Source organism: Microbacterium sp. NPDC007973 (assembly GCF_042958465.1).
Lineage (GTDB): Bacteria > Actinomycetota > Actinomycetes > Actinomycetales > Microbacteriaceae > Microbacterium > Microbacterium galbum.
Genome location: NZ_JBIBJJ010000004.1, coordinates 56746 through 113649 on the forward strand (window position 1 = coordinate 56746; position 56904 = coordinate 113649).

50 protein-coding genes (2 of these 50 cut by a window edge) are annotated in these 56904 nt (G+C 71.7%); 25 read left to right on the forward strand and 25 right to left on the reverse strand.

Annotation, left to right across the window (positions count from 1 at the left end; all coding sequences use genetic code 11):
* Both ACFZA2_RS13000 and ACFZA2_RS13005 read left to right on the forward strand, forming a co-directional pair.
* On the forward strand, positions 1–330 hold the final stretch of the coding sequence (locus ACFZA2_RS13000; protein WP_391405487.1) for a dolichyl-phosphate-mannose--protein mannosyltransferase. 1239 nt of this gene lie to the left of the window's left edge; 330 of the gene's 1569 nt are visible here — the last part of the coding sequence; the start codon falls outside the window, past its left edge; the stop codon is at positions 328–330.
* 31 nt (positions 331–361) lie between these two features.
* Positions 362–1123, forward strand: a complete 762-nt coding sequence (locus ACFZA2_RS13005) for an AAA family ATPase (protein ID WP_391405490.1) — start codon at positions 362–364, stop codon at positions 1121–1123.
* 36 nt (positions 1124–1159) lie between these two features.
* Here ACFZA2_RS13005 and ACFZA2_RS13010 read toward each other — a convergent pair whose 3' ends face one another.
* From ACFZA2_RS13010 to ACFZA2_RS13020, 3 genes are read right to left on the reverse strand one after another with little or no spacing between them, the layout of a single operon-like run.
* Positions 1160–2977 carry a thioredoxin domain-containing protein gene (locus tag ACFZA2_RS13010; protein ID WP_391405493.1) on the reverse strand — a complete coding sequence of 606 codons (1818 nt, stop codon included), beginning with the start codon at positions 2975–2977 and terminating at the stop codon, positions 1160–1162.
* Positions 2978–2990: 13 nt separating this feature from the next.
* A complete protein-coding gene (locus ACFZA2_RS13015; RefSeq protein WP_391405495.1) occupies positions 2991–3827 on the reverse strand; it encodes an aldo/keto reductase in 837 nt (278 codons plus the stop codon).
* 59 nt (positions 3828–3886) lie between these two features.
* Positions 3887–5338 carry an aminotransferase class I/II-fold pyridoxal phosphate-dependent enzyme gene (locus ACFZA2_RS13020; protein ID WP_391405497.1) on the reverse strand — a complete coding sequence of 484 codons (1452 nt, stop codon included), beginning with the start codon at positions 5336–5338 and terminating at the stop codon, positions 3887–3889.
* A 118-nt stretch (positions 5339–5456) separates the two neighbouring features.
* Here ACFZA2_RS13020 and ACFZA2_RS13025 point away from each other — a divergent pair, with 118 nt between their 5' ends.
* The 10 genes from ACFZA2_RS13025 (at position 5457) to ACFZA2_RS13070 (ending at position 19635) form a co-directional block, all read left to right on the forward strand.
* Entirely contained in the window at positions 5457–6305 is an 849-nt protein-coding gene (locus ACFZA2_RS13025) for a nitrilase-related carbon-nitrogen hydrolase (protein WP_391405500.1), read from the forward strand.
* 2 nt (positions 6306–6307) lie between these two features.
* Positions 6308–7744, forward strand: coding sequence for a dihydropyrimidinase (hydA, locus tag ACFZA2_RS13030; protein WP_391405503.1), 1437 nt, complete (start codon positions 6308–6310; stop codon positions 7742–7744).
* A gap of 11 nt (positions 7745–7755) precedes the next feature.
* The gene (locus ACFZA2_RS13035; RefSeq protein ID WP_391405506.1) at positions 7756–8784 is read left to right on the forward strand and encodes a TIGR03842 family LLM class F420-dependent oxidoreductase; all 1029 of its coding nucleotides are present in this window, start codon (positions 7756–7758) and stop codon (positions 8782–8784) included.
* Between the two features lie 7 nt (positions 8785–8791).
* Entirely contained in the window at positions 8792–9745 is a 954-nt protein-coding gene (locus ACFZA2_RS13040) for an ABC transporter permease (RefSeq protein WP_391405509.1), read from the forward strand.
* Complete coding sequence (locus ACFZA2_RS13045; RefSeq protein WP_391405513.1) at positions 9742–10536, forward strand: ABC transporter ATP-binding protein; 795 nt, start codon at positions 9742–9744, stop codon at positions 10534–10536. Before ACFZA2_RS13040 ends, ACFZA2_RS13045 begins: the two co-directional genes overlap by 4 nt.
* Positions 10533–11315, forward strand: coding sequence for an ABC transporter permease (locus tag ACFZA2_RS13050; RefSeq protein WP_391405516.1), 783 nt, complete (start codon positions 10533–10535; stop codon positions 11313–11315). Before ACFZA2_RS13045 ends, ACFZA2_RS13050 begins: the two co-directional genes overlap by 4 nt.
* Positions 11316–11389: 74 nt before the next feature.
* On the forward strand, positions 11390–12562 hold the full coding sequence (locus tag ACFZA2_RS13055) for an ABC transporter substrate-binding protein (RefSeq protein ID WP_391405519.1): 1173 nt from the start codon (positions 11390–11392) through the stop codon (positions 12560–12562).
* Between the two features lie 213 nt (positions 12563–12775).
* Complete coding sequence (locus tag ACFZA2_RS13060; protein ID WP_315994663.1) at positions 12776–14035, forward strand: LCP family protein; 1260 nt, start codon at positions 12776–12778, stop codon at positions 14033–14035.
* 85 nt (positions 14036–14120) lie between these two features.
* A complete protein-coding gene (locus tag ACFZA2_RS13065; RefSeq protein ID WP_391405524.1) occupies positions 14121–15281 on the forward strand; it encodes a glycoside hydrolase family 3 N-terminal domain-containing protein in 1161 nt (386 codons plus the stop codon).
* A 97-nt stretch (positions 15282–15378) separates the two neighbouring features.
* A complete protein-coding gene (locus tag ACFZA2_RS13070; RefSeq protein ID WP_391405527.1) occupies positions 15379–19635 on the forward strand; it encodes a DUF3418 domain-containing protein in 4257 nt (1418 codons plus the stop codon).
* A 62-nt stretch (positions 19636–19697) separates the two neighbouring features.
* On the opposite strand, the gene ACFZA2_RS13075 is transcribed toward ACFZA2_RS13070, so the two are convergent.
* Positions 19698–20192, reverse strand: coding sequence for a MarR family winged helix-turn-helix transcriptional regulator (locus ACFZA2_RS13075; RefSeq protein ID WP_391405530.1), 495 nt, complete (start codon positions 20190–20192; stop codon positions 19698–19700).
* 40 nt (positions 20193–20232) lie between these two features.
* Between ACFZA2_RS13075 and ACFZA2_RS13080 the strand changes: the two genes are divergently transcribed.
* A complete protein-coding gene (locus tag ACFZA2_RS13080; RefSeq protein WP_391405533.1) occupies positions 20233–21126 on the forward strand; it encodes an EamA family transporter in 894 nt (297 codons plus the stop codon).
* A gap of 27 nt (positions 21127–21153) precedes the next feature.
* Here ACFZA2_RS13080 and ACFZA2_RS13085 read toward each other — a convergent pair whose 3' ends face one another.
* The 9 genes from ACFZA2_RS13085 to ACFZA2_RS13125 form a co-directional block, all read right to left on the reverse strand.
* Positions 21154–21975: a GIN domain-containing protein gene (locus tag ACFZA2_RS13085; RefSeq protein WP_391405536.1), complete on the reverse strand. Its 822-nt coding sequence runs from the start codon at positions 21973–21975 to the stop codon at positions 21154–21156.
* Positions 21972–22637 (reverse strand): LuxR C-terminal-related transcriptional regulator, encoded by a 666-nt coding sequence (locus tag ACFZA2_RS13090; RefSeq protein ID WP_391405539.1) that lies wholly within the window; start codon positions 22635–22637, stop codon positions 21972–21974. Before ACFZA2_RS13090 ends, ACFZA2_RS13085 begins: the two co-directional genes overlap by 4 nt.
* Positions 22625–23947, reverse strand: coding sequence for a sensor histidine kinase (locus tag ACFZA2_RS13095; protein WP_391405542.1), 1323 nt, complete (start codon positions 23945–23947; stop codon positions 22625–22627). Before ACFZA2_RS13095 ends, ACFZA2_RS13090 begins: the two co-directional genes overlap by 13 nt.
* Positions 23948–24028: 81 nt before the next feature.
* Positions 24029–25246, reverse strand: coding sequence for a substrate-binding domain-containing protein (locus ACFZA2_RS13100; protein ID WP_391405544.1), 1218 nt, complete (start codon positions 25244–25246; stop codon positions 24029–24031).
* Between the two features lie 71 nt (positions 25247–25317).
* A complete protein-coding gene (gene mmsB, locus ACFZA2_RS13105; protein ID WP_315994672.1) occupies positions 25318–26595 on the reverse strand; it encodes a multiple monosaccharide ABC transporter permease in 1278 nt (425 codons plus the stop codon).
* The gene (gene mmsA / locus ACFZA2_RS13110; protein WP_315995257.1) at positions 26582–28108 is read right to left on the reverse strand and encodes a multiple monosaccharide ABC transporter ATP-binding protein; all 1527 of its coding nucleotides are present in this window, start codon (positions 28106–28108) and stop codon (positions 26582–26584) included. Before mmsA ends, mmsB begins: the two co-directional genes overlap by 14 nt.
* 156 nt (positions 28109–28264) lie before the next feature.
* Entirely contained in the window at positions 28265–29368 is a 1104-nt protein-coding gene (gene chvE / locus ACFZA2_RS13115) for a multiple monosaccharide ABC transporter substrate-binding protein (RefSeq protein ID WP_315995258.1), read from the reverse strand.
* 350 nt (positions 29369–29718) lie between these two features.
* The gene (locus tag ACFZA2_RS13120; RefSeq protein ID WP_391405548.1) at positions 29719–30744 is read right to left on the reverse strand and encodes a LacI family DNA-binding transcriptional regulator; all 1026 of its coding nucleotides are present in this window, start codon (positions 30742–30744) and stop codon (positions 29719–29721) included.
* Between the two features lie 241 nt (positions 30745–30985).
* Positions 30986–32308, reverse strand: a complete 1323-nt coding sequence (locus ACFZA2_RS13125; protein WP_391405551.1) for a M20/M25/M40 family metallo-hydrolase — start codon at positions 32306–32308, stop codon at positions 30986–30988.
* A 116-nt stretch (positions 32309–32424) separates the two neighbouring features.
* Between ACFZA2_RS13125 and ACFZA2_RS13130 the strand changes: the two genes are divergently transcribed.
* Both ACFZA2_RS13130 and ACFZA2_RS13135 read left to right on the forward strand, forming a co-directional pair.
* The gene (locus ACFZA2_RS13130; protein ID WP_391405554.1) at positions 32425–33408 is read left to right on the forward strand and encodes a Gfo/Idh/MocA family protein; all 984 of its coding nucleotides are present in this window, start codon (positions 32425–32427) and stop codon (positions 33406–33408) included.
* A gap of 276 nt (positions 33409–33684) precedes the next feature.
* Positions 33685–34545 (forward strand): NYN domain-containing protein, encoded by an 861-nt coding sequence (locus tag ACFZA2_RS13135; protein ID WP_391405557.1) that lies wholly within the window; start codon positions 33685–33687, stop codon positions 34543–34545.
* A 174-nt stretch (positions 34546–34719) separates the two neighbouring features.
* Here ACFZA2_RS13135 and ACFZA2_RS13140 read toward each other — a convergent pair whose 3' ends face one another.
* Positions 34720–35346, reverse strand: a complete 627-nt coding sequence (locus ACFZA2_RS13140; RefSeq protein ID WP_391405560.1) for a hypothetical protein — start codon at positions 35344–35346, stop codon at positions 34720–34722.
* 4 nt (positions 35347–35350) lie between these two features.
* A complete protein-coding gene (locus ACFZA2_RS13145) occupies positions 35351–36895 on the reverse strand; it encodes an ATP-dependent DNA ligase (RefSeq protein WP_391406913.1) in 1545 nt (514 codons plus the stop codon).
* Between the two features lie 184 nt (positions 36896–37079).
* On the opposite strand from ACFZA2_RS13145, the gene ACFZA2_RS13150 reads away from it, so the two are divergent.
* Positions 37080–38744: a RecQ family ATP-dependent DNA helicase gene (locus tag ACFZA2_RS13150; protein WP_391405563.1), complete on the forward strand. Its 1665-nt coding sequence runs from the start codon at positions 37080–37082 to the stop codon at positions 38742–38744.
* 245 nt (positions 38745–38989) lie between these two features.
* Here the strand turns inward: ACFZA2_RS13150 and ACFZA2_RS13155 are convergent, their stop codons facing one another.
* Complete coding sequence (locus ACFZA2_RS13155; protein ID WP_391405565.1) at positions 38990–39397, reverse strand: hypothetical protein; 408 nt, start codon at positions 39395–39397, stop codon at positions 38990–38992.
* Between the two features lie 124 nt (positions 39398–39521).
* Here ACFZA2_RS13155 and ACFZA2_RS13160 point away from each other — a divergent pair, with 124 nt between their 5' ends.
* Entirely contained in the window at positions 39522–40013 is a 492-nt protein-coding gene (locus tag ACFZA2_RS13160; protein ID WP_391405569.1) for a GNAT family N-acetyltransferase, read from the forward strand.
* Positions 40014–40089: 76 nt separating this feature from the next.
* Here ACFZA2_RS13160 and ACFZA2_RS13165 read toward each other — a convergent pair whose 3' ends face one another.
* From ACFZA2_RS13165 to ACFZA2_RS13180, 4 genes are all read right to left on the reverse strand, one after another.
* On the reverse strand, positions 40090–40866 hold the full coding sequence (locus tag ACFZA2_RS13165) for an LLM class flavin-dependent oxidoreductase (protein ID WP_391405572.1): 777 nt from the start codon (positions 40864–40866) through the stop codon (positions 40090–40092).
* Entirely contained in the window at positions 40863–41744 is an 882-nt protein-coding gene (locus ACFZA2_RS13170) for an LLM class flavin-dependent oxidoreductase (protein ID WP_391405576.1), read from the reverse strand. The genes ACFZA2_RS13165 and ACFZA2_RS13170 overlap by 4 nt, the downstream gene beginning before the upstream one ends.
* 105 nt (positions 41745–41849) lie before the next feature.
* Positions 41850–44375 carry an ATP-dependent Clp protease ATP-binding subunit gene (locus ACFZA2_RS13175; RefSeq protein WP_391405579.1) on the reverse strand — a complete coding sequence of 842 codons (2526 nt, stop codon included), beginning with the start codon at positions 44373–44375 and terminating at the stop codon, positions 41850–41852.
* 87 nt (positions 44376–44462) lie between these two features.
* A complete protein-coding gene (locus ACFZA2_RS13180; protein WP_391405582.1) occupies positions 44463–45293 on the reverse strand; it encodes a hypothetical protein in 831 nt (276 codons plus the stop codon).
* A 75-nt stretch (positions 45294–45368) separates the two neighbouring features.
* Here ACFZA2_RS13180 and ACFZA2_RS13185 point away from each other — a divergent pair, with 75 nt between their 5' ends.
* The 4 genes from ACFZA2_RS13185 to ACFZA2_RS13200 all read left to right on the forward strand — a co-directional run bounded on the left by ACFZA2_RS13185 (position 45369) and on the right by ACFZA2_RS13200 (position 48179).
* Positions 45369–46181, forward strand: coding sequence for an EI24 domain-containing protein (locus tag ACFZA2_RS13185; protein WP_391405585.1), 813 nt, complete (start codon positions 45369–45371; stop codon positions 46179–46181).
* 24 nt (positions 46182–46205) lie between these two features.
* The gene (locus ACFZA2_RS13190; protein ID WP_298873232.1) at positions 46206–46355 is read left to right on the forward strand and encodes a hypothetical protein; all 150 of its coding nucleotides are present in this window, start codon (positions 46206–46208) and stop codon (positions 46353–46355) included.
* Positions 46356–46410: 55 nt separating this feature from the next.
* Positions 46411–47514, forward strand: coding sequence for a class I SAM-dependent methyltransferase (locus ACFZA2_RS13195; protein ID WP_391405588.1), 1104 nt, complete (start codon positions 46411–46413; stop codon positions 47512–47514).
* A gap of 119 nt (positions 47515–47633) precedes the next feature.
* Positions 47634–48179: a hypothetical protein gene (locus ACFZA2_RS13200; RefSeq protein WP_391405591.1), complete on the forward strand. Its 546-nt coding sequence runs from the start codon at positions 47634–47636 to the stop codon at positions 48177–48179.
* Between the two features lie 25 nt (positions 48180–48204).
* On the opposite strand, the gene ACFZA2_RS13205 is transcribed toward ACFZA2_RS13200, so the two are convergent.
* Complete coding sequence (locus tag ACFZA2_RS13205; RefSeq protein ID WP_391405594.1) at positions 48205–48669, reverse strand: DUF3817 domain-containing protein; 465 nt, start codon at positions 48667–48669, stop codon at positions 48205–48207.
* A 305-nt stretch (positions 48670–48974) separates the two neighbouring features.
* Between ACFZA2_RS13205 and ACFZA2_RS13210 the strand changes: the two genes are divergently transcribed.
* Genes ACFZA2_RS13210 through ACFZA2_RS13225 form a run of 4 tightly spaced genes read left to right on the forward strand, consistent with a single transcriptional unit; the run spans position 48975 to position 52269 of the window.
* Positions 48975–50000 carry an FUSC family protein gene (locus ACFZA2_RS13210; RefSeq protein ID WP_391405597.1) on the forward strand — a complete coding sequence of 342 codons (1026 nt, stop codon included), beginning with the start codon at positions 48975–48977 and terminating at the stop codon, positions 49998–50000.
* A gap of 5 nt (positions 50001–50005) precedes the next feature.
* Positions 50006–50491 (forward strand): hypothetical protein, encoded by a 486-nt coding sequence (locus ACFZA2_RS13215; RefSeq protein WP_391405599.1) that lies wholly within the window; start codon positions 50006–50008, stop codon positions 50489–50491.
* 18 nt (positions 50492–50509) lie between these two features.
* Positions 50510–51346, forward strand: a complete 837-nt coding sequence (locus tag ACFZA2_RS13220; protein ID WP_391405602.1) for a PfkB family carbohydrate kinase — start codon at positions 50510–50512, stop codon at positions 51344–51346.
* Complete coding sequence (locus tag ACFZA2_RS13225; RefSeq protein ID WP_391405605.1) at positions 51343–52269, forward strand: nucleoside hydrolase; 927 nt, start codon at positions 51343–51345, stop codon at positions 52267–52269. The genes ACFZA2_RS13220 and ACFZA2_RS13225 overlap by 4 nt, the downstream gene beginning before the upstream one ends.
* A 28-nt stretch (positions 52270–52297) precedes the next feature.
* Here the strand turns inward: ACFZA2_RS13225 and ACFZA2_RS13230 are convergent, their stop codons facing one another.
* From ACFZA2_RS13230 to nrdE, 4 genes are all read right to left on the reverse strand, one after another.
* Positions 52298–53446, reverse strand: coding sequence for a GDSL-type esterase/lipase family protein (locus tag ACFZA2_RS13230; protein WP_391405608.1), 1149 nt, complete (start codon positions 53444–53446; stop codon positions 52298–52300).
* Positions 53443–54021 (reverse strand): TetR/AcrR family transcriptional regulator, encoded by a 579-nt coding sequence (locus ACFZA2_RS13235; protein WP_391405612.1) that lies wholly within the window; start codon positions 54019–54021, stop codon positions 53443–53445. The genes ACFZA2_RS13230 and ACFZA2_RS13235 overlap by 4 nt, the downstream gene beginning before the upstream one ends.
* A 107-nt stretch (positions 54022–54128) precedes the next feature.
* Entirely contained in the window at positions 54129–55103 is a 975-nt protein-coding gene (nrdF, locus tag ACFZA2_RS13240; RefSeq protein WP_391405615.1) for a class 1b ribonucleoside-diphosphate reductase subunit beta, read from the reverse strand.
* 38 nt (positions 55104–55141) lie between these two features.
* Positions 55142–56904, reverse strand: the 3' portion of a protein-coding gene (nrdE, locus tag ACFZA2_RS13245; RefSeq protein ID WP_391405618.1) for a class 1b ribonucleoside-diphosphate reductase subunit alpha. Its footprint extends 394 nt past the window's final position; only the last 1763 of its 2157 coding nucleotides appear in the window; its start codon lies off the right edge, out of view; it ends in the stop codon at positions 55142–55144.

Below are 56904 nucleotides of genomic sequence, written 5' to 3' on the forward strand. Positions count from 1 at the left end.
CGGTTCGTCATGGTGCGCGACTGGCGCTACGCCCTCGCGCTGACGGGGCTGGCGGCGACCTACGTGCCGTGGCTGCTCTATCCCGAGCGCACGATCTTCCAGTTCTACACGGTCGCGATGCTGCCCTTCCTCGTGCTGGCCCTCGCGTTCACGCTGCGCGAGATCGCGCGCGGGGTGAGGGGCTCGACGCGTCTGAGCGGCCAGGTCGTCGTGCTCGCGTTCCTGGGGCTGTGCGTCGTCGTATCGGCGTTCTGGTATCCGGTGTGGGCGGGGCTCCCCGTGCCGTACGAGTTCTGGCGACTGCACAACTGGCTGCCCACCTGGATCTGACGGGGTCCAGACGGATGCCGAGGGGGCCAGCGTGACGCGAGGAGACGAGTGGCTGCACGACCCGCGGCCGGTGCAGCGGGTGAAGCTGTTCCGGGACGCGCCGGTGGACCGCGGGGCGTGGCCGGCGACGGTGCCGGCGGTGGCGCAGTTCCTCGACGTCGCCGGGGCGGACGGGTGGGAGTTCGACCCCGGTGTGACCTTCCTCGTCGGGGAGAACGGCTCCGGCAAGTCCACGCTCATCGAGGGCATCGCCGAGGCGGCGGGGCTGCCCGCCGAGGGCGGGTCGACCAACGGCGGGGGCGAGACGCGGCGCACCGAGAGCCCTCTCGGCGAGTGGTTGCGGATCGAGCGGAGCCCACGTGCCCCGCGGTGGGGCTTCTTCCTGCGGGCCGAGACGATGCACAGCTACTACTCGTGGCGAGACGATCTCGGTGGCCCGGCGCCGAGCCTGCACGAGATGAGCCACGGCGAGTCGTTCAGCACTCTCCTCGACGAGGTGCTCGACCACGAGCGTTACGTCGCGGGACTTGCCTGCCTGGATGAGCCCGAGGCGGCTCTGTCGTTCTCCTCCACGCTGCGCTGGCTGGCCTCCCTCGACCGCATGCGCTCACGGGGCACGCAGGTGATCTGCGCGACGCACTCCCCCGTGCTGGCGGCCCTGCCGGGCGCGACGATCCTCGAGCTGGGCGAGTGGGGCATCCGCGAGAGCTCCTGGGACGACCTGGAGCTGGTGCGGCTGCACCGGGGGTTTCTGGAGGCGCCGGGGAGGTTCTTACGGCACCTGTTGGAGTGAGCGGATGCCGGGAACGACCACTTCGACTCGCTCTCCTCAGACCAGCCGCCCCGGGTCCGTCGTCGGCAACGCGCAGGTGAACGCCCGGCAGTCGTAGGCCATGGCCTCGCCGCCCTGCGCGACCTTCCCTTCGAACAGCTCGAAACCGGCCGCGGCGAAAGCACGCGCCTGCGCCGGGGACACCACCGCGACGACGTCGGCGGCGACCCGGCGCGCGGCATCGGCGATCTCGGCATCCGCCTCTCCCACCACGACCACCTGACGCGGTGCCGTGGCGAGCCCCGTCGCGACCTCGAGGATGGCCCCGTGCGCGAGCGGCGAGGCGAGGGCGACGTCGGCGGCGCCGCGCACGAGGGTGTCGGCGGCGGCGCGGTAGCGCTCCCCCGCACCGAGGCGCCAGAGGTCGAGGGACGCGGCCGCGAACACCGATGGACCCGACGGCGACGCACCGTCGGTGGGAACCCCGTGGGGCTGCATGCCCTGCGCGACGAGCACCGCGTCTCCGCCGCCGGGCGGATGGATGCCGTCGTCACCCAGGCACAGGTCGACCAGCGCCCGTGCCCGCTCGGCGTAGGCCACCTCGCCGGTCGCGCGGGCGAGGGCGAGGAGGCCGCGGGCGAGGCCCCCGTAGTCCTCGAGAGTCGCGGGGGCCGTGGAGCGCACCTCGTCGAGCGAGGCGCGGCGGAGCGTGCCGTCATCGTCGACGTTGCTCTCGAGGACCGCGTCGGCGGCCCAGCGAGCGGCTTCGAGGAAGCGCGGGTCGGTACGGGTGCCGGCGGTGGCCAGCGCGGCGATCGCGTGCCCGTTCCAGCCGGTGACGACCTTCGCGTCGAGGGCCGGAGGCTGCAGCCCCGAGCGGTCGGCGACGCGGTAGTACCCGCCCTCGGAGCGCTGCCCGTCGATGATCGACTCGGAGTCCTGCGCCGCGGCAATTCCGCCCGACGGCAGCTGCAGGATGTCGACGAGGAAGCGCGCGGCATCCGTGGCCGCAGCCTCATCCCCCGCCGCGAGCGCGACCTCGACGAGCCCGGCGTTGTCGGTCAGCATCCGCTCGTAGTGCGGCACGCTCCAATCGCGCCGCGTGGCGTAGCGGAAAAAACCGCCCTCGACGGTGTCGTGCAGGTCGGAGCCCACCATGGCGGAGAGAGCGCGGGATGCCACGGCCGCGGCATCCGGAGCCTCCGGCGCCAGAGCGGGGTGCTGCAGGAACCGCAGCACAGGGGTGTTCGGGAACTTCGGCGTCTCGAACGCGGGGCCGGCGGCGAAGCCGGCATACTCGCGGTCCTCGCGCGCGGCGACCGTGCGGGCGGCGGCGGCGAGCTGGTCGAGGGTCGGTGCCGCGTCAGCGGGGGCCGTCGCGGCGGCGGCGAGGGCGTCGCGGAGCGAGGAGCCGGTGGCATCCACCTCGGCGCGTCGCTCGGTCCACGCCTCGCGGACCGCGGCGAGCACCTGGCGGAACGAGGGCTGCGGCGGGCGGGGCGCGGGCGGGAAGTAGGTGCCCGCATAGAAGACGCGGCCCTCGGGGGACGCGAAGACGGTGAGGGGCCAGCCCAGGTGCGGGGTGAAGGCGGAGGCGGCGTCGAGATAAGCGGCGTCGACGTCGGGGTTCTCTTCACGGTCGACCTTGATCGACACGAAGCCGTCGTTCAGGATGCCGGCGGTCTCGGCATCCTGGAACGACTCCCGCGCCATGACGTGGCACCAGTGACAGGTGCTGTAGCCGATCGAGATCATCACGGGGACGTCTCTCTCGGCCGCGAGCGCGAACGCCTCGGCCCCCCACGGGAACCACGCGACGGGGTTGTCGGCGTGGGCCCGTAGGTAGGGGCTCGAGGCGTTCGCGAGGCGGTTCACATCGCGCCCGGCGTCAGTTGAGGTCGTCGGGGTGGGTTCCGACGCGGCCCGAGCCGTCGCCGGGGTCGACGGCGTCGATCGCGGCCATCTCGTCGGCGGTGAGCTCGAAGTCGAACAGGTCGAAGTTCTCCTCGAGACGCTCGCGGCGCACCGACTTAGGGAACACGATGAAGCCGTGCTGGATGTGCCAGCGCAGCACGGCCTGAGCGGGGCTCTTGCCGTGGGCTTCGGCGGCATCCTTCACCGCGGGGATCTCGAACAGTTCGTACTTGCCCTGGCCGAGCGGGCCCCACGACTCGATGTGCATGTCGTGCTCCTGGCCCCAGGCCGCGATCTCGCGCTGGCTGAGGGCGGGGTGCAGCTCGATCTGGTCGACCACGGGGGTCACACCGGTCTCGGCGACGATGCGGTCGAGGTGCGGCACGAGGAAGTTCGAGACGCCGATCGAGCGCGACTTGCCCGCCTCGCGGATCTCGATCATCTTCTGCCACGCGTGGACGTAGTTGTCGTTCTTCGGCGTCGGCCAGTGGATGAGGTACAGGTCGACGGCGTCGAGCTGGAGCTTCTGCAGGCTCTCGTCGATCGCGGCGAGCGGCTCGTCGCCGTCGTGGCGGTCGTTCCAGAGCTTGGTCGTGACGAAGAGCTCGTCGCGCGGGATGCCGCTGGCGGCGATGGCGCGGCCGACACCCTCTTCGTTCTTGTAGATGGCGGCGGTGTCGATGTGGCGGTAGCCGACCTCGAGGGCCTCGGACACGGCGCGCTCGGCGTCGTCGGCGGGCACGAGGAACACGCCGTAGCCGAGCTGGGGGATGGAGTTTCCGTCGTTGAGCTGAACAGAAGGAACGGTCATGGATCGAGCCTAGAAGGGGCGGGCGGATGCGGCGCCGGGGTTGACGCGCCCCGCGAGGGTCACGACGCGGGAGGCGCGAAGGCCGCCCTCGCGAGCGCCTCGGCCACGAGCCGCACGTTCTCGACGACGGAGCCGCCCGTGACGCGGACCCACCCGCCGACACCCGCCCCCTCGGCACCGGCGGCTCCCAATTCGGCGGCTACCGATCCGGAGATCTCCGGGGCGTCGATGACGAAGGGCGTCCCCGCGGCCACCGCGATACCCTCGGCCGCGAGGTGCACGAGCGCCGCGCGTTCGTCGCGCACCGGCATCCACAGGTTGATCCCGTCAGGCTCCCCCACCTCGACGCCGAGACGGCGGAGCGCGGCGGCGAGGCGATCGAGACGGTCACGGTAGATGAGCCGCGCGGTGCGCACCGGGGCGATCGAGCGGGCATCGGTGAGGAGCTCGAGCAGGATCGACTGAAGGAGCCGCGAGGTCCACCCGGGACCGAGCATGCGGCGGCGGATGATGCGCTCGACGATCTCGGACGGGCCACCCAGGGCCGCGATCCGCAGGTCGGGTCCGTGCGACTTCGAGAATCCGCGCACGTGCACCACCTGCCCCGGGATCCACAGCGCGAGCGTCACCGGCGGCGCCGACGCGATCAGCGCCGAGTGGTCGTCCTCGATCACGGTCACCCGCGTGCCCCCGGGCACCGTCAGCAGAACATCGGCGAGCCGTCGCGCGCGATCGATCGACATCGAAACCCCGGTCGGGTTCTGGGCGCGCGGCTGCAGCACGAGGGTGGACGGACGCTGAGCGAGGGCGAGCGCGAGCGAGGCGGGAAGGATGCCGTCGCGGTCGCTCTGCAGGGGCAAGGGGACGCCGCCCGCCGCCTCGACGAGGTCGAAGATGTACGGGAACCCCGGGGATTCGACGGCCACGCGATCACCGAAGCGGACGACCTGTTCGACCGTGCGCGAGATCCCGTCGAACGCTCCGTCGACCACGGTGATCGCCTCGACACCGCGTACCGGCCACTGCTCGCGCAGCAGGTCGTGCAGCTCCGGCAGCACGGGCAGGTCGTGGTAGCGACCGGTGTCGGCGCGCGGTCGGGCGAGAGCGAGAGCGCGCTCGAGCGAGGGGAGCATCGCCGGATCGGGTGTGCCCAGAGAGAGGTCGAGGGCGACGGATGCCGCACCCCGGCGGCCGTCGCCGAGTCCGGGCGGTACGGCGACCCCCGCGCCGACCGCGGGAGCGGAGAGCCCCCGGACCCGCGGACTCAGCCATTCGCGCTTCTCGGTGCGCACGAACGTCCCCGCGCGCCCCCGGGACGTGACGACGCCGGCGTCGGCGAGCGCACGCCACGCGGTGGCGACCGTGCCGGTCGACACCTCGAGCGCGGCGGCGACCTGGCGCACGGTCGGGAGCCGGTCGCCCGGCGGGAGCGTGCCCTCGCTGACCAAGCGCGCGATCTCCGCGGCGAGGCCCGCGGCGGTGCGTTCGACGAGGGTGTCGGGCGCCAGCATCCGGTCCTCCAATTTACGGGGGTGTCACTCGTGGAAATCGTCGGGAAATGTTCAGACGCGACAGTAACAGAACACGACACGACCGGGCGGACGCGCGGTCGAGAGCGAGGAGAACCCGATGACGACGGTGCGAGCGGCCATCACGCAGACGACGTGGACCGGCGACAAGGAATCGATGCTCGACAAGCACGAGCAGTTCGCGCGGGATGCCGCTGCGGCCGGAGCGCAGGTCGTGTGCTTCCAGGAGCTGTTCTACGGTCCCTACTTCGGCATCACGCAGGACCAGAAGTACTACCGCTACGCCGAGCCGGTCGACGGTCCGATCGTGCAGCGCTTCGCCGCACTCGCGAAGGAACTCGGGCTGGTCTCGGTGCTTCCCATCTACGAAGAGGCACAGACCGGGGTCTACTACAACACCTCGGTCCTCGTCGACGCGGACGGCTCGGTGCTCGGCAGCTACCGCAAGAACCACATCCCGCACCTCGACAAGTTCTGGGAGAAGTTCTACTTCCGTCCCGGCAACCTCGGCTACCCCGTCTTCGACACCGCGGTCGGCAAGGTCGGCATGTACATCTGCTACGACCGGCACTTCCCCGAAGGCTGGCGCGAGCTGGGCCTGAACGGCGCGCACATGGTCTTCAACCCCAACGCGACCAAGCCCGGGCTCTCCAACCGCCTGTGGGAGGTCGAGGGTCCCTGCGCCGCGGTCGCCAACGGCTACTTCGTTCTGCAGCCCAACCGGGTCGGCCGCGAGGACAACGAGTACGGCGACGAGGCCGTGTCGTTCTACGGGACCAGCCAGGTGATCGACCCGCGCGGCAACCACGTCGGCGCGGTGGGCTCGTCGGAGCACGAGGAGATCCTCATCCGCGACCTCGACATGGATCTCGTGCAGCAGATGCGCGACGACTGGCAGTTCTACCGCGACCGCCGGCCGGACACCTACGGCGAGATCGTGGAGGCCTGACCGTGGGCACAACCCTCATCTCCGGCGGCACCGTCGTCTCGGCCACCGGCCGCAGCGCCGCCGACGTGCTGCTGGACGGCGAGACGATCGCCGCGGTCCTCGCGCCCGGCTCCACCCTGCTCGGCCACGACCTCGCGGCATCCGTCGACACCGTCATCGACGCCACGGGCAAGTACGTGATCCCCGGCGGCATCGACGCGCACACGCACATGCAGCTGCCGTTCGGCGGCACGAGCGCCTCCGACACCTTCGAGACCGGGACCCGCGCCGCGGCGTGGGGCGGAACGACCACCATCGTCGACTTCGCCGTGCAGCGCGCCGGCGAGCGCGTGCAGGACGGCCTCGCCCACTGGCACGAACTCGCGGCGGGCAACTGCGCGATCGACTACGGGTTCCATCAGATCGTCGGAGGGGTGGATGCCGACTCCCTCACCGCTCTGCCCGGGTTGATCGACGAGGGCATCTCGAGCTTCAAGATGTTCATGGCGTACCCGGGGGTCTTCTACGCCGACGACGCGCAGATCCTCCGCGCGATGCAGGTCGCTGCCGACACGGGGTTGCTGACGATGATGCACGCCGAGAACGGCCCCGTCATCGACGTGCTCGCGGAGCAGCTGATCGAGAAGAACAAGACCTCGCCGTACTTCCACGGCGTCGCCCGCGCGTGGCAGATGGAGGAGGAGGCCACGCACCGCGCGATCATGCTGTCGCACCTCACCGGGGCCCCTCTGTACGTCGTGCACGTGAGCGCCAAGCAGGCCGTCGAACAGCTCGCGTGGGCCCGCGACAACGGGCAGAACGTCTTCGGCGAGACGTGCCCGCAGTACCTCTATCTCTCGCTCGAAGACCAGCTCGGCGCCTCGAGCGAGGAGTGGGGCGACTTCGAGGGCGCGAAATGGGTGTGCTCCACTCCCCTGCGCTCGAAGCACGAGGGCCACCAGCACCACATGTGGCAGGCGCTGCGCACGAACGACGTCCAGATGGTGTCGACCGACCACTGCCCCTTCTGCATGAAGGACCAGAAGACGCTCGGACAGGGCGACTTCCGGGCCATCCCGAACGGCATCGGCTCGGTCGAGCACCGCATGGACCTCATGTACCAGGGTGTCGTGACGGGGCAGATCACCCTGGAGCGCTGGGTCGAGCTGACGAGCACGACCCCGGCGCGCATGTTCGGCATGTACGGCAAGAAGGGCGTCATCGCCCCCGGCGCCGACGCCGACATCGTCGTCTACGACCCGGCCGGACACACCTCGATCGGGGTCGGCAAGACCCACCACATGAACATGGACCACTCCGCGTGGGAGGGCTTCGAGATCGACGGGCACGTCGACACGGTCATCTCGCGCGGAAAGGTCGTCGTCGACGACGGCGCGTACCTCGGCGCCAAGGGCGACGGACGCTTCGTCAAGCGCGGCCTGAGCCAGTACCTGGTCTGAGAGGAGACCCCATGGATTTCGGTGTCGTCCTGCAGACCAACCCGCCCGCCGCTCGCACGGTCCAGCTCTCGCAGCTGGCCGAGGCCCACGGCTTCAGCCACGTCTGGACCTTCGACTCGCACCTGCTGTGGGAGGAGCCCTACGTCGTGCACTCGGCGATCCTCGCCGCCACGCGGCGAGTGACCGTCGGACCGTTCGTGACGAACCCCGCAACCCGCGACTGGACCGTCACGGCCTCCACCTTCGCGACCCTCAACGAGATGTACGGCAACCGCACGATCTGCGGCATCGGCCGCGGCGACTCCGCCGTCCGCGTGACGAACGGTCGCCCGACGACGCTCAGGGCACTGCGGGAGTCGATCCACGTCATCCGCGAGCTCGGCAACTCCCGCGCGGTGGAGTACAACGGCGCGACGCTGCAGTTCCCCTGGAGCCGTGGGTCGAAGCTCGACGTCTGGGTCGCGGCCTACGGGCCGCTCGCGCTGAAGCTCACCGGCGAGGTGGGCGACGGCTTCATCCTCCAGCTGGCCGACCTCGACATCGCGGAGTGGATGATCAAGACGGTCCGCCAGGCCGCCGAAAACGTCGGCCGCGATCCCGACGAGATCGCCTTCTGCGTGGCCGCGCCGATGTACATCGGTGAGGACACCCCCGAGAGCCGGGCGCACATGCGCGAGCAGTGCCGGTGGTTCGGCGGAATGGTCGGCAACCACGTGGCCGACATCGTCGCGAAGTACGGCGCCGGCTCCGACGTTCCCGCCGCCCTCACCGACTACATCGCGGGGCGCACGGGGTACGACTACAACTCGCACGGCAAGAGCGACAACGACCACGTCGATTTCGTGCCCGACGAGATCGTCGAGCGGTTCTGCGTGCTCGGCACCGCCGAGGAGCACATCGCCAAGCTCGAGAAGCTGCGGGCGCTGGGCGTGACGCAGTTCGCCGGCTACCTCCAGCACGACAACAAGGAGGAGACGATGCGGGTCTACGGCGAGACGGTCATCCCCGCACTGTCTGAGCACGTGACGGCGAAGCAGTGAGCGCCCCGTGACCGATCAGGTCCTGACCCCGGGCGCCACCGAGGTCGTCGGTGCGGCCCGCTCCTCGCGGGGGCGCGGGATGGCCGCCCGGATCGGCTGGGGAATCGCCGGGGTGACCGCGGTCGTCGTGCTGTGGGAGCTGTACAAGCTCCTCGGACCGGCGGACGGTGTGACCGTGGGCGGGGACGGATCGGCGGGGTCGGGTGTCATCCTGCTCCCCCGCACCCACGACCGCGCCATGCCGCACGTGTGGGACATGGTCGCGCGGATGTTCGCCCCGACCAGCGGGGGTGACACCCCGCCCCTGATCCTCTCGGTACTCCAGGCGGCCGGAACGACCCTCGGGCTGGCCGCCCTGGGATGGCTCATCGGCGTCGTCGTCGGCGCCCTGCTGGGGATCGCGATGCAGCGCTGGCGGCTGGTCGAAGCCGGCCTCCTCCCGTGGATCGTCGTCAGCCAGATCGTTCCGCTCATCGCCTTCGCGCCCGTCGTCAACGCCCTCGGGGCGCAGATCGACCGCTCCGGCTTCCCCTGGCCGCAGTGGCTCTCGGTCGCGCTGATCGCGTCGTACCTCGCCTTCTTCCCCGTCGCGGTCGGCATGCTCCGCGGGCTCGACGCCCCCGACGCCCTGCACCTTGACCTCATGCGGTCCGGCTCCGCCGGGTGGTGGCAGACGCTGGTCCACCTGCGCCTGCCCGCGGCCGTGCCGCATCTGCTTCCCGCGCTGCGTCTCGCCGCGGCATCCGCCGTCGTCGGCGCCGTCGTCGCCGAGGTGTCGATCGGACTGCGCGGCGGAATCGGCCGCATGCTCATCCAGCTCGCCGGGCAGGCGTCGTCCGACCCGGCCGCACCCTGGGCGCCGACTTTCGGCACCGTCGTCATGGGACTCGTCGCGGCCCTCGGCGTGGCCCTCATCGGCGTCGCCCTTCATCGTTTCCGTCGCGGGGAGGACACCGCATGACCACCACCACCGCTGTTCGAGCCCGCGGGCTCGGAAAGGTCTTTCCGAGCGCCGGCGGCGAGGTGATCGCCCTGACCGACGTCGATCTCGACATCGCCGCCGGGGAGTTCGTCTCGCTCATCGGCCCCTCCGGCTGCGGCAAGTCGACGCTGTTGCGTCTCATCGCCGACCTCGACACGGCCACCAGCGGAGAGCTCACCCTCGCGGGAAAGACCGCGCGGCAGGCGCGCCTCGACCAGGACTACGGCATCGCGTTCCAGCAGGCGGGGCTCCTCCCCTGGCGCACGGTCGCAGCGAACATCGCCCTGCCCCTCGAGCTGCACCGCTGGCCCCGCGCCCGCCGTGACGCGCGCGTCGCCGAACTCGCCGACCTCGTGGGTCTCACCGACTTCGTCGGGCGCTACCCCGACCAGCTGTCCGGCGGCATGCAGCAGCGCGTCGCGATCGCCCGCGCGCTCGCGGCCTCACCGCGACTGCTGCTGATGGACGAGCCGTTCGGCGCCCTCGACGAGATGACCCGCGAGCGTCTGCAGTCCGAGCTCGCGCGCATCGCCGCCGAGACCGGGGCCACGGTCGTCTTCGTCACGCACTCGATCCCCGAGGCGGTGTTCCTCTCCGATCGCGTCGTCGTGATGAGTCCCCGACCCGGACGGATCACCGAGGTCATCGACACCCGACCGGGCCGTGCCCGCGACGACCTCCTCCGGGAGTCGCCGGAGTATTTCTCGCGCGTCACCGCCGTCCGCGAAGCGCTCCACGGCTCGCCCCTGCACCGGGCGAACGAGCGATGACGGCCGCTCGACTCCCCGGGTGGGTGCGGCTGCTGGCGCCCCTCGTCGTCGGTGTCGCCGGACTCGCCGCGTGGTACGCCTTCGTCGCCTCGGGCAGCGCCCCACGGATGCTGCCCGCCCCCTTCGCGGTGGCGAACGAGTTCGTCGATCGCTTCGGCCTGATCGCCGAGGCCACGGGGATCACGGGAACGAACGCCCTCGTCGGCCTCGTCGCCGGCAGCCTGCTCGCGATCCTGTTCGCCGCCCTCGCCGCCACCTGGCGTCCCGTCGACGGCATGACCGCACCTCTCGTCGCCGCGCTCGCCGTCGTCCCCATCGTCGCGCTCACCCCGATCTTCAACACGATGTTCGGCGCGTCGAGCCAGTTCGGTCGCCAGGCGGTCGCCGGGATCGCCGCCTTCGTCCCGGTGTTCGTCAACACCCTCCGCGGCCTCCGCCAGACCAGGCCCGTGCAACGCGACTTCTTCCGCGCCACCGCCGCGGGCGGAGGGCAGACCTTCCTGCATCTGACCCTGCCCACCGCCCTGCCCTACCTCGTCACGGGCGTGCGGGTCGCGGCATCCCTCGCCGTCATCTCGGCCCTGGTCGCCGAGTACTTCGGCGGCCCCGCCGACGGGATCGGCACGGCCATCGCGACCTACGCCAAATCAGGGCGCGCAGCCCTGGCGTGGGCGTTCGTGGCCGGGGGCATCGTCATCGGCCTCGTCTTCTTCCTCGTCACCTCGCTGCTCGAACGTCTCGTCGCCCGTCGCCTCGGCGCCGGTCGCGCACGGGGCTGAACGGCATCCCTCCGCAACCGAAAGAGCCTGCACCACCCGACACACGCGCTCCACCGATTCGAAAAGGACCCCACATGAGACACAGCACCCGACGCGCCCTCGGCGCGATCGCCGGGGTCGGCATCGCCGCCCTCGCCCTCTCCGCCTGCTCCGGCGGCGGCTCGGCGCCCGCGGCATCCGACGCCGACTTCACCCCCCTCACCTCGGTGAAGCTGCAGCTCCAGTGGCTGCCGCAGGCGCAGTTCGCCGGCTATTACGTCGCCCTCGACAAGGGCTTCTTCCAGGAGGAGGGCTTCGACGACGTCGAGGTGCTGCCCTCCGGCGGCGACATCGTCCCGCAGGACGCGCTCGTCGCCGGCGACGTCGATTTCGCCGTCGCGTGGGTACCCAAGGTTCTCGGGACGCTCGAGAATCAGGGCGTCGAGCTGACCGACATCGCGCAGGTGTTCCAGAAGTCGGGCACCACCCAGGTGTCGTGGAAGGGCTCGGGCATCACGAGCGTCGACGACTTCGAGGGCAAGCGGATCGGCTCGTGGGGCTTCGGAAACGAGTGGGAGATCTTCGCGGCCATGGCCGACAAGGGCCTGGATGCCTCGACCGTGCAGATCACGACGCAGGACTTCTCGATGAACGCCCTCCTCGACAAAGACGTGGATGCCGCGCAAGCGATGACCTACAACGAGCTCGCGCAGCTGCTCGAGACGGTGAACCCCGCCACGGGGAAGCTCTACACGATGGACGACATCGACGTGATCTCGTACGAGGACACCGCGGGAGCGATGCTGCAGGACGCCATCTGGGCCGACACGACGCGCCTGGCCGACGACCCGGCGTACGCCGATGCCGCGACGCGCTTCCTCAAGGCCGTGATCAAGGGCTGGGTCTTCGCGCGCGACAACCCCACCGAAGCTGCGGACATCACGTACACCGCGGCGACGGCTCCGGGCGTCGACGCCTTCCCCGTCGGCCCCACGCACCAGCTGTGGCAGATGAACGAGGTGAACAAGCTCATCTGGACCGGCGGCGACTTCGGCATGATCGACGCCGACGCCTGGAAGAAGACCGTCGATGGCGCTCTCAAGGCGGTCAACCAGGACGGGCTGAACCTCATCACGGCGGAGCCGGCGGCATCCGCGTACTCCAACGAGTACATCGAAGCCGCCCTCAGCGCCCTGGAGGACGAGGGTGTCACCGTCGACGGGGACTACACGCCGATCGACGTGACACTCACCGAGGGCGGGCAGTAAGACGCACGGAAACGATGAGGCGGGGCGGTCGGGTCATCCGGCCGCCCCGTCGTCGTGTCTGCGCGTCGTCTCCTTCGTGCGCGGTCGGCGGAATCGAGCCGGGCGTTTGCTCGCTGCTCCCGGCTCCGCCGAAGGTGACCACCGCGCCGCTCGGGCAGCCGGTGCGCGGCCCGGCACCGGGACGAGCCGGCTTCCGCGTGGTTGACTGACCCCATGCACGCCAGCCCCGCCCCGAAGCACGCGCGCCGCCGGCCCGAGTCCGGGCTCCGCCGCGGGCTCACCCTGCTCGCGATCGCCGTGGCCGTGATCGTCGTCGCCGGGGTGGCGGTGGGAGGCTTCTACGCCTGGTCGCTGACGAGCCGCCTGCAGGAGGCCTCCGTTCCGTTGAAGGACGCCCCGGCCGAGCCCCCCGCCCTCAGCGAGTACAACGAGCCCTTCGCGGTGCTGGTGGTCGGCACCGACGAGTGCGACGACGTCGTGGCCGCGGCGTTCGGCCCGCGCTGCACCGACCCCGAGAACGACGGCGCGCGCAACGACGTCAACATGCTGCTGTACGTCTCGGCGAACCCGCGGCGCGCCACCGTGGTGTCGTTCCCGCGCGACCTGCAGGTCGCGATCCCGGAGTGCACCAACGACGACGGCGCCGTCTTCGGCGGCACCGACCGCGCCTCGATCAACACCGCGTTCGAAGACGGCGGTCTGTCGTGCGTCGCCGACACCATCTCGAACCTCACCGGGCAGAGCATCCCCTTCGCCGCGAAGGTCAGCTTCGGCAACGTCGTGAACATCACCGACGCGATCGGCGGCATCGAGGTGTGCATCGGCGGCGAAGGGATCGACGACCCGGATGCCGGCATCCAATGGGAAGCCGGCCCCCGCACGGTCAAGGGTTTCGACGCCCTCGCCTTCCTGCGCACGCGCAAGGGCATCGGCGACGGCAGTGACCTCGCCCGCATCGGCAACCAGCAGCAGTACATGTCGCGCCTGGTCAACAAGCTCCGCAGCGACGAGGTGCTGTCGAACCCGGGCACCCTCATCGGTCTGGCGAACACGGCCGTCAACAACATCCAGCCGAGCGAGAGCCTCGCCGACCCCGTCCGCATCGCGCAGCTGGCGTACACGCTCAAGGACGTGCCGTTCTCGGATATCACCTTCGTGCAGTACCCCGTCGTCGACGACCCGTACGACAGCAACCGCGTCGCGCCCGACGAGGCCTCGGCCCAGGTGCTGTTCGAGGCCCTCGCCGCCAACGCGCCCCTCACGATCACCGGCGAAGCCGGTCGCGGCGTGGTCGCCGACCCGTCGGCTCCCACCGAGGAGCCCACCGCGCCGGCCGAGGAGACCCCCGCTCCGGATGCCACCGATGCCACCGCCTCGCCCGACGCGAGCGCCGCCCCGGGCGTGGTCGATCTGCCCCAGAACATCAACGGCACGAAGGCGGACCAGGCGACCTGCTCGGCCGGCAACGGCTGATCCCGACCACGACGTCGCCGTCCGACGGGCGCACGCCCCCACGCACGGAGACCGGACATTCAGGTCGATGGGACAGCATCGAGGGGTGAAGACCTCCGCCCGCTTCTCGCTCGTCGTCGTGACCGCAGCGCTCGCCCTCGCCGGGTGCGCGCCCGCGGCCGCCCCGTCGACCCCGACGGCATCCGCCACTCCCACCCCCACCCCGACGCCCAGTCCCACGCGCACGCCCGATCCCCTGGACGGCATGAGCCTGGCCGACAAGGTCGGGCAGCTGTTCATGGTGGGCACTTCGGTCGACGGTGCCGATGCGACGACGGTCACGGCCGTGCGGGACGATCACGTCGGTGGGATCTTCCTGCACGGACGATCGGATGCCGGCACGGAGGCGATCGCGAACCTCGTGAGCGGATTCACCTCGACGGTGCCCGCGGGCCGACCGCCGCTGTGGGTCGCCACCGACCAGGAAGGCGGGACGGTGCAGGTGCTGTCGGGTCCGGGATACGACGACATCCCGTCGGCGCTCGATCAGGCGCAGTCCGATGACGCCGCCCTGCGTGCGAGCGCTGCGACGTGGGGGACGCAGCTCGCCGCCGCGGGGGTGAACATGAACCTCGCGCCGGTCGCCGACATCGTCACGAGCGCGGAGTTCGCGGCATCCAATCCCCCGATCGGCGAGCTGGCCCGCGAGTACGGCTACGACGAGGCGACAGTCGCCGCGAAGGCGGGTGCGTTCGCCGCCGGGATGCGAGACGGCGGGGTGCTGCCGACGTTCAAGCATTTCCCGGGCCTCGGACACGTCGACGACAACACCGACTACTCCACGGGCGTGACGGACGACACGGTCACCGCCGACGGACCCGACGTGGGCGTGTACTCCACGGTGCTGCCGCAGGGGCCCGCCGTCGTCATGCTCTCGACGGCGATCTCCGCGCAGATCGACCCCTCGGCCCCCGCCGCCTTCTCCCCCGCGGTGGTGGGCGTGCTGCGCGACCGCGTGGGGTTCGACGGCGTGGTCACGGTCGACGACCTCTCGGCCGCGCGTCAGGTGCAGCCCTGGTCGCCCGCCGATCGGGCGACGCTGGCGGTCGACGCCGGCGTCGACCTGCTGCTCGTCTCGGCCGACCCGTCGGTGTACCCCGAGATGCATCAGGCCGTGCTGTCGCGCGCCGAGTCCGACCCCGCCTTCGCCGCGAAGGTGGACGCCGCAGCCCGCCGCATCCTGGCTCAGAAGGCCGCGATGCCCTGAGTTCTCGCGCGAGTCGCCACGATTCGTCGCCTCCGACACCGGCGGAGCGACAGATCCTGGCGACTCACGCGCGCTGCGGGCGATACGCTGGAAGGCTGTGTCTGTCGAACCCGTCATCGTCTACCCGCCCGAGCTGCCCGTCAGCGCGGCCCGGGACGAGATCGCGCGCGCCATCCGCGACCACCAGGTCGTGATCGTCGCCGGGGCGACCGGCTCCGGGAAGACCACGCAGCTGCCCAAGATCTGCCTCGAGCTCGGGCGCACCTCGATCGCGCACACCCAGCCCCGCCGCATCGCCGCGCGCACGATCGCCGAGCGCATCGCCGAGGAGATGCAGGTCCCCCTCGGTTCCACCGTCGGCTACAAGGTGCGCTTCACCGACAAGGTGTCGGCCGACACGCGCGTGGCGCTGGTGACCGACGGCATCCTGCTCAACGAGATCCACCGCGACCGGCTCCTCCGCCGCTACGACACGATCATCGTCGACGAGGCGCACGAGCGCTCCCTCAACATCGACTTCCTGCTCGGCTACCTCCGCCGCATCCTGCCGAAGCGCCCCGACCTCAAGGTCATCGTCACCTCCGCGACGATCGACCCCGAGAGCTTCGCGCGGCACTTCGCCGCCGCCCCCGCCGCCGCGGGTGGCGAGCCGGTGCCGGCGCCGGTCATCGAGGTCTCGGGCCGCACCTATCCGGTCGAGATCCGGTACCGGCCGCTCGACGGGGCGGACGACGCGGGCTCAACTCCGGAGATTACGGATGCCGACGGCGACGACACCCCATCATCTCGCGGCCGCCCGTCACCCGCCCCCTCGAATCTCCGGAGTTCTGCACGGCCCGCCACGAAGTCCGGGGCCGCCGGCAAGGCGGGGTCACCCGCGAAGCCCGGGCGTACCGACGACGACGTCGACGAGGTCGGAGCCGTCGTCGCGGCCCTCCGTGAGCTCGACCGGGAGCCCGCGGGCGACGTGCTCGTGTTCTTCCCCGGTGAGGCCGAGATCCGCGATGCGGCGGATGCCATCCGCGGGGCATATCAGAAGGACGCCGCGCCCACCGAGGTGCTCCCCCTGTACGGCCGCCTCTCCGCCGCCGAACAGCACCGCGTGTTCGAGCGCTCCACCGTCGCGGGTGTGCGCCGCCGCGTCATCCTCGCCACGAACGTCGCCGAGACGAGTCTCACGGTCCCCGGCATCCGGTACGTCGTCGACACCGGCACCGCGCGCATCTCGCGCTACAGCAACCGCTCGAAGATCCAGCGCCTGCCGATCGAGGCCGTCTCACAGGCGTCCGCACAGCAGCGGTCCGGCCGCGCCGGCCGTACGTCGCCCGGTGTCGCGATCCGCCTCTACTCCGAAGACGACTTCCTCCGCCGTCCGGAGTACACCGAGCCCGAGATCCTGCGCACGTCGCTGGCATCCGTCATCCTGCAGATGCTGTCGCTCGGGTTCGGCGACATCCAGGCGTTCCCGTTCCTGACCCCGCCGGATTCGCGCGGCGTGAAGGCGGCGTTCGACCTGCTCGTCGAGCTCGGCGCGGTGAAGCTGCCGGCGCCGGGTTCGGAACGCCGCGATCCCCGCGGCGACGGCGACCCCTCGCGCCGGCGGGGTGGGCGGGGAGACGATCGCGGCCCCCGCCTCACCGAGATCGGCCGCGAGATCGCGCGCCTGCCGATCGACCCGCGCTTCGCCCGCATGCTCATCGAAGCGCGCCGCAACGACGTGTCGAGCGAGGTGCTCGCGATCGTCTCCGGCATGTCCATCCAGGACGTGCGCGAGCGCCCCGAGGACCGCCGCGAAGAGGCTGACCGGTTCCACGCGCGGTTTACCGACCCGACCAGCGATTTCCTGTCGCTGCTGAACCTGTGGGAGTACCTGCAGGAGAAGCAGGCCGAGCTCGGCTCGAGCGCGTTCCGGCGCCTCTGCCGCAGCGAGCACCTCAACTACGTGCGCGTGCGCGAGTGGGTCGACGTGCACCGGCAGCTGCGCTCCCTGGGAGGCTCGGGCGAGCGCCCCGGCTCCGGCGACGACGGGCGCGGCGCTTCTGCGCGCGGCGCGAAGAACCATGTCCCACTTATGGCGGGTGCGGGGCGCACGAAGCAGCACAATTCGGGACATGCACCGCCACAAGTGGGACGAGGGTCGACAGACAGCGCCCCCGAGGGACACGCCGCCGGCGACGCGATCCACCGCGCGATCCTGTCCGGGCTGCTGTCGCACCTCGGCATCCTGGATCCCCGCACGATGGCCCAGGCGAAGGACCGCAAGGCGCCCGGCGACGCACGCCCCGTCAAGGGCGAGTACATCGGGGCCCGCGGCGCCCGGTTCGCGATCTTCCCCGGCTCCGGGCTGAAGAAGAAGCGTCCCTCGGCCGTGATGGCCGCCGAGCTCGTCGAGACCTCGCGCCTGTTCGCCCGCACGGTCGCCGCCGTCGACCCGGCGTGGGCAGAGGAACTCGCCCCCGACCTCGTGAAGCGCTCGCTGAGCGAGCCGCACTGGTCGAAGGATGCCGGCTCCGCCGCCGCCTACGAGAAGGTCACCCTCTTCGGGGTCGAGCTCGTCGGCCGTCGCCGGGTGCAGCTCGCGCGCTTCGATCGCCCTCTCGCCCGCGAGATGTTCGTGCGCCACGCGCTCGTGGAGGGCGAGTGGGACCCGTCGGTGCTCGACAAGCGCCTCACGGCGTTCCTGCGCCGCAACGTCGAGCAGCGCCGCCTGCTGGAGAAGATCGAGGAGCGCGAGCGCCGCCGCGACATCCTCATCGGCGACGAGGCGGTCTTCGCGTTCTACAACGCGCGCATCCCCGCCGACGTCACCGACGTGCGCTCGTTCGAGACGTGGTGGAAGGATGCCGTCACCCGCACGCCCCACCTGCTCGACCTGCGCGAGTCCGACCTCACCGGCGACCGGGCGCAGGGAGATGACCGCGCCTTCCCCGCGCGATGGTGCCAGGGAGACCAGACCCTCAACCTCGCGTACCGCTTCGAGCCCGGTGCCCCCGACGACGGCGTGACGGTCGTCGTGCCGCTGCCGCTGCTGGCTCAGCTGCGCCCCGACGGGTTCGACTGGCAGGTGCCGGGCATGCGCGACGAGCTCGTGACCGCGCTGCTGCGAGCCCTGCCGAAGACGATCCGCCGCAACGTCGTGCCCGCCGCCGACTGGGCTGAGAAGTTCTCCGCCGAGCTGGCCGAGAAGGGCCCCGAGCACACGGACGGTCTGCCGAAGACGACGCTGGTCGACGCGCTCGCCGCCCAGGTGCAGCGCGTGGCCAACCAACGCGTGAGCGCGGCCGACTTCGAGCTCGAGCGCGTTCCGGCGCACCTGCTCCCGTCGTTCCGCGCGGTCGATGCGCGCGGGCGGGCGATCGGCAGCGACCGCGACCTCGGCGCGCTGCAGCGCCGCCTCGCCGACCGCGCGCGCTCAAGCGTCGAGTCGACGATCGCCCGACCGGTGCAGAGAGCCGCAAAGGTCGCCGAGGCCTCCCCCGCGTTCGCCGCGCGCACGAAGCTCACGACGTGGGACCTCGACGAGCTCACCGAGGTCGTCGACACGCCCGTCGCCGGCGGCGTCGTCCGCGGCTACCCGGCCCTCGTGGACGAGGGCGACAGCGTCACGCTGCGCGTCGAGGCGACGCCCGAGGATGCCGCGCGGCACACGCGCGCCGGCATCCGACGCCTGATGCTGCTGGCCGTGGCCTCCCCCGCCACGTACGTCCTCGACCACCTCACCGCGAACGAGAAGCTCGCCCTCGCGGCATCCCCGTACCAGAATGCGAAGGCGCTGATCGAGGACGCCCGCGTCGCCCTCGCCGACGACGTGCTCCTGCGCGAGGCGCCGGCCGGTGTCGTCCGCACGAAGGCCGAGTTCGAGCGCGTGCGGGATGCGTTCTCCGCCGTCTCGGTCGAGCGCACGTTCCAGACGGTGTCGCTCGCCGCGAAGATCCTGCTCGCGCAGCGCGAGGTGGAGCGGGCGATGAAGGATGCCGCCTCGATCACGCTGTTGGGCGCGCTGAACGACGTGCGGGGTCAGGTGGCGGGGCTGCTCTTCCCGGGCTTCCTCTCGCGCACGGGCCTGCATCGGCTGCAGCACTACCCGCGCTACCTGGCGGGGGCGCTGGAACGTGTGAAGACCCTGTCGGACAACCCCGGTCGCGACCGCCAGCGGCAGACCGAGTACGAGCGCTCCGCGACCGCGTTCGCCGAGGCGGGCGGTGTCATCCCCCTGCCCGCCGATGCTCCCGCGAACCTCATGCAGACGCGGTGGCTGCTGGAGGAGCTGCGCGTGAGCCTGTTCACCCAACGCCTCGGCACGGCCGAGCCGGTGTCGCCCCAGCGCATCACGAAGGCGCTGAAGGGCGCGTGAGTCGCAAAGATCTGTCGCTTACGGACCCTTCTTAGCGACAGTTTTCGGCGACTCGCGCGGCGTCACACGCCGAGCGACGCGCCCCACTCCCGCAGGAGGCCCTCGAGCGTCCGCCGCTGAGGCGGGGTGAGGCCCGCGAGCAGGCGTTCCTCGTTCGCCACGTGGGCCGCGAAGGCCTCATCGATCACGCGTCGCCCCGCCGTGGTGAGGCGGATGACGCGTCCTCGTCCGTCGTCCACGTCGGCGTCGCGCACGACGAGACCGGATGCCACGAGGCGGTCGACGCGTTTGGTGACGGCGCCCGTGGTGACCATCGTGTGCCGCGCGAGCTCGCCGGGGGCGGCCGCGAACGGCTCCCCCGCACGCCGCAGCGCGGCGAGGATGTCGAACTCGCCCTCACCCAGGCCGTGGCGACGGTACTCCGCGACCAGTTCCTCGCGCAGGTGGTCGGCCAGTCGATGCAGGCGTCCGATCACCTGCAGGGGGGAGACATCGAGGTCGGGACGCTGGGCGCGCCACTGGGCGGCGATGGCGTCGACGCGGTCGGGCGTGGTCATGGCATCCATCGTATCTTCCGCGGAAGCTATTATGTCTTCCATGGAAGCTACGTGGCGCACCGTCGCCGTCACCGCCGTCGCCCCGATCGCGTGGGGCGCCACCTACGTCGTGACGCGGCACGCGCTGCCGGCCGACGCTCCACTGTGGGGCGCGGCGCTGCGCGCCCTGCCGGCCGGGCTGGTGCTGTGGGCTCTCGCCCGACGCCGCCCTCGCGGGTCGTGGTGGGCGAAGGCGCTCGTGCTGGGGCTGCTGAACTTCGCGGCGTTCTTCGTGCTCGTGTACGTGTCCGCACACCTGCTGCCGTCGTCGATCGCCGCCTCGGTCATGGCGCTCGCTCCCCTCGCCCTCGCGGGGATCGCGTGGCCCCTGCTCGGGCAGCGGCCGACGGTGCGGTGGGCCCTGGCCTCGGCCGTCGGCATCGCCGGCGTGCTGCTCGTGGTGGGCGGGAGCACCGGAGCGATTTCCCCCGTCGGCGTCATCGTCTCCCTGCTCGCCCTGCTGGCGTCGTCATCCGGGGCGATCCTCACCACCCGCTGGCGTGACGAGACGCCGCTGCTCGCCACGACCGCGTGGCAGCTCACCGCCGGAGGACTCGTGCTCGTCGTCGTCGCCGCCGTCGGAGAGGGCCCGCCGCCTCGAGTGGATGCCGCGGGGGTCGCCGCCTATGCCGGGATCGCGGTCGTGGCCACCGCCCTGGCGTTCGTCTGCTGGTTCACGGGTCTGCGGCACCTTCCGGCCGGAACGGTGGGCCTCATCGGACTGCTGAACCCGGTGACCGGGGTGCTCCTGGGCGTCCTCGTGGGCGGGGAGACCCTCACCGGTCCCCAGCTCATCGGCATCGCCGCGGTTCTCGCCGCCATCGCCGCCACCCACACGCGGCGGCGGAGTTCGCGGCGTTCCCCGCGCGGACCCGTGCCCTCCCCGAAGGGATGAGCACGGGTGCGCGCGGGGAGCGGATGGTCACGAGCGCAGGCGCACCTCGCCCATCGTCGCCGTGACGTCGACCTCGGCGGTGGCTGTGGGGCTCTGCCGCAGACCGTTGTCGACCTGCCCCAGACCGTCGTCGATGCTCACGCGGTACTCGTCGTCGGGCAGACGCAGGTCCACGGACCCGGCCGTGAGCTGCACATCCGTGCGGATCGGGGTGGATCCGCGCAGGTGCGCCGTCACCTCTCCCCCGGCCACCTCGAACGCGGCGGTGCCGACGTCGCGCAGCTGCACCGAGGCCGATCCCCCCGATATGTCCAGCTCGAGCTCCCCCGCCGCGCCGTTCAGCGAGGTGGTCCCGCCGGCGACGCGGACCGAGACCGTGCCGTAGTCGCCCTGGAGGTCGAGAGCGCCACCGCTGACCTGCGCCTCGACACCGAGTCCCGTCCCCGCCCACTGGCGCGGAAGGGTGATCGTGGCGGACGATCCCGCGCCCCAGTCGACGAACGACCGGTTCGGCGAGGCGACGCGCAGCGCGTCTCCGCGGCGTTCGAAGGTCCAGCCCGCACGACCGGTCGCGGCGTCCAGCCGTGCGCTGTCGACGTCGCCGTAGGCGATCGTCAGGGCTCCCCCGGTGACGTCGATGTCGAGCGACCCCACCGCCTGCTCGGCGCCGTCGATGCGGACCGATCCGCGGTCGGCGTCGCGCAGCACGACGACGGCCGAGGCGGCGGTTCCGGCGACCGTGCCGAGGGCGACGCACGCGCCGACCACGATCGTGACGATCGACACCGCGAAGGCGGCGACGCGACGTCGGGGCGGCGCGGGGGCGGCGGGAGGTGTGTCGATGGTCATGAGGTCGCTCCGGTGTGGTCGTGGCCCAGGTGCACGAGAGCGGCGATGACGCGGCGGTTGCCGGTCTCGTCCTGCTCCAGGCCGAGCTTCGTGAAGATGGCGGTGATGTACTTCTCGACGCTCGCCTCGCTGACGAACAGCGCCCCGGCGATCGCCTGGTTCGAGCGCCCCTCGGCGATCAGGCCCAGGACGGCTCGCTCGCGGTCGGTGAGGCTCTGCAGTCGCTCGTCGCGGCGACGCCGTGTGAGCAGCTGCGCGACGACCTCGGGATCCAGCACGGTGGCACCGTCGGCGATGGAGGCGACGGCGGCGAGGAAGTCGGCGACGTCGGCCACACGGTCCTTGAGCAGATAGCCCAACGCGCCCTGCCCGTCGGCGATCAGGTCGCTCGCGTAGCGCTCCTCGACGTACTGCGACAGCACGAGCACCGGGAGCCCCGGATGCCGTGACCTCAGCGCGATCGCGGCACGGATGCCCTCGTCGGTCCAGGTCGGCGGCAGCCGCACGTCGAGGATGCACAGCTGCGGCGCCGTCTCCGCGACGGCAGCGTCCAGGCCGTCCGCGTCGGGCAGGGCCGCGACCACCTCGTGGCCGTCGTCGGCGAGCAGGCGCACCAGGCCCTCGCGCAGGAGGACGGAGTCCTCGCAGATCAGGATGCGCACGGGACGTTCACCTCCACCGTCGTCGGGCCGCCCTGGGGGCTGTCGATGCGGGCCGTGCCGCCCGCCGCCGTGACGCGATTGACGATCCCGTCCAGGCCGCCGCCGGGCACGATGCGCGCCCCGCCCAGACCGTCGTCCTCGACACGTGCCCACAGCGACCCGTCATCGCGCACCCGCACGTCGACACGGCAGGCGGCGGCACGGGAGTGTTTGGCGGCGTTGGTGAGGGTCTCCGCGATGGCGAAGTACACGGCCTCCTCGGCCGCCCGCCCGCAGCGGCGGGGCAGGCGCACGTCGAGGGTCACCGGGATGTGCGAGCGCGACGCGAGCGCCGAGAGGGCGGCATCCAGGCCCCGATCCTCGAGCACCGAGGCGTGGATGCCGCGGGCGAGCTGCCGGAGTTCCGTGATGGCCGACTTGGTCGAGGCGTGCGCCTCGGCGACGAGGGCCTTGGCCGCCTCGGGGTCGTCGTCGATCTTGGTCTGCGCGAGTCCGAGGGTCATGCCGATCGACACGAGCCGCGGCTGGACCCCGTCGTGCAGGTCGCGTTCGATGCGCGTGCGCTCGACCTCGGCCGCGCGGACCGCTCCGGCCCGACGGGTGTCGGACGTGCGCGCCTGCTCGACGAGCTGCGCCTCGCGGGAGGGGACGAAGATCGCGCGCACGATCACGCCGTGCAGGATCGCGAGGCCGATGGCGGCCGCCACCCCGACGATGACGGCGATGACCCCCACGAGGGGAACACCCGCGCCGCTCAGCGGGATCAGATCGAGGAAGCGCGTGTTCGACCAGCCGAAGATCGGGCTGACGGCGAGGGCGAGGCCCCACGCGAGTCCGGCGAGGGCGGTCACCGTCACGAGTCCCATCACCGTCGCGATCGAGAACGAGGCCACCGCGCGCCACTGCAGCGGGTCGATCGCCTGCAACCAGATCGAGTGCAGCACCCCGACGAAGCCCGGCTTGGCGCTGCGGCGCGGCCGCAGCGGCGCGAGACCGAGATCGTAGAGCCCGTCGACGCGCGCACGTTCGAACCAGGCGACGGCGAAGAGCGCGTAGACGAAGACGACCAGCACGACGACGCCCACGAGAAGCGCCGCGAGCAGCCCGACGCCCGAGCCCAGCATGCTGAACAGCCCCGTGAAGACGGCCGGCCCGATCACGCCCAGCGCGGCCAGGTGCGCGACGGCGGCGGCGACGCGCCCGGGCGAGGCGACACGCACCCGCTCCGGCACACCGCCCGTCGGCGGGGCGGTCTCGACGGGCCCGCCGGGAACCGGCGGAGGGGGCGGGAGGACGGATGCCGTGGTCATGCGTTCCACGCTAGGGCGCGGTCGGCGCGGGCACCGCCCGGTCAGCCCCCGCGCGCGTTCGGGTTATCCCGAATCACGCGGTCACAGCTCGTCGGCGGAGATCCACCCCGAGGCGATCAGCTCTTCCACGTCGTCGGCGCGCAGGATGCTCGGCGCCACCTCGTCACCGGCCTCGTCGGGCGCGTCGCGGTCGGCGATCAACGCCTCGACGGCGTCGGCGGTCGCCGACACGAGCGCCCGCGGATCGGCGAACACGGTGGCGTCGAGGTCGCCGTCGCGCAACGCGCGCACGGTCGGCGCGTCGGCTCCCGATCCGACCACGAGCGGTGCGGGGGCGGGCTCGGCATCGCCGTCGCCGCGGTCCGTCGCCTCCGGGGAGGGCGTCGGCGTGGCGGTCTCGCCTTCGGCCTCGGGAGCCTCGGTCGTGAGCGCGGTCACCACACCCCGGGTCACCGCGTCGCCGAGCGCGAGCACGGTCGTGGGCACGTCGCCGGGGTCACCCGCCCGGAGCTCGCGCACGCGCTTCTCCGCCGCGTCGGCCTGCGCCTGCGCGGTCCGACCGCCGACGGCGGCGGCCTCGGGGGTCGCACCCGACACGATCTCGATGCGGCCGTCCGCGACGGCCGGCTGCAGGGCGGCGAGGGCGGCGGCGTAACGCTCGACCTCCCAGGCGTCGGAATCCGCGCCGCTCAGCACAGCGACCCGGGCCGTCTCGGCCTCGGCGGTCTCGGGCGCGACCGCCTCGGGCTCGGCGGTCTCGGTGCCCGGCGATCCGGGCGTGGCTGCCGGGCTCGGGCTCGACGACGCCGTCGCGGTGCGCGGCGCGTCGGCGAGATCGGCGAGAAGCGCCTCCGCCTGTGCGCGCCCGAGGGCGGCGGCGTCGAAGGCGACCGCTCCCCCCACGTCGAGTCCGTCGAGCGACCGCCCGAACGCGACGACCGGCACCCCCGCCTCGTCGGCGGCGGCGATCGACGCGGACAGGTCTCCGGATGCCAGGGGCGCGACGACCACGGCATCCACGCTCTTCGTGAGCATGTTCTGCACCTGGGCGGCCTGCGTGCGAGCGTCGGAGGCAGCGAACTGCAGGTCGACGCGGTACCCGCGCGCGGAGAGTTCGCGGTTGAGCGCGTCGCCGCCGCGACTCCACAGCGCGTCGGCCGTCGTCGGCAGCGACACCCCGATGACGCCCGCGCCGTCGTTCGAGCCGGGGGCGGTGGCCGGCGCCGGGGAGCACGCGGCGAGAGCCACGGTCACGGCGACCAGGGCCGCGGCCGCACGGAGCGCGCGCGAAGGTGTCATCCGATCCATCCTCCCCCACGCGACAACGCCCCGCCGCACGAGGCGACGGGGCGTTGCAGAGAGAGCGGGACTCAACCGCGGGTGCGGTTCTTGTTCCACACGTCGAAGGCCACGGCCAGCAGCAGCACGAGACCCTTGATGAACTGCTGCACGTCGGTCGAGATGCCCATGAGCGACATGCCATTGTTCAGCACACCCATGACCAGACCACCGGCGATCGCGCCGACGACGCGGCCGACGCCACCCTGCACGGCGGCACCACCGATGAAGGATGCCGCGATGGCGTCCAGCTCGAAGAGGTTTCCGGCGCCGGGGCCGGCCGAGTTCAGGCGGCCCGTGAAGACGATGCCGGCGAGGGCCGCGAGCACTCCCATGTTCACGAAGAGCAGGAAGTCGACGCGACGGGTGTTGATGCCCGACAGCTTGGCCGCGGTGCGGTTGCCGCCGATCGCGTAGATGTGGCGACCGAAGACGCTGCGGCTCATGACGGTCGAGTACCCGATGATGAGCAGCGCCAGCACGACGAGCACGATGGGCGTGCCGCGCGATCCGGGCGCGACACCCAGCAGGTAGGTGAGGTACGCGATCAGGGCGCCACCACCGATGACCTTCACCAGGAACGCCGCGGTGGGCTCGTTCTGCAGCTCGAGGGCTGCGCGCTTGGCGCGCTGACGCACCTGCGACGCGACGAAGAGCACGAGGGTGAGCACGCCCAGGGCGACGGTGATCCACTCGGCCGGCGAGCTGGTCGCCGGGAAGAGGTCGGGGAACAGGTAGCCGCCGCCGAGCTGGCGGTACTCGGTCGGGAAGGGGGTGATCTGCGTGTTGCCGAGCGTCATCTGCGTGAGGCCTCGGAACAGGAGCATGCCCGCCAGGGTCACGATGAAGGCCGGGATGCCGATGTAGGCCACCCAGAAGCCCTGCCACATGCCGACCACCGCGCCCAGCACGAGGGAGAGCAGGATGCCGAGCCACCAGGGCAGGCCCCACTGCACGATCAGCACGCCCGAGACGGCGCCGACGAAGGCCGCGACCGATCCGACCGAGAGGTCGATGTGGCCGGCGATGATGATCATCACCATGCCGATCGCGAGGATCAGGATGTAGCTGTTCTGGACGATGATGTTCGACACGTTGCCCGCGGTGAGCAGGCGCCCGCCGGTGAGGGCCTGGAACAGCAGCACGATGACGATCAGCGCGATGAAGATGCCGATCTCGCGCAGGCGCGAGGTGAAGAACTGCACGATGCCGCCGGCACCGCTGCCACTGCCGTTACCGGCGCCACCGCCGACGGGGCCCTTCGGCGTGGAGGGACCCTGCGGGGTCACCGTGTTGTCAAGCGCTGACATGGTCGGCTTCCTTTTCCTTCGTCATGAGCACCATGAGGGCCTCCGGTGTGGCCTCTTCGATGGGCAGCTGGCCGGTGATGTGGCCTTCGCTGAGGGTGTAGATGCGGTCGCAGATGCCGAGGAGCTCGGGCAGCTCCGAGGAGATGACGAGCACCCCCTTGCCCTGTGCCGCGAGGGAGTTGATGATCGTGTAGATCTCGTACTTGGCACCGACGTCGATGCCACGGGTGGGCTCGTCGAGGATGAGCACCTCGGGGTCGGAGAACAGCCACTGCGACAGCACGACCTTCTGCTGGTTGCCGCCGGAGAGCTTGCCCACGACCACGTCGACGCTGGGCGCCTTGATGTTCATCGACTTGCGGTAGCGGTTGGCGACCAGGTACTCCTCGTCGCCGTCGACCCAGCCGCCCTTCACAAGCTTGCGCATCCCGGCGAGCGAGATGTTGCGCTTGATCGTGTCGATGAGGTTGAGCCCGGCGCCCTTGCGATCCTCGGTCACGTAGGCCAGACCGCTGCGGATCGCCGCGGGGACGGTCGAGGTGTCGGCCTTCTGCCCGCGGATGTAGACACTGCCGGAGATCCGCGAGCCGAAGCTCTTGCCGAAGACGCTCATCGCGAGCTCCGTGCGACCGGCGCCCATGAGACCCGCGATGCCGACGACCTCGCCGGCGCGCACGTTGAGGTTCGCCTGGTGGATGACGGTACGGGTGGCATCCGTGGGGTGGCTGACGTTCCAGTCCTCGATTCGCAGGACCTCTTCGCCGATCTCCACGTCGCGGTCGGGGTACCGGTTCTCCAGCTCACGGCCGACCATGCCGCGGATGATGCGGTCTTCGCTGGTGCCGCCGGTCGCGACGTCGAGCGTCTCGATCGTGCGGCCGTCGCGGATGATGGTCACCTCGTCGGCGATCGCGCGGATCTCGTTGAGCTTGTGGCTGATGATGATGCAGGTGATGCCCTGGCCGCGGAGATGGCGGATCAGATCGAGCAGGTGCTCGGAATCGTCGTCGTTCAGGGCCGCGGTCGGCTCGTCGAGGATGAGGAGCTTGACGTCCTTCGACAGCGCCTTGGCGATCTCGACGAGCTGCTGCTTGCCGACGCCGATCTCGTTCACCGGCACGTCGGGGCTGTCGCCGAGTCCCACGCGCGCGAGGAGCTTCGAGGCCTCGCGGTTGGTGGCATCCCAGTCGATGAGACCACGGTGGGTGATCTCGTTGCCGAGGAAGATGTTCTCGGCGATCGAGAGGTAGGGGCTCAGCGCGAGCTCCTGGTGGATGATGACGATGCCGGCCGCTTCGCTGTCGCGGATGTCCTTGAACTCCACGGTCTGGCCGTCGAAGACGATCTCCCCGCGGTAGTCGCCCGCGGGATACACACCGCTGAGCACCTTCATGAGGGTCGACTTGCCGGCGCCGTTCTCGCCGCAGATGGCGTGGACGGTCCCGCGCTCGACGGTCAACGACACGTCGGCGAGCGCGATGACGCCGGGGAACTCCTTGGTGATCGAGCGCATCTCGAGGATGGTGCTCACGAGGTCCTCCTTGCAGAACCGGCTCGTGGCCGGTCGGGATGGTGGGGCGGGCGCCGGAGGCGGACCCGCGGGAGCCTCCGCCGCGACCCGATGGGGCCGCGGCGGAGGCGGGGTGGGAGACCGGGGTCCCCCGGGGGATCAGCCCAGGTCGGACTCGGAGTAGTAGCCGCTGTCGACCAGGATCTCCTTGTAGTTGTCCTTCGTGACGATCGTCGACTCGAGCAGGTACGACGGGACGACCTTCTCGCCGTTGTCGTAGGTCTCGGTGTCGTTGACCTCGGGCTCGGTGCCCTTGCGGATGTCGTCGACCATGGTCACGGCCTGCTTGGCGAGCTCGCGCGTGTCCTTGAAGATCGTCGAGTACTGCTCACCCGCGATGATCGACTTGATCGAGCCGACCTCGGCGTCCTGACCCGTGATGACGGGCAGGTCGGAGGCCGAGTAGCCGCCCGAGGTGAGGGCCGAGATGATGCCGATCGACAGGCCGTCGTAGGGCGAGAGCACGCCGTTGAGCTTGGTGCCGCCGATGACGGTGAGGATGTTCTCCATGCGCTTCTGCGCCGTCTCGGGCAGCCAGCGGAGGATGGCCGCCTGGCCGAACTCGGTCTGGCCGGAGGGGACGACGAGCGTGCCCTTGTCCAGGTACGGCTGCAGGGTGTCGATGGCACCCTTCCAGAAGAACGTGGCGTTGTTGTCGTCGGGGCTACCGGCGAACAGCTCGACGTTGAAGGGACCGGCGGCGCCCGTCTCCTTGCCCGACGCGTCGAGGACGCCCAGGCCCGTGAGGAGCGAGGTGGCCTGCTGCACGCCGACCTTGTAGTTGTCGAACGTCGTGTAGTAGTCGACGTTCTCGGTGCCGTTGATGAGGCGGTCGTACGCGATGACGGGGATGTTCGCGTCCTTGGCCTGCTGCAGCACGTCGGTCAGCGTGGTGCCGTCGATCGAGGCGATGATCAGGGCCTTGGCGCCCGTGGTGATCATGTTCTCGATCTGCGAGACCTGCGTGGGGATGTCGTCGTTGGCGTACTGCAGGTCGACCTGGTAGCCGAGCTCCTCGAGCTGCGACTTGACGTTGTTGCCGTCGGCGATCCACCGCTCCGACTGCTGCGTGGGCATGGCGACGCCGATGGTGCCGCCGGCCTCCTGCGAGTCGCCGCTGCCGGCGCCGGTGCGGTCTCCCGCGCAACCGGCGAGGCCGATGCCGAGCGCGAGGACGCCCGCTCCCGCGACCGCCTTGAGCATGCTGTGCTTCTTCACTCTGGTTCCCTCCGTTGGGTATGTGGCGCGGTCTCTCCCCATGGAGCCCACCGCTTCAGCGAGCGACGCACCGGCCGGGCGCAGAGGTCGGCGGGGCGAAACGAAGCCGTTCGGCGAGGCGGTCACCCGCATCGTTCGAAACCTCTTCGTCTCGACGGATCCGCTCCGCAGCGAGTCCCGTCGGCCTGTGCGACCGGTCATGTGACCGTTCACATCGTGTGTGAGATGCTACCCCGCCGCCGAAGGAAGCTGTCAAGTCCCGGTGCGCTCACCGACCAGCCGTTGCCGAAACGTGACGATTCGATGCCAGGGCCGCACGCGCGACGCGGGCGCGTTCAGCGGGAAGGCGGTGCGGTGGAGGAGCGCACGATGAGGCGCAACTGGGCGGGGTCCGACGACGTATCTTCACCCGCCACCTCGCCCAGAGCGGCGAGGAGGTCGGTCATCGCGCGGGTCCCGATCCCGACGAAGTCCTGCCGGACGGTCGTCAACGGGGGCCAGAGGTGAGCGGATTCGGGCACGTCGTCGAACCCGACGACCGAGATGTCCTCGGGGACGGAGCGACCTATGGCCCGAACGGCATGCATGAACCCGAGCGCCATATGGTCGTTACCCGCGAACACCGCGGTGGCGTCCTCGGTGCGCAACAGCTCCAGCCCGGCCTCGAAACCGAACTGCGCGGTCCAGTCGCCCAGCACCGGCGGACGGGGCGAGAGATCGTTGGCATCCATCTCGGCGAGGTAGCCGCGCATGCGGTGATCGGCCTCGACCCAGTCGCGGGGTCCGGCGATGTGCAGGATGCGGGTGTGCCCCAGCTCGATGAGGTGGCGCACGGCGGCGCGGGCACCGGCCGTCTGATCGTTGTGGGATGTCGCGGTGCCGGTGGACGCGACGATCTGCACCGGAACCGGGAGCTTCAGCTCGTCGAGGATCGGGACCACCCGTGTCTGCGGCGCGACGGCGATCAGCCCCTCGATCGACTGCTGCATGAGGTGGTCGATGGAAGACCGCACGTCGTCGGGGGCACTGGTGGCGAGATTGGTGATCGTGAGCCGATAGCCCGCAGCGCGGGCGGCCGACTCGATCGCCTGGACCATCGAGGCGACGCCGTGCGTGGGCGTGCGCGGACCCAGCACGCCGATGAGCTTCGACCGGCTGGTCGCCAGCGCGCGGGCCGCCTGGTTCGGCACGAACTTCAGCTCGGCGATGGCGGAACGCACCTTGGCGGCGGTCTCGGGGCGCAGCGCGGAACTGTTGTTGATGACCCGCGAGACGGTCTGGTACGACACCCCGGCGAGCCGCGCGACATCGCGGATGCTCGGGGCGCGCCCCGTGGTCTCCGGGATGTCGGTGTCGCTCATCAGCCGCCTCATTGCGGGTCGCGCGCGTTGCGTGACCGGTCACACGAGGATAGCCGACGCGGCGCGATTCCCCGTTCCCGGCCCGTTCTCCCCGCTCCGACCACTCCCCGCAGACTCCCGTCGCCGACGAAACCGCCGCCGGCTGCCGCCCCGATGTCAGCCGGATGCCGTCTCGCGCGGTCGGCGGCGCGAGGCGCCCCGCTCGGCGACACCCCGCGCACGCGGGCCGGCACGAGTGCGCTCAGGAACGCAGCAGGGCGCCGTAGAACCGGATGCCGCGCAGCCACACGTCGACACGGATGCGCTCGTCGGGCGCGTGCAGGGCGTCGCGCTCGGAGCGGGTGAGGTGGAACGGGGCGAAGCGGTACACGGCATCCGTCAGTCCCGTGTAGAAGCGGCTGTCGCTCGCCCCCAGCTGCAGGTACGGCAGAGGGACGACGTCGTCGCCGAGGGTCTCGGTCACGGTCCGAGACAGCCGCCGCCACGCCTCCCCCCGCCAGGGCGAGACCGGCGACGGATCGTCTCCGTGGCGCAGCTCGATGTCGACGAGGGGGTCGCGCACCGCGCGCCGCAGATGGATCGCCGCGTCCGCGAGCGTGTCGCCGGTGAGCAGCCGCACGTTGACGCTCGCCCGCGCGGTGGTGGCCAGGACGTTCTCGCCCGGCGATCCCTCCAAGCGGGTGACCACGGCGGTCGTGCGCACGAGGGCGTTGGTCTCGGGACCGAGCGCCGACAGCACGACGGTGAGCACGGGTGCCGCCAGCCGCGGGCGTCGGAACGCCGAGGCCAACGGCTCCGCGACGTGGGCGGCGGCGGTGGCGAGCATCGCGTGCACGGGAGGGGCGAGACGCCGGGGGAACGGGTGGCGCCGCAGGCGGTCGATCGCCCGCGCCAGCCGCGCCGTGGCCGGTATCGGCGGCGGCGTCGACGCGTGTCCGCCCGCCTCGCGGGTGACGAGGTCGAAGGTGGCGACCCCGCGCTCGGCGACCCCGATCATCGCCGTCGGCGCCGCGACCCCGGGAACCGCGCCGTCGACGACCGCTCCACCCTCGTCGAGCACCAGCGCCGGTCGCACGCCCCGCTCCGCGAGGAGCCGCGCCATCGCACGGGCCCCGGTCCCCCGGGTCTCCTCGTCGTGACCGAACGCGAGCCAGACGTCGGCCCGCGGGACGACGCCCTCGGCGAGCGCCTCCTCGACCGCTTCGAAGACGGCGACGAGCGCCCCCTTGTCGTCGATCGCGCCGCGGGCGTGGATCGTGGCATCCGGCCCCTCGCCTTCGATATCGGCGGCGAAGGGGTCGTGGCGCCAGGATTGCCCCTCGATCGGGACGACGTCCTGGTGCGCGAGGAGCAGCAGCGGCGCCTCGGTCGAGGCGCCCGGCCAGCGGTACAGCAACGAATGACCGGCGACGACCTCGCGCTCGAGGTGCGCATGCGTGAGGGGGTAGAGGCGCTCGAGCGTGTCGCGGAAGAGCACGAACGCGTCGTCGTCGACCTCGGCCGGATCGGGTCGGGAGACCGTGGGGATGGACAGCAGCTCACGGAAGCGCTCGACGGGCGTCATGCGACGAGCCTAGGGGCCGTCCCCCTGCGCGTGCGGGGCCGCCCGCGTCGCCGGTTGAGGTGCGTGCGGCGTCCTGTCGGCGCCCGGGCGGCCCGGGCACGGATACGGTGGAGCGCATGACCGGACTGCACTGGGGCATCCTCGCAACGGGCGGCATCGCGCACGCCTTCACCTCCGACCTGCGCACCGCGGGCCTCGACGTCACCGCCGTCGGCTCGCGGAGCCTCGACAGCGCGCGGAAATTCGCCGCGGCGTACGACATCCCGCACGCGCACGGCTCGTACGACGACCTCGTGGCCGACCCCGACGTCGACATCGTCTACATCGCCACCCCGCACCCCTCGCACGTCGAGAACGCGCTGCTCGCCCTCGACCACGGCAAGCACGTGCTGGTCGAGAAGCCGTTCACCCTGAACGAGGCGGAGGCCGCAGCCATCCGCGAGAAGGCGGCCGAGAAGAGCCTTCTCGCGATGGAGGCGATGTGGACGCGCTACCTGCCGCACATGGTGCGCATCCGCGAGATCATCGCCGCCGGAACGCTCGGTGAGATCCGCGTCGTCGCCGCCGATCACACGCAGAAGATCTCGACCGACCCGGCGCACCGCCTCAACGACCTCGCCCTCGGCGGCGGCGCCCTGCTCGACCTCGGCATCTACCCGATCTCGTTCGCCGTCGACGTGCTGGGCCTGCCCGAGCAGGTGTCGGCACTCGCCCGGATCTCGGATGCCGGCAGCGACGCCGAGGTGGCGACCATGTTCGTGCACGAGAGCGGCGCCCTGTCGACCACGGTGTCGTCATCGCGCGCGGCGGGCGCCGACACGGCGCAGGTCGTCGGGACCGAGGCCCGCATCGAGATCGACCGCGTCTGGTACACGCCCACCTCGTTCCGGGTGATCGCCTCCGACGGCACGGTCACGGAGGAGTTCACCAGCGAGATCGAGGGGCGCGGCATGCAGTTCCAGGCTCTCGCGGCGGAGCGCCTCGTCGCCGACGGCGCGATCTCGAGCGACGTGCTGGGGATCGACGAGACCGTCGCGATCATGGGCGTGCTCGACGAGGTGCGTCGTCAGATCGGCGTGGTGTATCCCGGCGAGCGCTGAGCGCGCCGCCCGTCACCCGCCCCGTCCGACCTCGTGGTCGGGCGGGGCGTCGCGTCCCGGCGTCTCGGCGGGACATCGCGGGAGGCGGCTGCGCGCCGGACGGACCGGGACGCGGCCGTGGCGCCCCGGTGCGCGGACCGGGGCCCCGGCCCGGCAGCATCCGGGATGCCTCGTCGGCGCGATGACCACACGCAGCGCGTGACGGACCACGGCGGGACGGATGCCGGATCGCACCGCGGCTACCCGGGAGGGGGCGCGACCGGTCAGACTGGAGGCATGCCCGACACCCAGACCGCCCGCGTCGCCGTCTACCTCGACTTCGACAACATCGTGATGTCGTGGTATGACCGCGTGCACGGGCGCAACGCGTATTCGCGCGACCGGCAGAAGATCGCCGAGAACCCCATGGACCCCGAGATCGCGGAACGCCTCACCAAGGCGACCATCGACGTGGGCGCCGTGATCGACTACGCAGCCTCGTTCGGCACGCTCGTGCTCACGCGCGCGTACGCCGACTGGTCGGCTCCGGTGAACGCCGAGTACCGCTCGCAGCTGGTGGCGCGCGCCGTCGACCTCGTGCAGCTCTTCCCCGCGGCGGCGTACGCGAAGAACGGCGCCGACATCCGGCTCGCGGTGGATGCCGTCGAAGACATGTTCCGCCTCCCCGACCTGACGCACGTCGTGATCGTCGCCGGCGACAGCGACTACGTCCCGCTCGCTCAGCGCGTCAAGCGCCTCGGCCGCTACGTCGTGGGCGTGGGGGTGGCGGGGTCGACGGCGAAGTCGCTCGCCGCGGCCTGCGACCGGTTCGACGCCTACGACTCGCTGCCCGGCATCCCGAAGCTCGCCGAGACGAAGAAGGATGCCGCGCCCTCGCGGCCCCGCGCCCGCAAGCGCTCGAAGGACCCCGCTGTCGACCTGCTCGACCGCGCCATGCAGCTGGAGGCCGAACGCGCCGACGGCGAGTGGCTGCACGCCTCGGCGGTCAAGGACCTCATGAAGCGCCTCGATCCGTCGTTCAGCGAGAAGGCGCTCGGGTTCCGCAGCTTCTCGGACTTCCTCAAGGCCCAAACCGACCACGTCGAGGTCGACGAGGAGTCGAACGTCGTGCAGGTGCGCGCCGTCGCCAGAAGCTGAGGCGCGCGGCCGGCTCCGCCGCCCCGCGCTGGACGAGTGTCCAGAACACCCGGACGCCTGAAAAATCGTCCGGATGTCGTGGACACTCGGTGGTGGCGGAGGGCGCGCGGGCGCGCGGGGGCGTGGGCGCACGGCGCGCGAGACCGCGGTGCGCGGGCGCGCGGGCGCGGCGGGTCAGCGGCGCTCGGTGCCGGGCGCGACGTGCGCGAGCACGCGCTCCCAGACCGACGTCAGCGTGACGTGGCCGTTGACCGAGCCGATCTCGTCGGCGGGGACGACCTCCATCTCGGCGACGCGCATGCGATCGACGTACCACTGCGCGTCGTCGGCATCCGCGGGCCCTTCACCGCCCACGATCACGAGCGCCTCGGCATCCAGGTGGTCGAGGAGAGGGGTGCGCAGGTCGCGACTGAGGGGGTCGACGGGACTCTCGACGCCCACGATCGCGAGACGGTCCACGACCGGGCCCATGGCGGCGGCCAGATAGATCGCGATCGGCCCCGCCGATCGTTCGCCGACCAGCCCCACCGTCGCGCCGGGGGCCTCGCGGTCGAGCAGCGCCCGGAGCGCCTCGACGGTGAGTCCGGCGGGCGTCTGGCCGCCGAAGACCGGCGGGTCCTCGAGCTCCGGAGCATCGAGGCCGACCGCCACGACGCGCACGTCAAATGTCGAGGTCACGCGGGCATCGGGATCGGTCGTGGCGACGTCTCCGGTGCGCAGCACGACGACGACGCGCGGAGCACCGGGGGTGCCGAAGCTGCGGTAGCCGAGCTCACCGTCGAGCCAGGGGGCCAGACTCATCGCGTCATCCTTCCGTCGCCGCACCGCCGCCGGGCAGCAGCGCGCGCAGGGTGTCGATCGTGTCGGCCTCGGCCGCGGGCTTGTCTGAGCGGTACTGCTTCACGCGGGCGAAGCGCAGGGCCACTCCCCCGGGATAGCGGACCGACCGCTGCACGCCGTCGATCGCGATCTCGACGACGGTGTCGGGGACGACGCGGATGCCGCCGGGCACCTCGCCCGTCTCGCGGTCGGCGAAGTGCGCCGTCTGCCAGGTCAGCAGTTCGTCGGTGAGGCCCTTGAACGTCTTGCCGACCATGACGAAACCACCCGGTTCGCCGAAGACCCCCTCGGGATCGCGGGCGCCGAGGTGGAGGTTGGAGTACCAGCCCGACCGGCGACCCGAGCCGCGCTCGACGCCGAGCACGACGAGGTCGAACGTGTGTACCGGCTTGACCTTGAGCCAGCTCTTGCCGCGGCGGCCCGCGGTGTAGGCCGCGTCGAGCCCCTTGATCATGACGCCCTCGTGACCCGCCGCCAGGGCGTCGCGCGCGAAGGCCTCTGCGGCGTCGGAGTCGTCGGTGACGACGGCCGGGATGCGCCAGCCCGCCGCCACCCGCTCGAGCGCGTCGAGGCGCGCTCCGAGGGGTTCGTCGACGAGGTCGCGCCCGTCGAGATGCAGGATGTCGAAGAACCACGGTCGCAGGGCGATCTCGCGCGCGGCCTCGGCGCCGAATCGCGCCATGGTGTCTTGGAAGGGGCGCGGGGCACCGTCGTCGTCGAGTGACAGCGTCTCGCCGTCGAGGATCACCGCCTCGACGGGTAGACCCCTCACGACCTCCACGATCTCGGGGACGCGGTGGGTGACGTCGGCGAGGGTGCGGGTGTACACGTGCACCTCGTCGCCCTGGCGGTGCACCTGCACGCGCGCGCCGTCGAGCTTGTACTCCACCGAGGCGCGCCCCGCGACGGCCAGCGCCTCCGCAACGGAGGTCGCGGTCGAGGCGAGCATGGGCTGCACCCCGCGGCCGACGACGAGTCCCACGGCATCCAGCTCGGCGTCCGAGCCCGTGAGCGCGACGAGCGCGGTGCCGCCGAGGTCGCCCGAGAGCATCGCCGCGCGTCGCACGGCGGCACCGTCGCGATCGGCGGCCCGGGCGACGGCATCCAGGAGCACGCCTTCGAGGGCACCCGTGCGCAGTTCGCCCGTCATCACCCGCACGAGCAGGTGCCACTCGGCGGCCGTGGCGCGACCGGCCACCTCGTCGAGCAGAGCGGTGCGCTGCGCGCCCGATCCGCTGCCGCCGAGGGACACGAGTCGGTCGAAGGCCTCGTCGACGTCGGAGACGGTCAGCGACGGGGTGTCGGCGTGCTCTCCCCCGCGGCTGGACAGCGTCTTCCATCCGACGCCGAGTCGCCCCTGGCGCGGGGAGGCGGTGAGGATCCCCACCGCGGGGACGATCTCGTCGGGCGCGAGCCCGCGCAGCAGGTGCGCGAGGGCGTCGACCTTCGCCAGACGCGAGCGTGTGCCGGTCACCGTCGCGAGCGCCGTCTCGATGTCGCCGAAGAGCATGTCGGCATCCTGGCATCCCCCTCCGACATCGCCGCGCCGCTTGCGTCGGCGCACGGCGCGTGCCATCTCGCCGGACGGTGCGGCTCACGCGTCGCGCACCACACGTCGGCCCCGCCCGCAACCCCCGAGCCGTTGCGGGATGCCTGAGGTGTGCTGGGAACCCTCCCCCAGGAATGAGGTCTTCGTGAACGCTCCCGCCACGCTCGAACAGTCCGCCCGCACCGCCCGTGAGGTCTTCGGGTGGGACGACCTGCTCCCGGGCCAGGCCGAGGCGATCGACGCGGTGGTCAGCGGACGCGACACCCTCGTCGTCTTCCCCACCGGCGCCGGCAAGTCGGCGGTGTACCAGATCGCGGGGTGCGAGCTCGGCGGCGTGACCGTGGTCATCTCGCCCCTCCTCGCCCTGCAGCGCGACCAGATCGACTCGATCGACCGCGCTCCCGACGCCCCCGCCGCCGTCGCGCTGAACTCCCGCACGAGCGCGAGCGCCAAGCGCACCGCGTGGGCGGCCATCGAGGGCGACGAGCCGGTCTACGCCTTCCTCGCTCCGGAGCAGCTCGCCAACAGCGAGGTCTTCGACCGGCTCGCGCGCGCCGACGTGCGGCTCGTGGTGATCGACGAGGCGCACTGCGTCTCGGCGTGGGGGCACGACTTCCGCCCCGATTACGCCCGCATCGGCGACGCGATCGAGGCTCTGGGCCACCCCCCGGTGCTGGCGTTGACCGCCACGGCATCCGCCCCCGTTCGCGACGACATCGTCTCGAGCCTCGGCATGCGCGCCCCGCACCTCGAGGTGCGCGGGATGGACCGCCCCGAGATCCACATGGCCGTCCGTCGACACGAGCACGACGACGACAAGCGTCGCGCCGTGATCGCGGATGTGCAGGATGCCGACGGCCCGACGCTGCTGTACGTGGCGACGCGCAAGGAGACCGACGCCTACGCCGACGAGCTCGCCGACCTCGGGCTGCGCGCGGCGCCGTATCACGGCGCGATGGCGCAGAAGCGTCGGGACGAGGTGCACGCCGCGTGGAGCGCGGGCGACCTCGACGTCGTCGTGGCCACCTCCGCCTTCGGCATGGGCGTCGACAAGTCCGACGTGCGCCTGATCGTGCACGCCGACGTGACGGAGTCGCTCGACTCGTACGCCCAGGAGATCGGCCGCGCGGCGCGCGACGGCCGCCCTGCCCGCGCGATCCTGCACTACCGCGCCGAGGACTTCTCGCTGCGCTCGTTCTTCGCCGGTGGGCACAGCAAGCGCGCCGATGTCGCCGGGGTCTGGGACGAGCTGCGGCGGGCGAAGAAGCCGATGCGCGCGAAGGACATCGCCGCGTCGTCGGGCCGCTCGGTCCGTGCCATCGGGCGCGTGCTCAATCAGCTGGTCGCGTGCGAGCTCGCCGAGTCGGGTCCCGACGGCGTCTCCGCGCGCACGAAGGCGTCGGCGGGCGATGCGGTGGCCGCGGTCCGCGATCGCGACGAGGCCGAGGAGCGCATCCGCGCCTCACGCATCGAGATCATGCGCGGCTACGCCGAGACCTCGCACTGCCGCCGTCGAGCCCTGCTGGAGTACTTCGGTGTCGAGACCCCGACCCACTGCGGGTCGTGCGACCGCTGCGACGCGGACGCCACCGCTCCGGCCCCGGTCGAGACGACGGCCCCGGATGCCGCGGCGGCCGACGCGGACGGCATCCGCATCGATTCCGTCGTCCACCACGGCGAGTTCGGCACCGGGACGGTGATGGGCGTCGAGGAGGACCGCCTCACGGTGTTCTTCCCCGAGCACGGGTACAAGGTGCTGGCGCGCGCGGCGTTCGAGACCGGCGTGCTGGAGCTGGGCGAAGCGGCCTGAGGCGCGGCGGCGCGGGCGGGGCGCAGGCGGCGGCGCGGCGGCGGCGGCGCGGCGGCGCCGCGGTGGCGGCGCGGCGGAGGGTCCTACGGCTGCGAGAGGCCGACATGTCCCAGATATGGCGGTGCGTGTCTCACATGTTGTGGGTTGACGCCCCTCCAACCGACCACAAGTGGGACATGGTCCATGCGTGATCGCTGCTGCACCTGGCGGCGGCGCCCCAGGGCATGAGGGACAGGCTCTTTGTGTCAGCGTCGGCGGGTCGACCACCACGCCCACGCGATGAGCGGGGGCTGCAGGAAGAGACGGATGAACCGGGACCGGTCGGTGTTCAGGCCCGGTGCCGGGCGGCCGGTGCGCCACTGGTGCACGTTGCCCGGGAACACCGCGACGAAGAATGCGGCGATCGCCGCCCCGATACGCCGACGCTCGGCCGGGAGAGCGATCAGCGCGACCCCGAGCACCATCTCCACGGCGCCGGATGCCACGACGATGGCGTCCTTGTCCGTGTGCAGCAGTCGCGTCGCCCATCCCGGGACGACGATGCGGTAGCCACGACGTCCCCACGTGAGATGGCCCGCGCCCGCCGCCACCAGCAGGAGGGCCAGCGCGCCGCGCGAGACCGATCGGAGCGTGGGGCGTCGTCGTCGTGGCATCCGGTCAGTCTGCCACCGCGCTCGACGCGCGGGGCCGATCGTGGGGGATCTCGGCTTAGGGAAGCCGCGGCGCCGACCCGCGTGCCCGGAGGCGCCCGATGCCCGCGTCTCCTAAGCTCTCGCCATGACGCCCGCGGAGACGACCATCACCATCCGTCCGGCCCGGCCCGAGGATGCCGAGGGAATCGCGTTCGTGCACGCGACCTCGTGGCGCGAGACGTACGGGCGGTTCGTCGACGATCCGGAGACGAACCCGTGGTTCGCCGTCGAGCCGCGGATCGGCATGTGGCGGTCGAACCTCGCCGATGACGTCCTCTCGACGGTGGTGGCCGTCGCCGGGGAACGCATCGTCGGGTTCGCGTCCGTGCAACCGACCCCGGATGCCGATGCCGCGCGACCGGAAGAGCTGACCATGATCTACGTCCTCGCCGCCGCCCACGGGACGGGAGCGGGGCAGGGCCTTCTCGATGCCGTCCTGGGCGAACGACCCGCCTCGCTGTGGGTGGCCGCCGACAATCCCCGCGCCCGTGCGTTCTACCGCCGGAACGGCTTCGTCGCGGACGGGGCGCAGTCCTCGTTCGGCCCGATGAAGGAGACCGTCCGGTTGGTGCGCTGAGGCGGACGACGCGGCGCGGCGGCGCAGCACGAGCCCCGGGACCAGACCGGGCGCGGACGCGCGCGGGTCGCGCCTCTCAGCCCGGGTTCGGCGCCGTCCGTCGCGCGAAGTCGACGTAGGCGGCCACGGTGTCGTCCGGCACGATCGCGCGGAGCACGACCTCGTCGGCGGCGGCGGCGTAGGCGTCGAGGGCGTCGGCGAGCTCGGTGACGTCGCGGATCGTCGTGTCGATGGCATCCACCCCCATCCGCGCGAAATTCGCGGCGTAATTCGGGAACGACGCGTAGCGCGCCGTCTCGGCCTCGAGGCGCTCGCGCGCCGCGGGCACGATGGCGGTGCGCACGTAGACCGCCACGTGCGTCTCGGGCGCGATGTCATGCAGGGCGGCTGCCTGGTCGGCGGCCTCGGTCGGGGGTACCCAGTTCAGCAGCACGCCGTCGGCGCGCTCGGCGGCGAGGCGGCGCATCTTCGGGCCCAGTGCCCCGACCAGCACGCGCGGCATACCGGCGGCGTGCAGCTCGTCGGCGGCCGCGCGCAGGCGCGCGAGGGCGCCCTCACGCGCCATGCCCGAGCCGATGCCGATGGTCACGCGATCGAGCGGGAGCGACAGGGATGCCGCATCGGCGGCGATCGCGGACGCGGGACGCCGATCCACCGGCACGACGCCCGTCGCCAGCCGGAGGCGTTCGGTCACGCGCGCGGCCGCGGCGAGCGCCGCGAGGGCGTCGCCGTCGGGGGTGTCGTTGACCCACAGCGTGTGGAAGCCGGCCTTCTCGACCTCGGGGGCGATCCTGGCGATCGCATCGGGGCCAAGCGACCCGGCCACCCCGAGCGAGACCACACCGCGGGTCATGACACGCCCCCGGCCTCGGGAACGGCGACCGCGACCTGGCCCACCGCCGAGAAGAACGCGCGGAGGTCGACGTCGTCGGTGGGCAGCAGCACCACGTCGTCGACGCCCGCCGCCTGGAACCGGGCGACGCCCTCGGCGACCTCGGACACGGAACCCGCGAGCACCCGGTCGGCGGCGTCGGGCCGATCGTGCAGCACCGCGGTCGCGCGCTCGCGCGCGTCGGGACCGAACGCCGTCAGCACGTAGGCAACGACGTCGGCCCGTCCCGCGCGGCCGACCGCGCGGCGCGCGGTCTGCACGGTCTCGACGGCGGCGGCGATCTCGGCGACCGTGTGCCGGCTGTCGAGCACCACGCCGTCGGCAACCTCGCCCGCGAGAGCGAGCGTCTTGGGTCCTTCGGCCGCGGCGTACACGAGCGGCGCGGTCGCCGGCGGCCAGTCGAGGGCCACGTCGCGGAGCTTCACGTACCGCCCCTCGGCGGACACGGTCTCGCCGGCCAGCAGGGCGCGCAGGGCCGGGAGCTGTTCCCGCATGAGCGTCAGCGGAGACGCGGCCTTGGCGCCGACCTGGCGCATCCAGTCCTGCACGCCGTGCCCGAAGCCCGGCAGGAGCCGCTGCGGGAACATGCGCTCGATCGTGGCCACCTCCATCGCGGAGGCGGCGACGTTGCGCAGCGGGAGCGGCGCGATGCCCACGCCGATGCGGAGGTGGTCGGTGACGGCCAGGGCCGCGGCCGCAGCCGCCCAGGCGGACGAGCGGAAGCAGTCCTCCCACAGCCACAGCTCTTCGACACCGGCATCCTCCGCCGCGCGTGCGGCGTCGCGAATCTCTTCGGGCGGGTGGGGGTACGGGCTGAAGATCGTGCCGATACGACTCATGCGTCTACTCTGCCCCGAACCTCCGACATCCGGGCAGGGGTGGCGCCCGCGGACGACGCGACGCCCCCGGCGCCGAAGCACCGGGGGCGTCGAAGAAACCGCGCGTCAGGCGGCGACGGCCGACACGACGGGCATCACCACGAACGCCGAATCCGTGGCATCCACCGTCACCGTCCCGCCGTCGCTCAGAGCGCCGGAGACGAACAGGTCGGCGATGCGATCGTCGACCTCGCGCTGGATGACGCGGCGCAGCGGCCGGGCGCCGTACTCGGGCTCGTACCCGACCTCGGCGAGGCGGTCGATCGCCGCATCCGTCACCTCGAGATTCACCTCGCGGCCCGCGAGCCGGCGCGAGGTGGCGCCCAGCAGCAGCCGCACGATCTCGCGCAGCTGCGTCTTCTCGAGCTTGCGGAACAGCACGATGTCGTCGATGCGGTTGAGGAACTCCGGCCGCATCGCCTCGCGGAGCTTGCCCATCACGCGGTCGCGCAGGTCGTCGTCGGCGAAGTCGCGACCCGTGGTGGTGAAGCCGATGGCCCCCGAGCGGGATGCCAGCACTTCGGCGCCCAGGTTCGAGGTCATCACGATCACGGTGTTGCGGAAGTCGACCGTCCGCCCCTGACCGTCGGTCAGTCGACCGTCGTCGAGCACCTGCAGCAGCAGGGTGAACACGTCGGGGTGGGCCTTCTCGATCTCGTCGAACAGCACGACCGCATAGGGGTTGCGGCGCACGCGCTCGGTGAGCTGACCGGCCTCGTCATAGCCGACGTATCCCGGAGGGGCACCGATCAGACGCGAAACGGTGTGACGCTCGCCGAACTCGCTCATGTCGAAGCGGATGACGGAACCGTCGTCGTCGAAGAGGGAGCCGGCGAGCGCTTTCGCGAGCTCGGTCTTGCCGACGCCGGTGGGTCCGAGGAAGAGGAACGATCCGACGGGCCGGTTCTCGTCCCCCATGCCGGTGCGGTTGCGGCGCACGGCCTTGGCGACAGCGGCGACCGCGTCGTCCTGCCCGATGACGCGGGCGTGCAGCTCCGTCTCGAGCTCGGCGAGACGTCCGCGCTCGGTGGCGGTGAGACGGGCGACCGGGATGCCGGTCGCCCGGCTGATGACCGCGGCGATCTCGGGTTCGTCCACCACCGCGGCGCCGCGCGGGGCGGTCGTCGCATCGTCGAGCCGGCTCTGCACGGCGGCGATCTCGTCGCGCAGGCGCGAGGCCTCCTCGTAGTGCTCGGCGGACACGGCGGCGTTCTTATCGGCCTCGAGGGTGGCCAGCCGTTCGAGGAGCGCCGAAGTGTCGACCGAGACGCCCAGGCGCAGGCGCAGCCGGGCTCCGGCCTGATCGATCAGGTCGATCGCCTTGTCGGGCAGCACGCGGTCGGGCAGGTAGCGGTCGCTGAGTTCCACCGCGGCGCGCAGCGCGTCGTCGGTGTAGGCGACGGCGTGGTGCTGCTCGTAGGCGGCGCGCAGGCCGCGCAGGATCTCCACGGCATCCGTGATCGAGGGCTCCCCCACGCGCACGGGCTGCAGGCGCCGCTCGAGGGCGGGGTCCTTCTCGATCGTGCGGTACTCGCGCAGGGTGGTCGCGCCGATCAGGTGCACGTCGCCGCGAGCGAGCCGGGGCTTGAGGATGTTGCCGGCATCCATCGATCCGTCGCCGCTGCCGCCCGCGCCGACGAGGGTGTGCACCTCGTCGATGAAGACGACGAGCTTGTCGGATGCCGAGATCTCGTCCATCGTCTGGGTGAGGCGCTCCTCGAAATCGCCGCGGTAGCGGGCACCCGCGAGCATCGCGGCCAGATCGAGCGAGACCACGCGGGTGTCGCGCAGCTGCTCGGGCACCTCGTCCGCGACGATCGCACGGGCGAGTCCCTCGACGACCGCGGTCTTGCCCACGCCGGCCTCGCCGATGAGCACGGGGTTGTTCTTCGTGCGACGGCTGAGGATCTCGATGGTCTGCTCGATCTCGTCGGTGCGGCCGATCACGGGGTCGAGTTCGCCCGCCGCGGCGCGCGCGGTGAGATCGGTGCCGAAGCGGTCGAGGTTCGGGGTCGTGGATGCCGCCTCGGTCGGGGCACCGCTCTGCTCCCCGCCCACGACGGTCTCGCGCACGCCCTGGGTCAGGGCTTCGGCGGTGACGCCGGCCTGCGCGAGGATCTGCCCGGCCGGGGCGTCCTGCGCGAGCACGAGAGCGAAGAAGAGGTGGTCGGGGTCGACGTAGGTCGAGCCCGCGGCGCGGGCGACCTGGAAGGCGTGGAAGAGGGCGCGCTGCACGGAACCCGCGACGACCGCTCCGTCGACGTGCGCCGGGGCGCCCGCGGCGGGCAGGCGGCTCTCGGCGGCACGCGCGATCGCGGCCGGGTCGGCGCCGAGTCGGGCCACGGCGTCCTTCGCGGGCGAGCGCCCCACGAGCACGTGCAGCACGTGCAGGGCGTCGAGTTCGCGCTGCCCGCGGCCGAGGGCGAAGCGACCGGCCTCCTGGAGCGCGTCCTGCGTCCGCGCGCTCAGGAACCGGCTGAGGTCGATCGAGCGCTCGGCGCGTGCCTGCTCGCCCGCGAGGTAGCGCGCGAGGAACTCGTCGAACGACTGGGCGCCGTCTTCCCCGGCGCCGGGGGTGAAGTCTTCGGGCAATTCCGTCTCCTGTGATACGTGAGTGCGGTTGGCTCAAGTCTGCAACTTGAGCACCGTCGTATCAACTTCAACGCGTCACCCGCGCGGCTATTCCCGGGTGGCCGCGATCGACGGGTCGACCTCGTCCCAGAGCTCCACCGTCTGAACGATCCAGAACACCGCGAACAGGGCCAGCGCCACCGACTCCCCCACCAGCACCACCGGGATGCCGCGCTGCTCCACCCCCGCGAGAACCCCGACGATCAGCAGCACCAGAGTGGCCGCGATGGCCCCCGCCACCGTCGCGTACGCCACGCGCAGGCGGCTCCGCCTCACCCGCGCGGGCCGGGGGCGCCACGCGGCCAGGCCCGCCACGACGGCGATGAGCACGAAGAACGCGACGGCGGCGGCCTCGTGCGCGCGCGCGAGGAAGGCCTCGGGCGCCACCCGGGCCCAGACGCCGCCGCCGAGCACGATCGCCGTGACCACCGCGGCCGTCGTCACCACCCCGCGACTCAGCGTGCCCTGCACCCGCGCGAGCACGATCGCGACCACGACCCCCACAAGGACCACGGATGCCACCGCCCCCGCGTTGTTCGCGACCGTCGCGCGCACCTCGGGCGGGATGCATCGCACGTCGACACCGCAGGAGACCGAGGTCGGCACGAACGCGATGACGAGGGCGAGCACGGCCGCGACGTCGAGCAGCCCCTGTTCCACACTGCGCCCCGACAGGGCGAGCAGCGCCAGCGCGATGGCGCTGAGAGCGCCCACGAAGACGGGACCGGCGGGCGTGTAGTACGCCGCACTCACCGAGGGCAGCACGCCCCTCCCGACCAGTTCGATTCCGACGCCGACGGCGAGGAACACCGTGGCCCCCACGATCGCGAGCCGCACGTACCGGTACGTGCGCTGGGTCGACGTCGTGCGGATGCGCATACCCGCATCCTGGCAGGAGCCGCCGACAAGACCGGTCGCCCGGCGGGTGTCGGCGGCGTCTGGAAGACTTCCCGCATGCGCGAATTCCTCGCCGGAGCAGGTCTCCTCGCTCGTGGGCTCGGCCAATGGCGTCGCACGCCGGGCGCGATGGCACTCGGACTCATCCCCGGGACGCTCGTGGGCCTCGTCTTCGGCGGCGCCCTCGTGGCCTGGGGGCTGGTCCTGCCCGGCCTCGTCGACGACTGGACGCCCTTCGCCGACGGCTGGGCGCCCTTCTGGGCGGGGGCGCTGCGCACCGCGATCGGGGTCGCGTCGTTCGGCGCGGCCCTGCTGCTGGCCGTCGTGTCGTTCACCGCCGTCACCCTCGCCGTCGGCGAGCCGTTCTACGACCGCATCTGGCGCGCCACCGAACGCAGCGCCACGGGCGAGGTCCCCGAGGCCGAGTACGGCTTCTGGCGAGCCGTCGGCGACAGCGCACTGCTCATCCTCCGCGGCATCCCGGCCGCTCTCCTCGCCTGGCTGCTGGGCCTGATCCCCTTCGTCGGCGGGGTCGCGGGGTTCGTCGCCGGCGTGCTGCTCACCGGCTGGCTCCTCGCCGACGAGCTCACCTCCCGAGCCCTCTCGGCGCGGGGCCTTGACCGGCGCGCGCGTCGCGCGATCATCCGCGCGCATCGCGCCCGCGCCCTCGGATTCGGGGTCGCCACCCAGCTCTGCTTCCTCGTGCCGTTCGGCGCGGTGGCCGTCATGCCCGCGGCCGTCGCCGGCAGCACCCTCTGGGCGCACGACGCCCTCGGGTCCGCCGCGTCGCCCCCTCAGACGAGGGAGGCCGGCGGGGCCGTGACGCAACCCGCGCCGGCCGCGGACCGTTCCTCCGACGCGGCACGATAGCCTGGAGCGACCGAAGGGATCTTCATGTTCATCGTCTCGCTCATCCTGTTCGTCGGCGGCATGCTGCTGACGGGACTGTCGTTCTCGCTCGCGGCCCCCGCGCTGTTCTTCGCCCTCGGCATCCTGCTGGTCACGGCGTCCCTGGCCCTGCCCTTCCACTTCGGCACGCGGTAAGTCCTCCGCTCGGCGTCCGCGTGAGCGGCGCCGAGCCGCCGGGTACCGTTGCACGGTGCCCTTCTCGTTCGACGCCCTCCGTCGCCGCCCCGATCTCGAGGGTCCCGACCTCGTCGCCCTCGACGCCGCCGATCGCCTGATCCTCGACGAGTCGGCCGTCGCCCGCGCCGACCTCCCCGACGGCGCCCTCGTCGTCATCGGCGACACGCACGGCGCGCTCACCCTGGCCTCCGCCGACGCGGGGGCGCGCGGCATCCGCGTGCACCAGGACGAGCTGCTCGGCGAACGGGCGCTGGCCGCGAACGCTTCCGACGCCGGGCTCGACGAGGCCTTCACCTCGCTCCCGCTCGATGCCGACCTGCTGCGCGGTGCGCGCGTCGTGCTGATGCGCCTTCCCCGCTCGCTGCGGGCCCTGGCCGATGCGGCCGGGCTCATCGCCCTGCACGCCCACCCTGAGGTGCAGGTGTTCGCGGGCGGGCGCATCAAGCACATGACGCTCGCGATGAACGAGGTGCTCCGCGAGCACTTCGACCGCGTCGACGTCTCGCACGCGCGGCAGAAGTCGCGCGTGCTCCTCGCCCGCGGACCGCGCGGCGGCGCGACCCCGGTCCCCGACGAGGCGGAGGTCGACGGCATCCGGATCCGCGCCTTCGGCGGCGCCTTCGCGGGAGCCTCGATCGACATCGGCACCCGCCTGCTCCTCGCCCACCTGCCCGCCCCGCGCGGCGACGAGGCGATCGACCTCGCGTGCGGCACGGGGGTCGTGGCGGCGGCGCTGGCCGTGCGCACCCCCTCGCTGCACGTCGTCGCGTGCGATCAGTCCGCGGTCGCCGTCGCCTCGGCCCGGGCCACCGCGGCGGCCAATGGCGTCGCCGACCGCGTGCGCGTCGACCGCGACGACGTGCTGGGGGCGAGACCGGATGCCAGCAGCTCCTTCATCGCGCTCAATCCCCCGTTCCACGCGGGTGCGGCCCTCGCCGACGGTCTCGCTCCGCGCATGTTCGCCGACGCCGCGCGCGTGCTGCGGCCGGGCGGCGAGCTGTGGACCGTGTGGAACTCCGCCCTGCAGTATCGACCCGCCCTCGAGCGCCTCGTCGGCCCGACCCGCCAGGTCGCCCGCGATCGCAAGTTCACCGTGACGGTGTCGACCAAGCGGTGACCGACCGAGGGGGCGCGACGGCGGGACATGCCGTGTCCCCGTCGCGCAGGCAAGCCGTCGCATCGGCACGCGCTTCGGCGTAGATTCGGGGACGCTCGACGAGGAGGGAGGACAGCACCATGCGCGTGCCCGCCGTCGCCACCACTCTCATCGTCCTCGCCGCTCTGCTCTCCGGCCCCGCGCCCGCCCTGGCCGACACGCGCGCCGACCCGCTGGATGCGACGGTGTCGACACCGGCGCTCGCCGACTGCTCGAGCATCACGGCGACGGGACGCGAGTACGCCCGCCTGCACGGCATCGCCCTGTGCGGGGCCGATTCCGCTCCGGCATCCGCGCCCCTGCGCACCGAGCAGGTCGGCGGCGAGGAATGCGGGTCGGCGACGCTGGTCATGACCAGCCGCGGCGGCGGCGTCGCCACGGTCGAGTGGCGCGTCGAGTCGACGACCGGGCCGGTGCTGGGGGTCGAGCTCGACGTGTCGACCGCGGGCCGCTCGGGTGACACGATGCGCCGGTTCGTCGATGACGCCGCCAGCCAGCGCGTGCGCCGGAGCACGGTGGCGTTCCTGGGCGTGGGGCGGGCGGCGGCGACCGTCTCGGGCACCGTCACCACCTTCCTGGCGACGTGCCGCATCGCGCCCGCGAGCGTGCGCATCCACGTGCGGTGACGCCCGCGCACCACCGCGCGAGCGGTCAGCCCTTGCCGCCCGGCGGACCAGCGATCAGCAGCACGACGAACACCAGCGCGACGACGAGGACCAGCACGAGGCCCAGAATCGCGGGTCGGCGCAGGAAGAAGCGCAACAGGCGGTCGAGCGGGCGACGATCGCGCGGATCCGGCGTCTCGTCGAGTCGCCAGGCACCCCGCAGGCGTCCCGTGCGGTGCAGCCAGATCTCCGTCGGCACGGTGGCGTACGGGATGACGGCGCTCACGACCGCGATCGCGGCCGGGCCGACGCCCCACCGCTGGTTCAACGCCACCAGCACGGCCGTGGCGCCGTAGGCGAGGAACACGAAGCCGTGGATGCCGCCGCCGATAGACACCGCGATCGGCAGGTCGGCCGTGGCCCGCAGGATGAGGCCGGCGATGAGCAACGTCCACGAGACCGCCTCGGCGATCGCGAGGATGCGGAACAGGGTCAGGGGCGTGCGGAACACGTCTCTCCTCGATCGGTCGGGACTTCCCACCCTACAGAAGGGCTCGACGGGTCACCCGGGCACCCTTCGACGTCGAGACGTCCCGCCGCCCATCACTCGATCGGCTGGTCGTCGCCGTCCAGGCTCGGGTCGGAACGCTCCCCCTCGGCGGCCGTGGTGGTGTCGGGCTCGGGCCCGGGTTCGATCGGGGGCTTCTCGCGGTCGGCATCCATGCCCCCACCTCACCAGATCCCCGCGCGCAGGCCACGGCCTTGACGCCGCCATCTCGGAACGGATGCCACCCACCCGGCGCGTAGGCTGGAGGGGTGGCGGAATCCCGGGGGCGCGTGTGGACCGGCGTCATCCGGGTCGGCCCCCACCGCGGCGATCATCGGGTCGCGGTGCGCGCGGTGCTCAGCGTCGGCATCCCCCTGATCGCCCTCCTGCTGCTGAACCGCCTCGACCTCGCCGTCTACGCGAGCTTCGGCGCGTTCGCCGCCCTGTACGGCCGCACCGACGCGCCGCGAGCCCGTGTGCGCATGCAGGCGACGGCGGGGGTGATCCTCGTCGGTTCGATGCTCGTGGGCACCGCCCTGTCGGCCCTGTCGACGCCCGCCCCCGTCAGCGTCGCGGTCGTCGCCGTGCTCGCCGCGATCGTGACGCTCTTCGCCTACCGCGCCCAGTGGCATCCTCCCGGCGCGCTCTTCGCGGTGTTCGCCGCGGGGGCCACCGCGAGCTTCCCGGCGACGGCGTCGACGTTCGCAACCGTCGTCGTGGTCGGCGGGGCGAGCGTGGCGTGGAGCCTGCTCGTCACGACCGTCTTCGTGCTGGCGCGCCGGGGGTCGTGGGCGCGTCCGACGCGCCCCCGGCCGCCGATCGGCGCAGTGGCGTGGGAGATGACCGCGACCGTCGGAATCGCCGCACTGCTCGCCGGCATCGCGGGGGCGCTGCTGGTCGGGACGCACTGGTATTGGGCGATGGTCGGCGCCGTCGCCGCCGTCGGCGGGGCTCACGTCACCGCGCGCCTCATCCGGGGCGTCCAACGCCTCGTGGGCACCCTGCTCGGCGTGCTGATCGCGGCGGGGCTGCTCACCCTCCACCTCCCGCCGTGGCTCGTCATCGCCGTGGCGGTCGTGCTGCAGGCCGGGGCCGAACTGTTCGTGGGGCGCAACTACGGCATCGCGATGCTCTTCATCACCCCGCTCGCGCTGCTGATGATCTCCCTCGCCTCGCCCGCCTCCCCCGACCTGCTGTTGCGCGACCGCGTGATCGAGACGGTCATCGGCGTCGCGGTCGGCACCGCGGTGGCGATCGTCTCCGCCGGACTCCGCCGCCGCGGAACGCGGGGGTGACGACGATGGATGCCCGCTCCCCCCGCCGCCTCGGACACGACGCCGCCGAGCGCATCAGTGCGGGCTGCTACGGCGCGCTCGTCTCGGCATCCACGCTCATCGGGCTGAGCGACAGCGAGCTCGGACTCGTCGTGGCCGTGGTCGCGCTGACGAATCTCGTGTACTTCGCGACGCATGTCTTCGCGTACTCGCTCGGCGACACCTCCCCCGAGCGCCCGTCGAGGATCTTCCGCCACCACCTCGCGGTGAGCGCGCCCATGGTGTCGGTGACGTTCCTACCGCTGCTCGTGGTCGTGCTCCTCGTCGCGTTCGGTGTCGCCCTGGCGACCGCGCTGCTCTGGGGCGTCGGGGTGGCGATGGCCTACCTCGTCGTCGTCGCGACGGCCGGAGCGCGCCTGCGGGGGTACTCCCTCGTGGGCGTCGTCCTGACGGCGATCGGGGCCGCGCTGGTGTCGGCGCTGCTGATCGTGGCGAAGCTGTTGCTGCACTGATCTCGAAAGGACCCGCGCATGCCGTCCCCCTCCCTCACCGTCGTCGGTGCGATCAACGTCGACCTCACCGCGCGCGTGGACCGCGCGCCCGCCGCGGGCGAGACCGTCGCCGACGGCGTGCTGCAGCGCGGACCGGGGGGAAAGGGCGCCAACCAGGCGGTCGCCGCGGCCCGCCTCGGCGCCGCCGTGCGTCTGGTCGGCGCGGTCGGCGACGACCTCGACGGGCGCGGGATCCGCACGCAGCTCGCGGCCGAGGGCATCGACGCCTCCGGGGTGCAGACGGCGTCGGCCGCCACGGGAACGGCGCTCATCGTCGTCGATGCGACCGGCGAGAACTCGATCGTGGTGTGCCCGGGGGCGAACGCCGAGATCGACGCGACGCACCTGCGCATCGAGCCCGACAGCGCCGTGCTGCTGCAGCTCGAAGTGTCGGATGCCGTCGTGATCGCCGCCGCGCGCGCGTCGAGCTTCCTCGCCGTCAACGCCGCCCCCGCCCGCCCGCTCCCGCCCGGCGTGCTCGAGAAGTGCGACGTCGTCATCGTCAACGAGACCGAGTACGCGCAGCTCCCCGAGGTGCACGACGTGCCGCTGCTGTGCGTGACGCTGGGCGCCGCGGGTGCTCGCCTCTACCGTTACGGCGATCTCGCGGCATCCGCCCCGGGACTCGCCTCGACCGTCGTCAACACCGTCGGCGCGGGCGACGCGTTCTGCGCGGCCCTGGTCTGCGGTCTGCTGCGCGGCGACTCCGATGAGACCGCGCTCGTGCGCGCGTGCGCCGTGGGGGCCGCCGCGGTCGCCGATCCCGCCTCGCAACCCCGTCTTTCCCACCTCGACACCTACGGAGCCGACGCATGACCCGCCGCCCGATCCTCGTCGACTGCGACACCGGCATCGACGACGCGCTCGCCCTGGCGTACCTGCTGGCCGAGCCGGCGGTCGAGGTCGTCGGCGTCACGACGGTGTCGGGGAACACGGATGCCGCCCGCGCGGCCGCCAACACGCTCTCGCTGTTCGAGCTCGCGGGGGTGCACGACATCCCGGTGGCGATCGGCGCGCACGACTTCCGCGGTCGGGCCTACGCCGGAGGCGCTCCCCATGTGCACGGCGACGACGGTGTCGGCGGCATCGCCCTGACCGCCGCCGCCCGGGCCCACGACGCGCGACCCGCGGTCGAGCTCATCGATCACCTGGCGACGCGGCATCCCGATCTCACCGTTCTCGCCCTCGGTCCGCTCACCAACCTCGCCGCCTACGCCGAGACGTCCGGAGTCGCCGCCTTCGACCACCTCGTCGTGATGGGCGGCGCCTTCGCCCACTCGGGCAACGTCACGGCGTGGGCCGAGGCGAACATCCACAACGATCCCGAGGCGGCGGCCGTCGTGTTCATGCAGGACTGGGACACCACCCTCGTGCCGCTGGACGTCACCATGACGCAGACGCTCGATGAGGCCGACCTCGTGCGCCTCGAGGCGATCCCGGGCGCCCTGCCCCAGGCGCTGGCCGCGATGCTGCCGCTGTACCTCGACTTCTACGCCGGACGCGTCTTCCCCGATCGCCGGTGCGCCCTGCACGATCCCCTCGCCGCGATGGTCGCCGCGGGCGTTCTGCGGGGCGTGAGCGTCACCTCGGGACACGTCGACGTGCGCCTCGAGCGCGGCGAACGCGGGCGCACGGTGTCGTCGCGCGGCTCCGACACGCAGCGCTGGGTGCGCGGCATGGAGGGCTCCGCGGTCGAGGTGCTGCTCGAGCGGCTCGAGGCGCGGGAGTGGCCGTTCTGACGCGCTCGCGCCGGGCCCCGACGGCCCGCTAGCGGCTGAGCGGAGCTCCGGCGCCGAACGCCGCCGCCGCGAATCGCTCGCCGATCAGGCGGTGCGTCGCCGTGTCGGGGTGCAGCCCGTCCGGGAGCGGATGGGTGACCGCCTCGTCGGCGCCGTACAGCGACAGACCGTCGAGGTAGTGCAGCGCGGGGTCGTCAGCCCGCGCGGCCACCACCGACGCGAGCAGATCCCGGATCACCTCCAGAGTGAGCGCTCCGCGCGCGACCTCGGCGGGCGACCCGGTGGCGACGAATCGCGCCGACCCGGAGCGCAGGCTCTCCGGATCGAAGGCGCCCGGGCCGGGGGTCTTCTCGTGGATGCCGCTGAAGATCGGCGACACCACCAGCAGCGGGGTGTCGGGATGCCCCTCGCGGATCGTGTCGAGGAACCCGTGCACCGCCGGGACGAAGGCGCGCGCCCGCATCGCGTCGGCGTTCACGACGTTGATGCCGAGCTTGACGCTGATGAGGTCGGCATCCCGGTCGCGGATCACCCGGGCGAGGAAGGGGTCGACCATCGCGCTGCCCCCGAAGCCGAGGTTCTGCAGCTGCACCCCCGCGGCGCGCGCCGCGACGACGGGCCAGATCTCAGTGGGAGCGGCGGCGTTCGAGCCGTGGCTGATGGAGCTGCCGTGGTGCACCCAGACCGGTCGGGCGTCGGCGATCGGGGCGAGCGGCGCGTCGGACTCGAGCGAGACGAGGTCGATCTGCTCGTTGTGGGGCAGCCAGATCTCGACGGTCTTCTCGCCCGGAGCGAGGTCGCGCATTGCGACGGTGTCGGCCGCCCCGGGCCGAGGAGTCGCCGCTCCCGTCGCCAGGTCGAGCTCGAGCGCGTCGCCGTCTTCGAGAGATCGACGCCGCACGAGCACGTCGTCGACCAGCACGTCCACCTGCCCACGTGCACGATCGAGCCCGCGGTACGACACCCGCGTGGCGTGCAGGCGCAGGGTCAGGGTGGTCGCCGTCGTCCGCAAGCGCAGATGGATGCCGGACGGCTGACGCTCCACCATCGCGAGCTGCCCGTCGGCCTCTCGGGAGCGGTACGGCAGCGGCAGGCGATGCAGGCGCAGGCCGCGCTCGACCGGCTCGAGCTCCGCGCCGCCGCGAATCAACTCCGGGGTCAGGGGGGTCGTGATCACTTCTCGTCCTTCGCGTTCCAGTGAGCCAGGAGACCGTCGAGACGGTCGATGAGCAGGCGCCAGGAGTCGTCCGCCGGCGGTGCGCTGTGCGCGAAGCTCCCGATGTGCTCGAGGTGCAGGAAGCCGTTCAGGAACGACCCGATGAGCCGCGTCGCGTGCACGCGATCGTCGTCGGGAATGCCGTAGCCGCGCAGCACCGCCGCCGACGCACGGCTCGATCGCGCGGCCTCCTCGGTGCGCACGACCGCCTCGCCGGCCCGGCGCTGCAGGCTCTCCCAGCGGCCGGGGTGGGCGCGCGCGTACTCGCGGTGCGCGTCGCACAGCGCGCGGAGGGCGTCTCGCCCGGCGCGACCGGCCACCGCCTCGCTCGCGCGGTCGCCCACCTCGCCGAGCGCGAGGGTCGTGATGCCGTCGCGGAGGGCCGCGAGATCGCGCACGTGGCCGTAAAGGCTCGGGGTGCGCACGTCGAGTTCACGGGCGACGGCGGAGAGGGTCACCTCGGTGAGGCCACGCGCGTCGGCGAGGTCGGCCGCGGTGCGGATGACGGATCGCGGGGTGAGCGGGGGGCGTTGCATGCCACAAGACTATAGGTATTAGGCTATTTGCTACTACTCGTAGTTGGGGAGCGGCGAACGACGAAGGCCCCGCACGGTCGTCCGTGCGGGGCCTTCGTGGTCGGAACTCAGAAGTCCCAGTCGTCGTCTTCCGTCGCCTCGGCCTTGCCGATGACGTACGACGAACCCGACCCGGAGAAGAAGTCGTGGTTCTCGTCGGCGTTCGGCGAGAGCGCCGACAGGATCGCCGGGTTCACGTTCGTCACCGACGCGGGGAACATCGCCTCGTAGCCGAGGTTCATCAGCGCCTTGTTGGCGTTGTAGTGCAGGAACTTCTTGACGTCCTCACTCAGTCCGACCGAGTCGTAGAGGCTCTGGGTGTAGCCCACCTCGTTGTCGTAGAGCTCGTACATCAGCGAGAACGTGTAGTCCTTGACGTCCTGACGACGGGCCTCGTCGACGGTCTCGAGTCCGCGCTGGAACTTGTAGCCGATGTAGTACCCGTGCACGGCCTCGTCGCGGATGATGAGGCGGATCAGGTCTGCCGTGTTGGTGAGCTTGGCGCGGCTCGACCAGTGCATGGGCAGGTAGAAGCCCGAGTAGAACAGGAACGACTCGAGAAGGGTCGAGGCGACCTTGCGCTTGAGGGGATCGTCGCCACGGTAGTAGTCCATGACGATGCGCGCCTTCTTCTGAAGGAACTCGTTCTCGGTCGACCAGCGGAACGCCTCGTCGATCTCCTTCGTGGAGCACAGCGTCGAGAAGATCGACGAGTAGCTCTTCGCGTGCACCGACTCCATGAACGCGATGTTCGTGTAGACGGCCTCCTCGTGCGGGGTGATCGCGTCGGGGATCAGCGAGACCGCGCCCACCGTGCCCTGGATCGTGTCGAGGAGCGTGAGCCCCGTGAACACGCGCATCGTGAGCGTCTGCTCCTCGGGAGTGAGCGTGTTCCACGACTGGATGTCGTTCGACAGCGGCACCTTCTCGGGGAGCCAGAAGTTGTTCACCAGACGGTTCCAGACCTCGAGGTCTTTGTCGTCCTGGATGCGGTTCCAGTTGATGGCCTGCACGTGGTTCAGCAACTGCAGCTTCTCAGCCATGTCGTTCCTGTGTCCTTGATCGGTCGGTGGTCAGCGGATCAGAGCATGCACGAGACGCACTCGGTCATGTCGGTGCCCTCGAGCGCCAGCTGACGGAGGCGAATGTAGTAGATGGTCTTGATGCCCTTGCGCCAGGCGTAGATCTGGGCCTTGTTGATGTCGCGCGTCGTGACGGTGTCCTTGAAGAACAGCGTCAGCGACAGGCCCTGGTCGACGTGCTGGGTGGCTGCGGCGTACGTGTCGATGACCTTCTCGTAGCCGATCTCGTACGCGTCCTGGTAGTACTCCAGGTTCTCGTTCGTCATGAACGGGGCCGGGTAGTAGACGCGACCGAGCTTGCCTTCCTTGCGGATCTCGATCTTCGAGGCGATCGGGTGGATCGAGCTCGTCGAGTTGTTGATGTACGAGATCGAACCGGTCGGCGGCACGGCCTGCAGGTTCTGGTTGTAGATGCCGTGGGCCTGCACCGAGGCCTTCAGCTCACGCCAGTCGTCCTGCGTCGGGATCTGGATGCCGGCGAACAGCTCCTTCGTCTTCTCGGTCGCGGGAGCCCACACCTGGTCGGTGTACTTGTCGAAGAACTCGCCCGACGCGTACGTGGAGTTCTCGAAGCCGTCGAAGGCCGTGCCGCGCTCGATCGCGAGACGGTTCGAGGCGCGGAGCGCGTGGAACAGCACCGTATAGAAGTAGATGTTCGTGAAGTCGATGCCCTCTTCGGAGCCGTAGTAGACGTGCTCGCGAGCGAGGTATCCGTGCAGGTTCATCTGGCCGAGACCGATGGCGTGCGAGCGGTCGTTGCCGTCTTCGATCGAGCGCACCGAGGCGATGTGGCTCTGCACGCTGACCGCGGTGAGGGCACGGATCGCGGTCTCGACCGTGAGGCCGAGGTCGCCGCCGTCCATCGCGAGGGCGATGTTCATCGAGCCGAGGTTGCAGCTGATGTCCTTGCCGATGGTGTCGTACGAGAGGTCCTCGTTGTACGTGGTCGGCGTGTTGACCTGCAGGATCTCCGAGCACAGGTTCGACATGTTGATGCGGCCGGCGATGGGGTTCGCCTTGTTCACCGTGTCCTCGAACATGATGTACGGGTAGCCCGACTCGAACTGGATCTCGGCGAGAGTCTGGAAGAACTCGCGCGCGTTGATCTTCGTCTTCTTGATGCGCGGGTCGTCGACCATCTCGCGGTACTTCTCGGTGACCGAGATGTCGCCGAACGGCTTGCCGTAGACCTTCTCGACGTCGTACGGCGAGAAGAGGTACATGTCCTCGCCGTTCTTCGCGAGCTCGAACGTGACGTCGGGGATGACGACACCCAGCGACAGCGTCTTGATGCGGATCTTCTCGTCGGCGTTCTCGCGCTTGGTGTCGAGGAACCGGAGGATGTCGGGGTGGTGGGCGTTGAGGTACACCGCGCCGGCGCCCTGACGCGCACCGAGCTGGTTGGCGTAGCTGAAGCTGTCTTCGAGGAGCTTCATGACGGGGATGATGCCCGACGACTGGTTCTCGATCTGCTTGATCGGCGCACCCGCTTCGCGGATGTTCGACAGCAGCAGGGCCACGCCGCCGCCGCGCTTCGACAGCTGCAGGGCGGAGTTGATGCCGCGGGCGATCGACTCCATGTTGTCTTCGATACGGAGCAGGAAGCACGACACGAGCTCGCCGCGCTGGGCCTTGCCCGCGTTGAGGAACGTGGGGGTCGCGGGCTGGAAGCGGCCCGAGATGATCTCGTCGACGAGCTGGACCGCGAGACGCTGGTCGCCGTCGGCGAGGGCGAGGGCGGTCATGACGACGCGGTCCTCGA

Bases quoted from the DNA above. Each gene is read 5' to 3' on its own strand.
- ACFZA2_RS13155 (WP_391405565.1), bottom strand. From the start codon at position 39,397: ATGCCACGACGACGACGCCCCACGCTCCGATCGGTCTCGCGCGGCGCG.
- ACFZA2_RS13025 (WP_391405500.1), top strand. From the start codon at position 5,457: ATGACGACGGTGCGAGCGGCCATCACGCAGACGACGTGGACCGGCGAC.
- ACFZA2_RS13235 (WP_391405612.1), bottom strand. From the start codon at position 54,021: ATGCAACGCCCCCCGCTCACCCCGCGATCCGTCATCCGCACCGCGGCC.
- ACFZA2_RS13095 (WP_391405542.1), bottom strand. From the start codon at position 23,947: ATGACCACGGCATCCGTCCTCCCGCCCCCTCCGCCGGTTCCCGGCGGG.
- ACFZA2_RS13135 (WP_391405557.1), top strand. From the start codon at position 33,685: ATGCCCGACACCCAGACCGCCCGCGTCGCCGTCTACCTCGACTTCGAC.
- mmsA (WP_315995257.1), bottom strand. From the start codon at position 28,108: ATGCGCTCGATCACCAAGGAGTTCCCCGGCGTCATCGCGCTCGCCGAC.
- nrdF (WP_391405615.1), bottom strand. From the start codon at position 55,103: ATGGCTGAGAAGCTGCAGTTGCTGAACCACGTGCAGGCCATCAACTGG.
- chvE (WP_315995258.1), bottom strand. From the start codon at position 29,368: ATGCTCAAGGCGGTCGCGGGAGCGGGCGTCCTCGCGCTCGGCATCGGC.
- ACFZA2_RS13225 (WP_391405605.1), top strand. From the start codon at position 51,343: ATGACCCGCCGCCCGATCCTCGTCGACTGCGACACCGGCATCGACGAC.
- ACFZA2_RS13055 (WP_391405519.1), top strand. From the start codon at position 11,390: ATGAGACACAGCACCCGACGCGCCCTCGGCGCGATCGCCGGGGTCGGC.
- ACFZA2_RS13185 (WP_391405585.1), top strand. From the start codon at position 45,369: ATGCGCGAATTCCTCGCCGGAGCAGGTCTCCTCGCTCGTGGGCTCGGC.
- ACFZA2_RS13085 (WP_391405536.1), bottom strand. From the start codon at position 21,975: ATGACCATCGACACACCTCCCGCCGCCCCCGCGCCGCCCCGACGTCGC.
- ACFZA2_RS13120 (WP_391405548.1), bottom strand. From the start codon at position 30,744: ATGAGCGACACCGACATCCCGGAGACCACGGGGCGCGCCCCGAGCATC.
- ACFZA2_RS13075 (WP_391405530.1), bottom strand. From the start codon at position 20,192: ATGACCACGCCCGACCGCGTCGACGCCATCGCCGCCCAGTGGCGCGCC.
- ACFZA2_RS13080 (WP_391405533.1), top strand. From the start codon at position 20,233: ATGGAAGCTACGTGGCGCACCGTCGCCGTCACCGCCGTCGCCCCGATC.
- ACFZA2_RS13020 (WP_391405497.1), bottom strand. From the start codon at position 5,338: ATGCTGGCGCCCGACACCCTCGTCGAACGCACCGCCGCGGGCCTCGCC.
- ACFZA2_RS13180 (WP_391405582.1), bottom strand. From the start codon at position 45,293: ATGCGCATCCGCACGACGTCGACCCAGCGCACGTACCGGTACGTGCGG.
- ACFZA2_RS13215 (WP_391405599.1), top strand. From the start codon at position 50,006: ATGGATGCCCGCTCCCCCCGCCGCCTCGGACACGACGCCGCCGAGCGC.
- ACFZA2_RS13130 (WP_391405554.1), top strand. From the start codon at position 32,425: ATGACCGGACTGCACTGGGGCATCCTCGCAACGGGCGGCATCGCGCAC.
- ACFZA2_RS13220 (WP_391405602.1), top strand. From the start codon at position 50,510: ATGCCGTCCCCCTCCCTCACCGTCGTCGGTGCGATCAACGTCGACCTC.
- ACFZA2_RS13200 (WP_391405591.1), top strand. From the start codon at position 47,634: ATGCGCGTGCCCGCCGTCGCCACCACTCTCATCGTCCTCGCCGCTCTG.
- ACFZA2_RS13170 (WP_391405576.1), bottom strand. From the start codon at position 41,744: ATGAGTCGTATCGGCACGATCTTCAGCCCGTACCCCCACCCGCCCGAA.
- ACFZA2_RS13035 (WP_391405506.1), top strand. From the start codon at position 7,756: ATGGATTTCGGTGTCGTCCTGCAGACCAACCCGCCCGCCGCTCGCACG.
- ACFZA2_RS13125 (WP_391405551.1), bottom strand. From the start codon at position 32,308: ATGACGCCCGTCGAGCGCTTCCGTGAGCTGCTGTCCATCCCCACGGTC.
- ACFZA2_RS13145 (WP_391406913.1), bottom strand. From the start codon at position 36,895: ATGCTCTTCGGCGACATCGAGACGGCGCTCGCGACGGTGACCGGCACA.
- ACFZA2_RS13045 (WP_391405513.1), top strand. From the start codon at position 9,742: ATGACCACCACCACCGCTGTTCGAGCCCGCGGGCTCGGAAAGGTCTTT.
- ACFZA2_RS13160 (WP_391405569.1), top strand. From the start codon at position 39,522: ATGACGCCCGCGGAGACGACCATCACCATCCGTCCGGCCCGGCCCGAG.
- ACFZA2_RS13100 (WP_391405544.1), bottom strand. From the start codon at position 25,246: ATGACACCTTCGCGCGCGCTCCGTGCGGCCGCGGCCCTGGTCGCCGTG.
- ACFZA2_RS13015 (WP_391405495.1), bottom strand. From the start codon at position 3,827: ATGACCGTTCCTTCTGTTCAGCTCAACGACGGAAACTCCATCCCCCAG.
- ACFZA2_RS13165 (WP_391405572.1), bottom strand. From the start codon at position 40,866: ATGACCCGCGGTGTGGTCTCGCTCGGGGTGGCCGGGTCGCTTGGCCCC.
- ACFZA2_RS13190 (WP_298873232.1), top strand. From the start codon at position 46,206: ATGTTCATCGTCTCGCTCATCCTGTTCGTCGGCGGCATGCTGCTGACG.
- ACFZA2_RS13050 (WP_391405516.1), top strand. From the start codon at position 10,533: ATGACGGCCGCTCGACTCCCCGGGTGGGTGCGGCTGCTGGCGCCCCTC.
- ACFZA2_RS13060 (WP_315994663.1), top strand. From the start codon at position 12,776: ATGCACGCCAGCCCCGCCCCGAAGCACGCGCGCCGCCGGCCCGAGTCC.
- ACFZA2_RS13140 (WP_391405560.1), bottom strand. From the start codon at position 35,346: ATGAGTCTGGCCCCCTGGCTCGACGGTGAGCTCGGCTACCGCAGCTTC.
- mmsB (WP_315994672.1), bottom strand. From the start codon at position 26,595: ATGTCAGCGCTTGACAACACGGTGACCCCGCAGGGTCCCTCCACGCCG.